The sequence below is a fragment of the Paenibacillus thailandensis genome (assembly GCF_042685365.1).
Lineage (GTDB): Bacteria > Bacillota > Bacilli > Paenibacillales > Paenibacillaceae > Paenibacillus_AP > Paenibacillus_AP thailandensis.
The window spans coordinates 1-57,283 of record NZ_JBHUMY010000027.1 but is presented as its reverse complement, the minus strand read 5'-3'; the positions used below and the strand labels follow the sequence as shown (position 1 = coordinate 57,283).

At 57.9% G+C, this 57,283-nt stretch carries 54 protein-coding genes, 1 tRNA gene, 1 pseudogene and 1 riboswitch (1 of these 57 cut by a window edge); of the genes and pseudogenes, 9 read left to right on the top strand and 47 right to left on the bottom strand.

What is annotated here, in order from left to right; all coding sequences use genetic code 11:
* Positions 1-481: the 3' portion of a DedA family protein gene (locus tag ACFSW5_RS19280; protein WP_379276624.1), read on the top strand. 146 nt of this gene lie to the left of the window's left edge; 481 of the gene's 627 nt are visible here — the last part of the coding sequence; its start codon lies beyond the left edge, outside the window; it ends in the stop codon at positions 479-481.
* 168 nt (positions 482-649) lie between these two features.
* On the opposite strand, the gene ACFSW5_RS19275 is transcribed toward ACFSW5_RS19280, so the two are convergent.
* Positions 650-928 carry a hypothetical protein gene (locus tag ACFSW5_RS19275; RefSeq protein WP_379276699.1) on the bottom strand — a complete coding sequence of 93 codons (279 nt, stop codon included), beginning with the start codon at positions 926-928 and terminating at the stop codon, positions 650-652.
* Between the two features lie 205 nt (positions 929-1,133).
* Between ACFSW5_RS19275 and ACFSW5_RS19270 the strand changes: the two genes are divergently transcribed.
* On the top strand, positions 1,134-2,549 hold the full coding sequence (locus tag ACFSW5_RS19270; protein WP_379276622.1) for a hypothetical protein: 1,416 nt from the start codon (positions 1,134-1,136) through the stop codon (positions 2,547-2,549).
* 142 nt (positions 2,550-2,691) lie between these two features.
* On the opposite strand, the gene ACFSW5_RS19265 is transcribed toward ACFSW5_RS19270, so the two are convergent.
* From ACFSW5_RS19265 to ACFSW5_RS19215, 11 genes are all read right to left on the bottom strand, one after another.
* Positions 2,692-3,480 carry an undecaprenyl-diphosphate phosphatase gene (locus ACFSW5_RS19265; RefSeq protein ID WP_379276620.1) on the bottom strand — a complete coding sequence of 263 codons (789 nt, stop codon included), beginning with the start codon at positions 3,478-3,480 and terminating at the stop codon, positions 2,692-2,694.
* A 79-nt stretch (positions 3,481-3,559) separates the two neighbouring features.
* Positions 3,560-4,837 (bottom strand): hemolysin family protein, encoded by a 1,278-nt coding sequence (locus tag ACFSW5_RS19260; protein WP_379276618.1) that lies wholly within the window; start codon positions 4,835-4,837, stop codon positions 3,560-3,562.
* Positions 4,838-5,056: 219 nt separating this feature from the next.
* Entirely contained in the window at positions 5,057-5,416 is a 360-nt protein-coding gene (locus ACFSW5_RS19255) for a Lin0512 family protein (RefSeq protein WP_379276616.1), read from the bottom strand.
* 29 nt (positions 5,417-5,445) lie between these two features.
* The gene (locus ACFSW5_RS19250; protein WP_379276614.1) at positions 5,446-6,576 is read right to left on the bottom strand and encodes a DUF3900 domain-containing protein; all 1,131 of its coding nucleotides are present in this window, start codon (positions 6,574-6,576) and stop codon (positions 5,446-5,448) included.
* Between the two features lie 115 nt (positions 6,577-6,691).
* Positions 6,692-7,855 (bottom strand): cation:proton antiporter, encoded by a 1,164-nt coding sequence (locus tag ACFSW5_RS19245; protein WP_379276612.1) that lies wholly within the window; start codon positions 7,853-7,855, stop codon positions 6,692-6,694.
* Between the two features lie 197 nt (positions 7,856-8,052).
* Positions 8,053-9,147 (bottom strand): nitric oxide synthase oxygenase, encoded by a 1,095-nt coding sequence (locus tag ACFSW5_RS19240; protein ID WP_379276610.1) that lies wholly within the window; start codon positions 9,145-9,147, stop codon positions 8,053-8,055.
* Positions 9,119-9,979, bottom strand: a complete 861-nt coding sequence (locus ACFSW5_RS19235) for an EcsC family protein (protein WP_379276697.1) — start codon at positions 9,977-9,979, stop codon at positions 9,119-9,121. Before ACFSW5_RS19235 ends, ACFSW5_RS19240 begins: the two co-directional genes overlap by 29 nt.
* A gap of 142 nt (positions 9,980-10,121) precedes the next feature.
* Positions 10,122-10,559 carry a disulfide oxidoreductase gene (locus ACFSW5_RS19230; RefSeq protein ID WP_379276608.1) on the bottom strand — a complete coding sequence of 146 codons (438 nt, stop codon included), beginning with the start codon at positions 10,557-10,559 and terminating at the stop codon, positions 10,122-10,124.
* A 5-nt stretch (positions 10,560-10,564) separates the two neighbouring features.
* On the bottom strand, positions 10,565-11,293 hold the full coding sequence (locus ACFSW5_RS19225; RefSeq protein ID WP_379276604.1) for a DsbA family protein: 729 nt from the start codon (positions 11,291-11,293) through the stop codon (positions 10,565-10,567).
* A 135-nt stretch (positions 11,294-11,428) separates the two neighbouring features.
* Complete coding sequence (locus ACFSW5_RS19220; protein WP_379276602.1) at positions 11,429-13,516, bottom strand: HelD family protein; 2,088 nt, start codon at positions 13,514-13,516, stop codon at positions 11,429-11,431.
* An 80-nt stretch (positions 13,517-13,596) separates the two neighbouring features.
* Positions 13,597-13,875, bottom strand: coding sequence for a DUF1294 domain-containing protein (locus tag ACFSW5_RS19215; RefSeq protein WP_379276600.1), 279 nt, complete (start codon positions 13,873-13,875; stop codon positions 13,597-13,599).
* Positions 13,876-14,043: 168 nt separating this feature from the next.
* On the opposite strand from ACFSW5_RS19215, the gene ACFSW5_RS19210 reads away from it, so the two are divergent.
* Positions 14,044-14,682: a LysE family translocator gene (locus ACFSW5_RS19210; protein ID WP_379276598.1), complete on the top strand. Its 639-nt coding sequence runs from the start codon at positions 14,044-14,046 to the stop codon at positions 14,680-14,682.
* A gap of 48 nt (positions 14,683-14,730) precedes the next feature.
* Here the strand turns inward: ACFSW5_RS19210 and ACFSW5_RS19205 are convergent, their stop codons facing one another.
* Complete coding sequence (locus ACFSW5_RS19205; RefSeq protein WP_379276596.1) at positions 14,731-14,856, bottom strand: hypothetical protein; 126 nt, start codon at positions 14,854-14,856, stop codon at positions 14,731-14,733.
* 39 nt (positions 14,857-14,895) lie between these two features.
* The gene (gene hrpB / locus ACFSW5_RS19200) at positions 14,896-17,388 is read right to left on the bottom strand and encodes an ATP-dependent helicase HrpB (RefSeq protein ID WP_379276594.1); all 2,493 of its coding nucleotides are present in this window, start codon (positions 17,386-17,388) and stop codon (positions 14,896-14,898) included.
* 170 nt (positions 17,389-17,558) lie between these two features.
* Between hrpB and ACFSW5_RS19195 the strand changes: the two genes are divergently transcribed.
* From ACFSW5_RS19195 to ACFSW5_RS19180, 4 genes are all read left to right on the top strand, one after another.
* Positions 17,559-17,635 (top strand) — tRNA-Asp (locus tag ACFSW5_RS19195).
* Positions 17,636-17,826: 191 nt separating this feature from the next.
* Complete coding sequence (gluQRS, locus tag ACFSW5_RS19190; protein WP_379276591.1) at positions 17,827-18,807, top strand: tRNA glutamyl-Q(34) synthetase GluQRS; 981 nt, start codon at positions 17,827-17,829, stop codon at positions 18,805-18,807.
* A gap of 15 nt (positions 18,808-18,822) precedes the next feature.
* Positions 18,823-19,302 (top strand): tetratricopeptide repeat protein, encoded by a 480-nt coding sequence (locus ACFSW5_RS19185; protein WP_379276588.1) that lies wholly within the window; start codon positions 18,823-18,825, stop codon positions 19,300-19,302.
* Between the two features lie 15 nt (positions 19,303-19,317).
* Positions 19,318-19,881, top strand: coding sequence for a GNAT family N-acetyltransferase (locus tag ACFSW5_RS19180; protein WP_379276586.1), 564 nt, complete (start codon positions 19,318-19,320; stop codon positions 19,879-19,881).
* On the opposite strand, the gene mobB is transcribed toward ACFSW5_RS19180, so the two are convergent.
* The 5 genes from mobB to ACFSW5_RS19155 form a co-directional block, all read right to left on the bottom strand.
* Positions 19,865-20,470, bottom strand: a complete 606-nt coding sequence (gene mobB, locus ACFSW5_RS19175) for a molybdopterin-guanine dinucleotide biosynthesis protein B (protein ID WP_379276584.1) — start codon at positions 20,468-20,470, stop codon at positions 19,865-19,867. The two genes, ACFSW5_RS19180 and mobB, sit on opposite strands and share 17 nt — an antisense overlap.
* 53 nt (positions 20,471-20,523) lie before the next feature.
* The gene (gene mobA, locus ACFSW5_RS19170) at positions 20,524-21,153 is read right to left on the bottom strand and encodes a molybdenum cofactor guanylyltransferase (protein ID WP_379276582.1); all 630 of its coding nucleotides are present in this window, start codon (positions 21,151-21,153) and stop codon (positions 20,524-20,526) included.
* An 85-nt stretch (positions 21,154-21,238) separates the two neighbouring features.
* Positions 21,239-23,335, bottom strand: coding sequence for an assimilatory nitrate reductase catalytic subunit NasC (gene nasC, locus ACFSW5_RS19165; RefSeq protein ID WP_379276580.1), 2,097 nt, complete (start codon positions 23,333-23,335; stop codon positions 21,239-21,241).
* A complete protein-coding gene (locus tag ACFSW5_RS19160) occupies positions 23,325-25,466 on the bottom strand; it encodes an FAD-dependent oxidoreductase (protein WP_379276577.1) in 2,142 nt (713 codons plus the stop codon). Before ACFSW5_RS19160 ends, nasC begins: the two co-directional genes overlap by 11 nt.
* Before the next feature lie 43 nt (positions 25,467-25,509).
* Positions 25,510-26,781 (bottom strand): molybdopterin molybdotransferase MoeA, encoded by a 1,272-nt coding sequence (locus ACFSW5_RS19155; RefSeq protein WP_379276575.1) that lies wholly within the window; start codon positions 26,779-26,781, stop codon positions 25,510-25,512.
* 608 nt (positions 26,782-27,389) lie between these two features.
* On the opposite strand from ACFSW5_RS19155, the gene ACFSW5_RS19150 reads away from it, so the two are divergent.
* Positions 27,390-28,604: a nitrate/nitrite transporter gene (locus ACFSW5_RS19150; RefSeq protein WP_379276572.1), complete on the top strand. Its 1,215-nt coding sequence runs from the start codon at positions 27,390-27,392 to the stop codon at positions 28,602-28,604.
* Between the two features lie 14 nt (positions 28,605-28,618).
* On the opposite strand, the gene ACFSW5_RS19145 is transcribed toward ACFSW5_RS19150, so the two are convergent.
* From ACFSW5_RS19145 to ACFSW5_RS19100, 10 genes are all read right to left on the bottom strand, one after another.
* Positions 28,619-29,338 (bottom strand): adenosylcobinamide amidohydrolase, encoded by a 720-nt coding sequence (locus tag ACFSW5_RS19145; RefSeq protein ID WP_379276570.1) that lies wholly within the window; start codon positions 29,336-29,338, stop codon positions 28,619-28,621.
* On the bottom strand, positions 29,335-30,867 hold the full coding sequence (locus tag ACFSW5_RS19140) for a cobyric acid synthase (RefSeq protein ID WP_379276568.1): 1,533 nt from the start codon (positions 30,865-30,867) through the stop codon (positions 29,335-29,337). The genes ACFSW5_RS19145 and ACFSW5_RS19140 overlap by 4 nt, the downstream gene beginning before the upstream one ends.
* 170 nt (positions 30,868-31,037) lie before the next feature.
* Positions 31,038-32,126, bottom strand: coding sequence for a threonine-phosphate decarboxylase CobD (gene cobD / locus ACFSW5_RS19135; RefSeq protein WP_379276566.1), 1,089 nt, complete (start codon positions 32,124-32,126; stop codon positions 31,038-31,040).
* A 29-nt stretch (positions 32,127-32,155) separates the two neighbouring features.
* Entirely contained in the window at positions 32,156-32,980 is an 825-nt protein-coding gene (gene cobS, locus ACFSW5_RS19130) for an adenosylcobinamide-GDP ribazoletransferase (protein WP_379276564.1), read from the bottom strand.
* Entirely contained in the window at positions 32,962-33,942 is a 981-nt protein-coding gene (gene cbiB / locus ACFSW5_RS19125) for an adenosylcobinamide-phosphate synthase CbiB (protein ID WP_379276561.1), read from the bottom strand. The genes cobS and cbiB overlap by 19 nt, the downstream gene beginning before the upstream one ends.
* Positions 33,939-34,532, bottom strand: a complete 594-nt coding sequence (cobU, locus tag ACFSW5_RS19120; RefSeq protein WP_379276558.1) for a bifunctional adenosylcobinamide kinase/adenosylcobinamide-phosphate guanylyltransferase — start codon at positions 34,530-34,532, stop codon at positions 33,939-33,941. The genes cbiB and cobU overlap by 4 nt, the downstream gene beginning before the upstream one ends.
* 20 nt (positions 34,533-34,552) lie before the next feature.
* Positions 34,553-35,617 carry a nicotinate-nucleotide--dimethylbenzimidazole phosphoribosyltransferase gene (cobT, locus tag ACFSW5_RS19115; RefSeq protein ID WP_379276555.1) on the bottom strand — a complete coding sequence of 355 codons (1,065 nt, stop codon included), beginning with the start codon at positions 35,615-35,617 and terminating at the stop codon, positions 34,553-34,555.
* Between the two features lie 55 nt (positions 35,618-35,672).
* Positions 35,673-36,458 carry an ABC transporter ATP-binding protein gene (locus ACFSW5_RS19110; protein WP_379276694.1) on the bottom strand — a complete coding sequence of 262 codons (786 nt, stop codon included), beginning with the start codon at positions 36,456-36,458 and terminating at the stop codon, positions 35,673-35,675.
* Positions 36,451-37,500 carry a FecCD family ABC transporter permease gene (locus ACFSW5_RS19105; RefSeq protein WP_379276553.1) on the bottom strand — a complete coding sequence of 350 codons (1,050 nt, stop codon included), beginning with the start codon at positions 37,498-37,500 and terminating at the stop codon, positions 36,451-36,453. The genes ACFSW5_RS19110 and ACFSW5_RS19105 overlap by 8 nt, the downstream gene beginning before the upstream one ends.
* Before the next feature lies 1 nt (position 37,501).
* Positions 37,502-38,506: an ABC transporter substrate-binding protein gene (locus tag ACFSW5_RS19100; protein WP_379276550.1), complete on the bottom strand. Its 1,005-nt coding sequence runs from the start codon at positions 38,504-38,506 to the stop codon at positions 37,502-37,504.
* A gap of 158 nt (positions 38,507-38,664) precedes the next feature.
* Positions 38,665-38,881, bottom strand: a riboswitch (cobalamin riboswitch).
* A gap of 190 nt (positions 38,882-39,071) precedes the next feature.
* On the opposite strand from ACFSW5_RS19100, the gene ACFSW5_RS19095 reads away from it, so the two are divergent.
* Entirely contained in the window at positions 39,072-39,530 is a 459-nt protein-coding gene (locus ACFSW5_RS19095) for a FixH family protein (protein WP_379276548.1), read from the top strand.
* Positions 39,531-39,583: 53 nt separating this feature from the next.
* Here ACFSW5_RS19095 and ACFSW5_RS19090 read toward each other — a convergent pair whose 3' ends face one another.
* The 18 genes and pseudogenes from ACFSW5_RS19090 to ACFSW5_RS19005 all read right to left on the bottom strand — a co-directional run.
* Entirely contained in the window at positions 39,584-40,258 is a 675-nt protein-coding gene (locus ACFSW5_RS19090) for a sulfite exporter TauE/SafE family protein (RefSeq protein WP_379276546.1), read from the bottom strand.
* 2 nt (positions 40,259-40,260) lie between these two features.
* Positions 40,261-42,495, bottom strand: a complete 2,235-nt coding sequence (locus ACFSW5_RS19085) for a heavy metal translocating P-type ATPase (protein ID WP_379276544.1) — start codon at positions 42,493-42,495, stop codon at positions 40,261-40,263.
* 222 nt (positions 42,496-42,717) lie between these two features.
* The gene (locus tag ACFSW5_RS19080) at positions 42,718-43,029 is read right to left on the bottom strand and encodes a rhodanese-like domain-containing protein (protein ID WP_379276541.1); all 312 of its coding nucleotides are present in this window, start codon (positions 43,027-43,029) and stop codon (positions 42,718-42,720) included.
* Positions 43,030-43,119: 90 nt separating this feature from the next.
* A complete protein-coding gene (locus ACFSW5_RS19075) occupies positions 43,120-43,431 on the bottom strand; it encodes a YbjQ family protein (protein ID WP_379276539.1) in 312 nt (103 codons plus the stop codon).
* Positions 43,432-43,576: 145 nt separating this feature from the next.
* A pseudogene (locus tag ACFSW5_RS19070) lies at positions 43,577-44,434 on the bottom strand (VanW family protein).
* 208 nt (positions 44,435-44,642) lie between these two features.
* Positions 44,643-45,335 carry an ABC transporter ATP-binding protein gene (locus tag ACFSW5_RS19065; protein ID WP_379276536.1) on the bottom strand — a complete coding sequence of 231 codons (693 nt, stop codon included), beginning with the start codon at positions 45,333-45,335 and terminating at the stop codon, positions 44,643-44,645.
* 23 nt (positions 45,336-45,358) lie between these two features.
* The gene (locus ACFSW5_RS19060) at positions 45,359-46,567 is read right to left on the bottom strand and encodes an ABC transporter permease (RefSeq protein ID WP_379276533.1); all 1,209 of its coding nucleotides are present in this window, start codon (positions 46,565-46,567) and stop codon (positions 45,359-45,361) included.
* Complete coding sequence (locus ACFSW5_RS19055) at positions 46,564-47,724, bottom strand: efflux RND transporter periplasmic adaptor subunit (protein WP_379276531.1); 1,161 nt, start codon at positions 47,722-47,724, stop codon at positions 46,564-46,566. The genes ACFSW5_RS19060 and ACFSW5_RS19055 overlap by 4 nt, the downstream gene beginning before the upstream one ends.
* Positions 47,725-47,762: 38 nt before the next feature.
* On the bottom strand, positions 47,763-48,425 hold the full coding sequence (locus ACFSW5_RS19050; RefSeq protein WP_379276528.1) for a hypothetical protein: 663 nt from the start codon (positions 48,423-48,425) through the stop codon (positions 47,763-47,765).
* A gap of 4 nt (positions 48,426-48,429) precedes the next feature.
* The gene (locus ACFSW5_RS19045; protein WP_379276522.1) at positions 48,430-48,972 is read right to left on the bottom strand and encodes a stage II sporulation protein M; all 543 of its coding nucleotides are present in this window, start codon (positions 48,970-48,972) and stop codon (positions 48,430-48,432) included.
* Positions 48,972-49,724, bottom strand: coding sequence for an ABC transporter ATP-binding protein (locus ACFSW5_RS19040; protein WP_379276520.1), 753 nt, complete (start codon positions 49,722-49,724; stop codon positions 48,972-48,974). The genes ACFSW5_RS19045 and ACFSW5_RS19040 overlap by 1 nt, the downstream gene beginning before the upstream one ends.
* Positions 49,724-51,373 (bottom strand): hypothetical protein, encoded by a 1,650-nt coding sequence (locus ACFSW5_RS19035; protein ID WP_379276518.1) that lies wholly within the window; start codon positions 51,371-51,373, stop codon positions 49,724-49,726. Before ACFSW5_RS19035 ends, ACFSW5_RS19040 begins: the two co-directional genes overlap by 1 nt.
* Before the next feature lie 132 nt (positions 51,374-51,505).
* Positions 51,506-51,727, bottom strand: coding sequence for an uberolysin/carnocyclin family circular bacteriocin (locus tag ACFSW5_RS19030; protein ID WP_379276516.1), 222 nt, complete (start codon positions 51,725-51,727; stop codon positions 51,506-51,508).
* A 36-nt stretch (positions 51,728-51,763) separates the two neighbouring features.
* Positions 51,764-51,982, bottom strand: a complete 219-nt coding sequence (locus ACFSW5_RS19025) for a circular bacteriocin, circularin A/uberolysin family (RefSeq protein ID WP_379276513.1) — start codon at positions 51,980-51,982, stop codon at positions 51,764-51,766.
* A gap of 266 nt (positions 51,983-52,248) precedes the next feature.
* Positions 52,249-54,318 (bottom strand): serine hydrolase domain-containing protein, encoded by a 2,070-nt coding sequence (locus ACFSW5_RS19020; RefSeq protein ID WP_379276510.1) that lies wholly within the window; start codon positions 54,316-54,318, stop codon positions 52,249-52,251.
* A 273-nt stretch (positions 54,319-54,591) separates the two neighbouring features.
* Positions 54,592-55,551 carry a DUF4184 family protein gene (locus ACFSW5_RS19015; RefSeq protein ID WP_379276508.1) on the bottom strand — a complete coding sequence of 320 codons (960 nt, stop codon included), beginning with the start codon at positions 55,549-55,551 and terminating at the stop codon, positions 54,592-54,594.
* A 21-nt stretch (positions 55,552-55,572) separates the two neighbouring features.
* Positions 55,573-56,118, bottom strand: a complete 546-nt coding sequence (gene lepB / locus ACFSW5_RS19010; protein ID WP_379276506.1) for a signal peptidase I — start codon at positions 56,116-56,118, stop codon at positions 55,573-55,575.
* Between the two features lie 166 nt (positions 56,119-56,284).
* Positions 56,285-57,283: energy-coupling factor transporter transmembrane component T (locus ACFSW5_RS19005; protein ID WP_379276503.1), on the bottom strand; the 999-nt coding region annotated here is incomplete at its 5' end.

Genomic DNA, 57,283 nt, shown 5'->3' with positions numbered 1-57,283 from the left:
TGCTCCCGTACCCGCTTTTATCAGCACCTGGCTCGGCATTTGCTCGGCCATGACATTCAATTACAGCATCGGACGGTTCGCGGGCAGCAAGCTGTTCGAATGGTTCAACCGCAAGCAGAACATGCAGAAATTCGTCGCGCAAGCCGAGCGGTTAATCGAACGATTCGGCGGGTATGCGGTCGGCCTGGGTCTGCTTCTTCCTTTCGTCCGGCATGCCATGCCGATGGTGATCGGCACGAACAAGACGCCTTTCGGCAAATTCGCGCTGTACGCCTACCCGTCCGCTTTCGTATGGACGCTTCTTTATTTCGTGATTGGGGCGCTGGTAGGCGACAACTTGCGGCAAATCGGAGACATGATTTACGAATACGGGGTGTATATCGTCATCGCGCTCGTTCTGGCTGCCGTTGCGGTCGTCGTTATCCGCGCAAGCAGAGGAAGAAAGCAGCGCTCGGAAAATACGGTTCACCGCGATATGTAACGGTCGGACGAGTAACAGACGGAACATATCCGCGCGACAAAAAACGCCGGGAAGCTTAAGTTCCCGGCTTCTTTATTTCTCTCGTATTCGCTTATCTCTCTCGGCGAATTGGCTTGTCCTTCAAAGCGGACGACGAAGCCGGTTCGGCTCGGCCTACGGCGCGAAGGCTCAATCCTTCCGTTCCGGGAGCTCCGCTTTCGCCGTTTCCACCAAATAATCGAAAAGCTCGTCGTCTTCCTCCAGCCTTTCCTCCAATGCCAGAAGCTTCTCTTCGTCTCCGGAATCTTTCAGGAAAAACAATCCGTAGCCCCAATCTTTGCCCCGTTTGCTTTGAAGCGTTATTTCATAGCCGCCGGAGTCTCCCTCCACTTCAAATTGCACTTTGCCAACGTAGCCGTCTTCTTCGGTATAAGACATGCCGGCGTCCAATATTTTCACATTCAACACTGCCAATCGACCCTTTCCTTTAATCTCCTTCCATTAAAACATAGCCGTTTCGCCTGTTGCAACCGCTATCGACGAAAGCAGACAAGCAGACCCATTAAACGACATGAAGCCCGCAGGCGAGACATACATTATATTACGATTCGGCGGAAGCGGAACGTTAGCCCGCCTGCCCGGCCGGACGCCAGCCGCGAAAGGGTGATTGTTTATGGAGGTTGAACTGACCGGACTTCATTACGCATACCTCGCTTTTATCGTCCTTATCATCGGATTTATGGTCATGCGCAAAGATACGTCTCTGCTTTGTATCGTCGGTATTTTCGTCATCGGCCTTTTGTCGACGCAAACGGTCAGCGGCTCGGTCAGCGGCATTTTCAACAGTTTCATTTATGCCATTACAGAACTGCTCGGGACGATTCTCATTATTTCCATTATCGTGGCGATGAGCCGGGTGTTGATCCGGACCGGCATCAACGAGACCATGATTTCGCCGCTCGCCGGCCTGCTCCGCACCCCAAGCCTGGCTTTTTGGGGCATCGGGGTCATCATGCTCGTGACCTCTTGGTTTTTTTGGCCATCGCCGGCCGTCGCGCTTATCGGGGCCGTTCTGCTTCCGGTTGCCATCCGGGTCGGGCTGCCGGCGTTAGGCGCAGCCATGGCCATGAATCTGTTCGGCCACGGCATTGCGCTCTCCGGGGATTACATCATTCAAGGCGCTCCGAAGCTGACCGCCGACGCGGCCGGACTGCCCGTCTCGGACGTCATGCAAGCCAGCATTCCGCTTGTCGCCATTATGGGAGTCGCGACCACGGCGGCGGCTTATCTGTTCATGCGCCATGATATTAAACGCGGCAAATGGCGCGACGGGCTTATCGCAACCGCTGCGGACGGGTCCGTCAGGCAAGAGGACGACGGAGGCGCGGGAGAGCGCAGCGCCTTGTCGCCCGCGGCGAAGCGGGTGCTGGCGGCTGTCATACCCGTTGCCTTTGCCGCCGACGTGGCGGCTATGTTCGTTCTGAATTTGCAAGGCGGCGAGGCTACCGCACTCGTAGGCGGAACGGCTCTTCTTATCCTTATAGCGATCACGATGTTGGCCCACCGCGGCAAAGGACTGGAAAAAACGACGTCTTACCTTATCGACGGTTTTTTGTTTGGATTTAAAGTATTTGGACCCGTCATCCCCATTGCCGCTTTCTTTTATTTGGGAGACTCGGGCTTCGGCGCCATATTCGGGGATACACTGCCGGAAGGCTCCGCGGGCATCGTAAACGATCTGGGTTACGCCCTTGCGCACGCCGTGCCGGTGAACGGCTTCGTCGGCGCAGTGACGCTGTCGGCGGTAGGCGCCGTAACGGGCCTCGACGGCTCCGGCTTCTCCGGCATATCGCTGGCGGGCTCCGTAGCGGCGCTGTTCGCTGGCGCGATCGGACACGGCTTGGCGACGTTGACGGCACTCGGCCAGATTGCGGCCATATGGGTCGGCGGCGGAACGCTGGTGCCGTGGGCGCTTATCCCCGCTGCCGCCATATGCGGCGTCAGTCCGTTCGAGCTGGCCCGCCGCAATTTAAAGCCGGTGGTGATCGGGCTAGTCGTCACAACGATAGCGGCAATGCTGCTGATTTGACAATCGAAACCAATTGCGAAGAAGACAGTCCGGCGTTAGGCCGGACTGTCTTCTTCGCGTTAGCCTCTGCCGGCCGACAGTCTCCTCAATCTTAAATGGATTGCCCGACTTCAAGCTCCGGCGGCGACCGAAGACGACTCCCCTACCAGATGATCCAAGCGAACAGGGCCGCTAGCGCAAACCGGTAATAAGCAAACCAGGTTAACCGCAGTTTTTTGATTAAGTTGATGAAGGTAACGCACGCGATCGTCGCCACGATAAAAGCGGCCGACAGCCCGATCAGAAAGAGGGGCAAATCCGACATCGTCAGAAACTCGCGGCTTTTGATCAGATCGACGCCGCTGGCTCCGGCCATCATCGGGACGGATACGATAAACGTAAATTCGGCGGCCGCCTTCTGGCTCGCTCCCGACAGCATCCCTCCGGAGATGGTCGAGCCTGAGCGCGAGAAACCGGGCCATAACGCCAGCACCTGGAACAGCCCGATCGCAAACGCCTGCTTGTACGTTATATCGTCAAGGCTTTCCGCCCTCGTCTTCACGTTAGCCCGCTCGGCTGCAATCATAAACAGGCCTCCGGCGACAAGCCCGATCAGCACGGTCGCCGGGCTGAACAAATACTGCTTGATCACGCCGTGCAGCAGTACGCCCGCGGCTCCGGCAGGCGCCATCGCCAGCATAATATGAAAGGCGTTCAATCCGGCTTTCGGCTGAATCCGGAATCGAAGCAGGCTGGCGAAACGGCTCCGGTACAGCACCAGAACGGCAAGCACCGCTCCGAACTGGACGACGACCTCAAACGTCTTCGCCCTGTCGCCGGTAAACGAGAGCAGCTCTCCCAGCAAGATAAGATGCCCCGTCGAAGATACCGGCAAAAATTCCGTAAGCCCTTCGATAATGCCCATCCAGATCGCATTCCACAGCTCCGCCACTGAACGTCCACCTGCCTTAAGGTTTCTTGTCCCGCGTTACTTATGTATATGTACAAATCGGAGGACTCATGTCCAGGCTCTAGCGGACGGTGATCTCCAGACGTCTGATGCGGAGATGATCTTTCTCGCGCACTATAAACGTAAGGTTATCGTACGGCCATTCCTGTCCTTCTTCCAGATCGGGATTTTGACTCGCGAGCCACCCCCCGATCGTATCGATCTCCTCGCCTTCGAGTTCGATGCCTGTCCAACGGTGAAGATCGCGAAGCAGCAGTTTACCGTCCATCGCATAACGGTTGTCAGCCAGTTTCTCGAATGGGATCGCTTCGTCGGTATCGAATTCGTCGCGAATTTCGCCCACGATTTCTTCAACGATATCTTCGATCGTCACCAAGCCGGACGTACCGCCGTATTCATCCAGCAAAATAACCATATGCACCCGCTCCGTCTGCATTCTGCGCAGCAGCAGCTTGATCGGCAGCACTTCCGGGACGGCCATGACCGGCTGCATGATGGAACGGACGTCCGCCCCGCCGTTTTTCGCGTAATGGTAAAACAGCTGCTTCGTGTTGATGATGCCGACGATATTGTCCTTGGAACCTGAAGCAACCGGAAATCTCGTATATTTCTCCGCCAGAACGGTTTCGATGTTCTCTTCTTTCGGCTTGTTCGTATACAAGCAGACCATGTCCGTACGGGGAACCATAATTTCCCTCGCCAGGCGGTCATCGAATTCGAACACGCGGTTAACATACGCATATTCGGCCCGGTTGATTTTGCCGCTGCCGTAGCTTTCGGACAACAGCAGCCGGATCTCTTCCTCCGATGCCGCTTCATGCTCCTTGGCGGGCTTTAAGCCGAACAACCCGACCAGCTTGTTCGCCGAGCCGTTTAACAGCCAAATAAACGGATAGGCGATTTTATGAAACCATACCATAAACGGAGCAGTCAGCAGCGCAATCCGTTCCGGTTTTACGATCGCGATCGTTTTGGGTGCAAGCTCGCCCAGCACCACTTCCAAGTAAGTCACTAACGCAAACGACACAATAAACGAAATGATGTGCGCCGTACTGCCGGCAATGCCTATCTCTTCGAACAACGGCTCAAGCAGTTTCGAGACCGTTGGCTCGCCGAGCCAGCCGATACCGAGCGACATGATCGTAATGCCGAGCTGCGTCGCGGACAAGTAACTATCCAACCGGTCGACGAGCTGCTGCACCGCCTTGGCGTTTTTGCGCCCTTCGCTCACCATTTGACGCACCCGGCTGGCGCGAAGCCTGACCAGCGCAAATTCCGTCGCGACGAAAAACGCCGTAAAAAAGATTAAAATGACGAATACGATCAGGTTAATAATCATGGATGTTCTTTCTCCTAGATGCTGTACTTTAATCCTTGTCCGTCAAAATAAGAAAACCTCCACCCAAGCCTCTCGAAAATGAATGAATGCGTTTAGAGACAAGTTTTCATGCCGAACAGACAGTCAGATCGCATTTTTGTTTTAGCTAATTAAACTTTCTGTTACGAAAAAAAGACTTGTAACATGGTTCCCAATTACAAGTCTTCTAAACGAACGGTTTTAATACCCGACCTCTACGGACGCAACGGCTACGTAGATGAGATCGTTTTTGTCCTCTTTATCCGGCAGGACAATCCCGCTGGTCGTCAGCATCCCGCCTTGCTGAACCTCGACCGTTACCGTGCCGTACGGCAGAACGGCCTTCACCCGCTCGACGTCCAATTGTTCGTGGTCGCACGGCAAAGCCAGCTTGACTCGCACCTTCATGTTGTTCAAATCGCCGTCCGGCAAAACAGCTACCAATCCCGGCATCGAATTGTGGCGGATCGCGTTCTGCACCGCGCGAACGGCCGCTTTCGTAATGTTCTGCCCGTGCAGATCGGTCCCCATTCCGATTTCAATAAACAATACGTTATCCATACGAATCATCCTTTCGTGAAATCGATCGTTCACCAAGGTACGTCGTCTTCGGAAGAGGCGGCCGCCGTCTCGGCAAAAGCAAAGTCGTCGGCTCGCTCATCCCGCGTTCCTATAACCTGCAGCAAATCGGCCAAGTCCGGCGGCTGCAGAAGTTCAACAGGCGACATGCCTTTGTCGAATTGGAAGGCGTCTCCTTCGATGACCGCGACATATTTGCCGTTATGTTTCGCCAGATGAATCGAGAGACCAAAGTCGGAAAGCAACCCCTTAACGGTCACGCCCCCTAACTTAAAGCCAAACGGCAAGTCGGGCTTCTGCTCCACAAGCGCCGCCGACGCCTCCATCACTTTCTCCTGCGGCCACCATTCCTGAATTTCCCGCTTCTCGCTCGCCGCCCATAGCTCAACCGCATTCTCTTCCTCGCTTCGCTCCGTGCTGACCGTATCCTGCCATTTGTCCTCCATATATTGCTGGACCATGTCGATCACTTGCTCGCTCACGACGACCGGCAGCGGCTTCTCGTAATCGACGAACCGCAAGAAATCTTCGAAGTAACGGGCGTGCGACGCCTGATGGATCTTCAGCTCCCAGTGCTCGAGCGTCCCTTCCTCGGGCATATGCGGATATTGAATCGATTTAATGTTGCGCGAGCTGATGGCGTTGTCCACCTGCGAGATCAGGCTTCGCTCGTCGGCAATGCGGGCGATCTTCGGCTCGAAGTCGCATTTGAGCAGAAACAGGAACGGCTCGTCGAAATACGTATTCAGCTTCGCCCTGGCGATAATAAACGCGCCGCCGCGGACGGCGCTTGTATCCATATAAATGTGAACGAGCTCGTCGGCGATGCCGACAAACCGCTCCTTGGTGTCCGCTTCCCGCAGCCGCTGGAACAGATTATAGTTCTGGTTGCTCGACAGCTCGTAGCCCGGCTCGACCATAAAGCGTCCGATTTTTGTCGGAGCCGATTCCGTAGCCGGGTTGCGCTCCGCCTTTCGTTTCAGAATGCGAACGAACTCCCCGTCGAGAAACTTTTTCAGCTCGCTGTCCTCGTAATCGTCTTCCTCCAGCGTCTGATAATGCTTGTAGCGCTTCCCCGTCGCGCCGTCCTCCCCGTCCGTCGTAATGACGAAAAAGGATAAAAACTGCATGCGTAAGTCCACTTCTCATCTTCCCCCATTGATGGACATTTTCATTTCTTAAGCATAGCACAACTTCAGAAGGAGAGCGAACGCAAATCGGTACGGCGCGACACGGGCATACCCGGGAAGCATCCCTTTACGACCGGGATACGCCTTCCTCCGGCATCCGGGAGAAAACCGCCTTCAGAAGCGGAGGCGTGACAAGCGTCGTAACCATGACCATAATGATAACCGACGTAAAATATTGCTCCAGCAGCAGTCCGGCCTGAAGGCCCGTCGAGGCGATAATAAGGGCCACTTCCCCGCGGGAAATCATGCCCGTGCCGACCGCCAGCGACGACCTTCTGCCGAAGCCGGTCAATCTTGCGCCTAATCCGCCGCCCAGCAGCTTGGTGACGACGGCAACCGCGGAAATGACGATAACGAAACCGAGTTGCGAGCCTAGCCCTTCAAAGCTGACGTTAAGGCCGATGCTGACGAAAAACACGGGCACGAACACGCCGTACGTGATCGGCTCAAGCTTATGCTCCACTTGATGGCGGAACGGCGTTTGCGAAATGGCGATGCCGGCGGCAAACGAACCGATAATGCCGGCCATTCCCATATAATCGGCGAAATAAGCAAAGCCGAAGCATACGACAAGCGCGACCCCGATGAGCGGTTCGGTCACTTTAAGCTTGGACAGCCATTTCATCGCAAGCGGAACGAGATAAATGCTGGCAAGCACCACGATGATAAAGAACAGAACTTTTTTCCCGATCAGCCATCCTAACGATATTTGCTCGCCGGATCCAAGCATGCTCATCATCACCGCAAGCAAAACGACGACCAGCACGTCGTCGACGACCGCGGCGCCGAGTATCGTCGTCCCTTCCCGCGAGCCGAGCCGGTTCATTTCCTTCAGCACCTGCACCGAGATGCTCACCGACGTGGCGCAAAACAATACGCCGAAAAAGAGCGCGTACGTTTGTCCGAAGCCAAATGCCGCCGCAGCGGCGTAACCGCCGATAAAAGGCACGATAATGCCGCCTACGGCGACGGCGAACGCCGGTTTCCAGTTTCGTCTCAGCTGATCCAGATCCGTCTCCAGTCCGGCAGCAAACATTAGCAGCAGGACGCCGATTTCCGCGAAATAATGAATAAAAGACGAATCCGCGTCAATCAGGCCGAATACGGCGGGGCCGAATAAAATGCCCGCAATCAGCTCCCCGAGGACGGCTGGCTGGCCGATCCGGACCGACAAGTGGCCGGCAATCTTCGTTGCGGCGATCATGATCGCCAATTCCAAAATAAACTCCACGATTACCCTCTCCATTCCCGGTATGATGTCAAAAAAAGACAAAGAGGAGCCCTTGGTGTCAGGCTCCTCCAAAAAACAATAAGCTATTCATTTGTACTTTAAAAACATTTCAGTTTATTATAAGTAATCTTTATAAATTATGCAATCTTTTTTTCGGCCATATTCGCCGCGGCATGGCCCGAGACGACCCTGCCCTTTCAGTAAGGGACTTCCTGATAGGCGAAGGCCGGCTTGAGCTGCACATCGCGATAGCTCTTATGCCAAACCGGAGTAGCCGCAGGAGACATGGGAGGGATCAGCCAGGACCAGCGGCCGGTAGCTTCCCTTCCGTTGTTTCGTTCCTGCTGCTCGAAGCGCGTAAACTGCTCGGCCGCCGTATGATGGTCGACGATGCTTACGCCGGCTTTTTTATAAGAATGAATAACCGCGACATTAAGCTCGAGCAGCGCCCGGTCTTTCCAAAGAGAAGTATTCGTGGCCGTATCCAGGCCTAGCAGCGCCGCAACCGCAGGGAGCTTGTCATACCGTCCGGCATCCGCCAAATTTCGGGCGCCGATTTCCGTCCCCATGTACCAGCCGTTAAACGGCGCGGCCGGATAAACGATGCCGCCGATCTCCAGCTTCATATCCGCAATGAAAGGTACGGCGTACCACCTGAGGGCAAGCTCTCCGAATGACGGAATTTCCGGATGGGTAAGCGGCACTTCCAGCACGGTATCGTCCGGCAGCGCAAACCATTCGGGCTTGCGGCCGTCGATCTGCACGACGAGCGGCAGCACGTCGTAATTCGTGCCGCGTCCGCGCCATCCGAGCTCGACGCACGCTTCGGTAAACGCAAGCGAGGCCGGATCGCCGACGACGCCTTGTTCGCTTTTATATCCGGCGTAACGAACAAGCTGATGGTTCCAGATTCGGATTCGCGATTTTTCGTTACACAACGACGGCGCAAATACGGTAATCGCGGAACGGACTTTGCCGCCGTTCGTGGCGTAACGCATATGCTCGAAGACGGCGGAGGCGACTTCTCCTTCCGTGCGCGCATCACGAGCGTCGAACACCTCCAGCGACTGCCAGAATAGCCGGCCGATGCACCGGTTACTGTTCCGCCATGCCATTCGCGCCCCGTGCCGCAGCTCTTCGAACGTATGCTCATAGGCGCCGGCGGCGTCGATTTGCCGTTTCACCTCTTCAAGCCGGATATTCTTCTCCCGGTCCGGCTTGCCCAACTCCTCATAACACTGGGCAATAAACGTTTCCGCTTCCTCATAAAGCGTTGTCTTGTTGTCTGGCATGATTCCCTCTTTCCGTCAGCCGCTCCAATATGCGCCGCTTGCAGTAAAGCCGGTCCGCCGCTTCCGCCACGTCGCTGAGCATCCCCCGGTTAATGACTGCGCCGAACACCATCCCGGCTACAGGGATCAGTTGAAACAGCTTCTTCCACCCGTAATTGTCGACGTAAGTCGTCATCACTTCGCGCCAGCCTTGCAATTCGGACATCATCCCGGACGGACGCTCCCCGTGCTCGCCCGATAAATGCGACAAGCTGTCTAGAATCGCTTTTTTGCCTACGATATCGGAGGAAGCAAACTGCAGCACTTTAACGGCAAATACGCGCTCTTCCTTCTTATTCGGATCGTAACCGTAGCACACCGCGATTTCCTGAATAACCTTGAGCGAAAGCCCGATCAAAGCCGGGATGTCGATCGCCAGCGTCAGCATGCCCCCGAAGCCGGTCGTCGCCCCTTGTACCGTGGCGATCGTCGTCCGGCTGGCCGTTAGCTCCGACGACGTCTGTTTCATAATGGCGATCGGATATTTCGCCGCTTCCTCGATCGTAATCGGCACGCCGTCCGCAGGCGCCAAGCCTTCCATCTCCATCCGTTTTCGCTTTAGCTTCGTAAGCACCGACTGAACGGAAACAAGATAGCGTCCGCCGTTCTGAATATATCCTCCCAGCTCGTCGAGCGCCTGGCCAAGCTTTTGGTGAAAGAGCTTGGGCGTTATTTTATCCAGCAGCTGGAACGGCAATCGCCCCAGCTTTTCAATAAACCATAGATCCTTTTGATCTTTTTCCCATGCTTCGATATCGGCCAGGATCGCAGTAAGCTGCTCTTTCGTTTCCATTTTGACCCGCTGCATCCTTGTATCCCCCTTTGCTTTCTATCTAATACGGCCGGCTTGCGATAAACGTCTCATGGAATTGACCGGGACGCAAAAAACAGAACCTCTCCGGTACGGATCGGAGAGGTTCGGCATCAAACGTACATTACGATCTGGCCGGACGTCCGATAAGGAGCAGTACGGCGATCAATGCGAAAGCAACGAGCGCCATAAGCGGAATCGTGACAAAGCCAAGCCAGTTGAGATAGTCGAAGTTGCAAGGAACGCCCGCTCTGCAAGGAGCCACCTCGGCCAGCTGCGGGAACCAGATTTCGAGGTTATGATACAGCGAGATCAAGCCGCCGACGGCGACAAGCGGCAGCGAATACTTGATAATGTCGCGGTCTCCCCGGTAAGCGGCAATTCCCAGCATTATAGCCTGCGGGTACATAAATATACGCTGAAACCAGCACAGGCTGCACGGAATATAGCCTTCAATCTCGCTGAAATACAAGCTTCCTCCCGTTGCGGCCAATGCGACGACCCAAGCTAAATATAAGGCGTTTCGTCTCAACCGGGACTCCCGAGCCTCCACGTACATCATCCGCATTACTCCTTGTTCGCAGATTCGTTCAAAGCTTTTTCGATCTCGTTTTTAAACCCGGCGTAATCGACCGGCGATCCTTTGTACATTTCACCGTTTATAAAAAATGTCGGCGTACCCGTTACGCCAAACGGTCTTGTCAGATCGTTCTGGGCGTCGATTTCGTCGTTGTACGTCTTATTGTCGATATCTTTGCGGAGCTGATCGTAATCAATCGGCAGCTTCGCCTCACGGGCGAGCTCAACCAAATAATCCGGCGTCGCCCAAGTCGAGTATTCGTCCTGCTGGTTCTTGAATAAAATATCGTAATAGTCCCAGAACGCTTCTTCGTTCTGACGGTACACCGCCTGCGCCGCAAGCGCCGCCGTATAGGCGTCTTCGCCAAGGAAATTGCTGAAGTTGATATAATAGAAGGCAACCTTGCCCGAATCGATATAATCGGCGGCGAGCTGCGGCTTCACTTCGGTCGCGAACGTGCTGCAAATCGGGCATTTGAAGTTGCCGAACTCGACGATTTTGACCGGCGCGTTCTCGCTTCCCGTCATGGCGTATTTGTCGTAATCGAAGCTGACGGGCTTGTTCTGGTTATTGATCCCCAGCACGATGACGACAACAACCGCCGCGATAATAAGCGTCAGCCAGATCAGCCCCTTGTTCGAGCTTTGCTTCGGCTTCGACGAATAAGCGTTTTGCGGTTTTGGCTTCGGCTTTTTGTTTCGGTTTTTTTGACCCAAGGCGTGTTCATCCTTTCTCGGAATGCTCTTCTGTAACCAGCGTAGTTACATATTGCATACAAGTCAAGCAGGCGAAGCCAATTGCCTTAATACTGTCATATTTGATAGGATAGCGCGAATGAGCCGGGCGGTCCGTTACAGGACCGCCGACGGCTCGGCGATAAGGGGCGACGGCTCGCCCCGGTACAGCAGCTTCAGCTTATGAAGCGCCCGTGTGCAAGCGACATAGAGCAGCTTGGCGTCCAGCGGACGATAAGCCTCCCCGCTTGCGTCGGCAATGAGAACGGCGTCGAATTCAAGCCCTTTCGACAAATAGGCCGGAACGACCGACAGCCCGCCGCTGTAGGACGGCTGCTTGCTTTGGATAAGCGAAGGCTCGAAGCCTTGGCCTTGCAAATAGACATGAATCTCTTCGCATTCGGCCGCCGTCCTACCGATAACGGCGATCGTCTGCAAGCCGCCTTGGCTCTGCCATTCCGACAGGGTCGCGGCAAGCTGCTTCAGCCAATTCTCCGGCTCCGCTTGGACAAGCTCGACCGGGTCGCCGCTGCGGAACACGGGAACGGCCGGCTTGACCCCTTCCATCGCGCCGAGAATGCGGTTGGCGAACTCGATAATTTCCATCGTCGACCGGTAGCTGCGGTTCAGCTCGTAAAAGCCGGTTTTCCCTTCCTCGAACAGCTCCGTCAGCTCGCTCCAGCGCTCCACGCCGGCATAAGCGTGAATGCCTTGCTGCAAATCGCCGAGAACCGTCATCGAAGTGACCGACTGGCATAAACGAAGCGCTTCCAGCTGAAACGGCGAGTAGTCCTGCGCCTCGTCGATGACGATATGGTCGTAAGTCGGACGATCAAGCCCGAACAGCCGAAGGTGAATGTAAGCAAGCGGGGCGAGATCCTCCGGCAGCGCCTCGCCTTGCTTCAGCCTCTCCGCCGTCGCCTTGGCCAGCTCCTTCGGGATGCAGGAGGCTGCCGTTTTGCCCGCGAACAGGGTGGCGTACAGCTGAGGCGCGGTGTAGGAAGGGATTTTTTTGATATAGGCGTTCAGCCTGGAGAGCGCTTTGGCCCGCACCTTCTTATCCGACGTTCCCCGCCGTTTCAGCTCCGACTCGAACCAGCGGCGGATGCGGCTCGCAAGCCGCTCGCGCTTGCGCATCATGAATTCCTCGCCGTAGTCGGTGTTGTACCATTCCGCGATTTGCTCCGGCTTCAGCACCAGGCCGTCGATCGGCTCGAACGGCGCTTCCGGCAAAATCTGCTTATCGAGTTCGGCGAGACGTTCGTCGACCGCCTTTTTGAACGCCGCACCGCCTTTCAGCTTTCCGGGCGCCTGCGCGATCTCGTCGGCCGTATGCGGCTGTTCGAACCAATAGGCAAGCTGCTCCCCGGAGCCGCGAAGCGACACCTCGTGACCAAGCAGCTCAAGCGCCCAATCCGCGTACGTTGTCTGCATAATATCGCCGACGCCGAGCTCGGGCAGAACCCCGGATATATATTCGAGAAACATGCGGTTCGGCGCGAAAATAATCATCCGCTCGGCGCGCATCCGGTCGGCGTATTGATACAGCAGAAACGCAAGACGGTGCAGCGCGACCGTCGTTTTGCCGCTTCCCGCAACCCCTTGGATGAAAAGCGCTTTGCTCCGTTCGGCGCGTATAATCAAATCCTGCTCCTGCTGGATCGTAGATACGATATCGCGCAGTCGGTTGTCCTTGTTTTCGCCAAGCCGGTACAACAGAAATTCGTCGGTCACGGGACCATCTTCCTGCCCTTTGATATAACTGTCGACCATCCGCACCAGCTCGCGCTGCCTGATCATCAAGTTGCGCTTCAAATGGACATGGCCGGTCACTTCCCCGTCGGGAGATTCGTACGAAACGGCAGTGTCTCCGCCGGTAAACGAATAAAACAAGCTGGCGACGGGTGCCCGCCAGTCGATAACGAGCAGCTCGTTCGAATTTTGCTTGGAGACGCCCGCTTTGCCGATATAGAGCGGCATAATGCGATCGCCAGGCAGCTCTTGAAAATCGATGCGGCCGAAATAAGGCTCCTTATAGGCGACCTCCAGCCGTCTTTTTCGTTCCTCCCGTTGTAAATCCAGCATTTGTTCGGTAAAATCATCTCCGGTATAAGCCGGGCCGATTTGCTCTAGCTGCCGCTCGATTTCTCGGACGGAGTCGGCAAGTCTTTGTTGTTCTTCTTGTAAGGCACTTTGAACGGACACGTCAGTTACCTCCTCAAGGCATGCATATAATTGGAAAGCAAGAGCATCAATTATACGCTATTTCCCTGCCCGAAGCAACGTTACGCCATCAGCCGGAGCAAGCATACGACAACGGCAACGTTTAAGGCCAGCAAAAGCGGAATGCCAACGACGAACGAACGGTGCTTCGTCTTGTGCCGCCATACGCGCATGCCGATCCAGACGCCAAGCGCGCCGCCGATCCAACCGAGCGCAAACAGCCGTTTCTCCGGGATTCTTCTGCGGCTTGAACGCGCATATTGCTTGTCCGCGCCCATCGACGCGAAACCGACGATATTAATTAAAGCGATATAAATAAGTAAAATGCCGAACGAATCCAATGTTGTATACCAACCTTCCGCTTAGCCCTTGAATCGATGAGGGCTTAAGCTTTTTAATTAATAGATGAATGAATTTCATTAATTCGCGAATTCGCGCTGAATCGGTTTGTCCTTTGACTAGGACTGGCAGACCGTTTCCGCTTGCCAAAAAAAGGAGTTATATCGATTATGCTGGATTGGAACCAAATAACAAGCTTTTTGACCGTTGCCGTTATTTTGACGCTGATGCCGGGACCCGACATTTTATTCGTCGCCGCGCAAAGCATGACCAAAAGCCGCCTCGGCGGCATCGCCGTCGCCCTTGGCTTATGTACGGGCTTGCTCGTCCATACGACGGCTGCCGCGCTTGGCGTTTCCGCTGTCGTATTGTCTTCGGAAGGCGCTTTGTTCGCCGTCAAAGCGCTAGGCGCAGCCTATTTGCTGTATCTCGCATGGAAAACCTGGTCGGGTCGCCACGCCGGCGCTACCCCCGCCTCCGAAACCGCGCCGGCGGCAAAAAGCTTCCGCTTTGGCGCGCTGTACAGGCGCGGCATTACGATGAACGTCATCAATCCGAAGGTGTCGCTGTTTTTTCTGGCGCTGCTTCCCCAGTTCGTGTCCGAACAGAGCGGCAGCATTCCGCTCCAGATGCTTCAGCTCGGGCTATTGTTTATCGCGCAGGCGCTCGTTATATTCACCTGCGTCTCCCTGTTGTCCGGCTTCGCCGGCGGCATCGTGACGGGCCGCTCGCCGAAATGGGCGCCGAGGCTTGCCGTCGTTGAAGCCGTCATCTATGTGCTGCTTACGGTTAATTTGTTTTTATTATAAAACGCAATAAGTGATGCAAAGCGAGGAGCAAGAACAAAGTTTGCTCCTCTACGTCTCTGCGTCGGCCACATCGATCAGCTCGACGACGGCGCCCGACTGTTCCACAACGTATGCATGCCTGGTCCCTCGGGAATCGTTCCGGCACAAGTCGTACGACTTCGCATCCCCATCCATGTTTTCGTACAGCTCCTTTCTGCCCGGAGGACAGCGCCTCTAACTGTTCCGCGGCCTGACCCGGTTCGTCGGCTGTGCCGCAAGCGGGTCGTCCGGCCAATAATGCTTCGGATAACGGCCTTTTAAATCCTTTTTCACTTCGAAATACGTCTCGTTCCAAAAGTTCGCCAAATCCCTTGTCACTTGAACCGGACGCTGCGACGGCGAAAGCAAATGCAGCGTAAGCGGCAGCTTCCCGCCGGCAATGCGCGGCGTCTCCTTCCAGCCGAACAGCTCCTGCAGCCGCGCGGCAAGCACCGGGTTGTCGGGATCGCTGTAATCGATCGGGATCCGGGAACCGCTTGGCACGGTAATATGGGTCGGCACCTGCTCGTCGAGCTCGCGCCGCTTCGTCCAATCGAGCAGCTCCCCGATAATTTCGATCATGTTCAGCTTCTGCAGGTCCGCTGCGCTTTTCAACCCATACAGATGCGGCATCAGCCAGTGCTCCAGACGATCCGTCAACGCATCCTCGGAGACGTCCGGCCACGAGCCGTCATGCTTGGCCATGAGCCGCATGCGTGCGAGCAGCTGCTTGGCCGAACGGTTAAACGGCAGCAGATCGAACCCGGTCTCGCGAATTCCGCGCACAAGCTCGAGCGCCACCTTCTCCGGATCCGGATTCGGCATCGGCTTCTCCTTCAATATAATCGCTCCGAGCCGCACCCGGCTGCGCGCTCTTACCGCCAGAACCGACTTGTCCCACTCGATGCTTTCTTCCTTAATCGTGTATGAGGACAACTCATGGTCAAACAGCCCCGCCGGCAGCTCGGCCGCCAAGCGGATGGCGCTTTCCGCGCCGGCGTCGTCCAGCTCGGCCGCCACAAGATAAGGGGCCCGCGATATCGGCTGGGCACCTGCCAGCGCGGCTCCCCTGCCGTTCGCCAGCAAATATTTGCCCTCTCCCCGCTTCTGCGCGATCCGGTCCGGATAGGCATGCGCAAGCAGCAAACCGGCCAATGCTTGTTCCTTAGCCGGATCGGCTTCATGCTTCCGCTTCTCTCCGCCGGTCAGCATGCCGCGCCACTGGCGCGCCTGCTGCTTCACCCGCTCCGCAGCGGCGCGATCGATGCCGGCGCCGCTCCGCAGCGCTTGAAGCCGCAGCTGAATATCGGCGCTTCGCTCGCCGGCCAGCGGATCGCGGTCGCTGAGGAGTGCGGCCAGCTCGCAGGCCAGCCCGGCCGCTCCCAGCTCCTCGGATACGAGCAGCATATGGGCAAGCCTCGGATGAACGCCGAGTCCAGCCATACGCATGCCGTGCGGGGTCGGCTTCCCTTCGGCGTCGATGGCGGTCAGCGCCTGAAGCAGCTCCCGGGCTCCGCGATAGGCCGCTTGCGGCGGCTCGTTCAGCCATCGCAGCTCGCTTGGATCGCCGACGCCCCAGACGGCAAGCTCCAGCGCCAATGAAGCAAGATCGGCCTCCTCGATTTCCGGGGCGGCATAAGGCTTCAAATATGCATGCTCCTGTTCCGTCCATAACCGGTAGCATACGCCTTCCGCGACCCTTCCGGCCCGGCCGCGGCGCTGATCCGCCGACGCCTTCGAGACGGGGATCGTCTCCAGTCTGCTCATGCCCGTACGAGGCGAGAAGCGCGGCACCCGCATAAGCCCTCCGTCGACGACGATGCGGACTCCCTCGACCGTCAAGCTGGACTCCGCGATCGCCGTCGACAGCACCACCTTGCGCATGCCCGGCCCGCAAGGCGCAATCGCTTGCTGCTGCAGCGAAAGCGGCAGCGAGCCGTGCAGCTCCGCCACTTGAACAAGCGAAGGAAGTCCCCCTCCTTCGGCCAGCAGCGCCGCCGTCCTCCGAATTTCCCGGACGCCCGGCAGGAACACGAGCACATCTCCTTCCAAGTGCTCGCTTATAGCCCGCCTTACGGTCCCCGCGATGCGCTGCTCAAACGACTCTTGCATTTTTTTCCCGGTGTATACCGTTTCGACCGGGAACACTCTTCCCTTGCTTGCGATCACCGGCGCATCGCCGAGCAGAGCCGACACGGCCGCCGCGTCAAGCGTCGCCGACATGACGACGATCCGGAGCTCGTCCCGCAGCAGCTGCTGGGATTGAAGAGCCAAGGCGAGTCCGAGATCGCCGTGCAGATGACGCTCGTGGAACTCGTCGAACAGGATCGCGCCGTACTCCTCCAGCGCAGGATCGGCCTGCAACAGCCGGGTGAGAACCCCTTCCGTAACGATTTCGATCCGCGTTTTATCGCTTACTTTCGTATCCATGCGCACGCGGTAACCGACCGTTCCGCCCGGTTGTTCGCCGAGCGTTGCGGACATATACGCCGCTGCGGAGCGCGCGGCAAGGCGTCGAGGCTCCAGCATGACGATCTTTTTGCCCTGGAGCCATGGCTCTTCTAACAGTGCAAGCGGAACCTTCGTCGTTTTGCCGGCGCCGGGCTCGGCGATCAGCACCGCATTCGGACGGCTGCGCAAAGCGTCCAGCAGCTCCGGCAGCGCCGCTTCTATCGGAAGTTGTTGCATGATGTTATAACTCCTATCTTTCTCTAATGCTATCATTATAGCAAGCCGGCCGATGCCGGCGCCAGATGAGCGGCAATCCGCCGGGCATACAAGCGATAAAACGGAGCAATAATAAATAATGGTTGCGCGGAAATCGTCGATCGTGGTAGAATCGAACTTGTGTTGTTCCTGGAGCTGTGGTGTAGAGGCCTAACATGCCTGCCTGTCACGCAGGAGACCGCGGGTTCGAATCCCGTCAGCTCCGCCACTATATTTCAAATGCACGAGCAGAGAGTTCAGCCTCCCTGCTCGTTTTTTCGCTTAACTTTTTTTGTCTTGCAAGCCGAAACGCTCTTCTCAATCCAAGTCATAAAGACGAAATCGTTTCGGCAAGAAATATAAGATAACTTCTAACGAAAACGTATATATTCTTATCTTTTTAGAAAGGACGATGCTCATATGGCGGCAACTCCGGTCCGCGGGCGATTCGCCCCTACGCCTTCCGGCGAAATGCATATCGGCAACGCATGGACAGCTCTGCTGTCATGGCTGCAGATCCGCCGCTCGAATGGACGGTATATCCTCCGCATGGAAGATATCGACAAGCCCCGTTCGAAACCCCAATACGCGCAGCAGGCTTTGGACGATTTGCGCTGGCTTGGGCTCGATTGGGACGAAGGACCGGATATCGGCGGACCGTGCGCGCCTTACACGCAAAGCGAAAGACTCCCTTTCTATGAAGAAGCGCTGCGCAGATTGGAGAACAAAGGGCTGCTCTATCCATGTTATTGCAGCCGTGCCGAGCTGCTTGCCGTGGCCGCCGCTCCGCACGGACTGGCCTCCGAAGGACCCGCTTATCCCGGGACATGCCGGTATCTTACCGAAGAGGAACGATTGGTAAAAGCAGCTGCAAAAACTCCGTCATTGCGGTTCAAAATCTCCGGAGAACCGGTCTCGTTCGTAGACGGAGCGGCAGGCCCTGTCCGCTTCCCCCCAGGCGCCGGCGGCGATTTCGTCGTTCAACGGGCGGACGGCATTATCAGCTATCAGCTCGCCGTCGTCGTGGACGATGCGGCGATGGGCATAACGGATGTGCTGCGCGGCTACGATCTGATGGATTCCACGACCCGGCAGCTAATGCTGTACGAAGCTTTGGACTTGCCGGCTCCACGCTTCGCCCACGTCCCGCTGTTTATCGGAACGGACGGGAAGCGGCTCGCCAAGCGCCACGGCGACCTTTCCATCGCCGCGCTGCGTAAGCGGGGCGCCAAGCCCGAGCAAGTCGCCGGTTGGCTCGCCGCCCGCGCAGGGTTAAATCCGGAGAAAGAGCCCATCTCGCCTTCGCAGCTGGTTGAACGGTTCGATCTCGGAAAGCTGCCTAAGGAACCTGTTGTGATTACGGAAAAAAATGTCGCCGAGCTGCATTCCTTCGGTGAATAGAGAGGATGTTCAATCATGACGATCAAACGCGCCATCGAGCTTCGTCAAGCCGGAAACGGCGAGGAAGCGAAACAATTGCTGTCGGCGTTACATAACGACAATCCGGGGAACGCCGAGATTCTCTACCAGCTCGCCTGGACTTGCGATTCGCTTGGGCTGGAGCGGGAAGCGGTGCCGTATTACGAGGAAGCGATCCGAATCGGCTTGCCGGAGGAAGACGAACGCGGAGCTTTGCTCGGTCTCGGCAGCACATACCGGACGCTTGGCCGTTACGAAGATGCCGACGCCTTGTTCCGCAAAGCAAGAGCGAAATATCCGGAGCGCCGCGAATTTCGCGTTTTCCATGCGATGGCGCTTTACAACCTGGGCGATCATGCCGAAGCCATGAAGCTGCTTCTTGCCGAAATCGCCGAAACGAGCGGCGACCCCGGAATAACGGACTACAAACGGGCCATCGCCTTCTACTCGGACAAACTGGATCAAATTTGGAACTGAACGGGGAATTCATTCATGACAACGCAAACGGTCATTCAAACGGAACAACTAAAACTGAATCTTCTGGACGAGTCCTATGCCGGGCAAGTTCTCGATTTTTTCACCCGCAACAAAGACCATCTCCGGCAATGGGAACCGCTGCGCACGCCGGAATATTACACCGTAGAGCATCAGTCCCGAATGCTTCGGAACCATAAGCGGAAAATCGAGGACGGCCAAATGTTTCAAGTATGGATGTTCAAAAAAGAAGATGAAGACGACGAAACGATCATCGGCTGCATCACTCTCGAAAATATCGAACGGGGCCCGTTTCTCTCCTGCCGTCTCGGTTACCGGATGGATTTCGAGGAGCGCAACAAGGGCTACATGACCGAAGCGCTGCGGGCCGTTATCCGCTATGCGTTCGACGGACTGGACCTGCATCGGATCGAAGCGGCCGTCATGCCGCTTAACCTGCCGTCGCTCCGCGTCGTTCAGAAGCTTGGCTTCCAACAGGAAGGGGTCTCGCGCAACTATTTGAAAATTAACGGCGAATGGGAAGACCATACCCGCTGGGCGCTGCTTAACGACCGGCTGTAGCCCGCACCGCCATCGCGGCATCCGCCTCGGCGGCTTCGCAGTTCCGGACGCCGCCTCTTCCCGCATAGCCGATGCGCTCTAAAATATGACCGGCGATCTTCGCCGTTTCATCTCGTCCGAACAATCGAATCCCGGAAGCCGTCTCCTTGGCCACCCGCTCCGCGTCCAATTCCGGCCAAAGGACGACCGCATCAAGGTTGTCCAGCTCCCCGAGCAGCTTCAAATCCTCTTCCGTCCGGGCCATGAACAGCTTCGGATAAGCGGCATGCTTAAACCCTTCGACCAGCACGATCGCATCCGCCGGCGCCATCGCCGCCAGCTGCTCCAGCTCCGTCGCTTCCTTCTGCAAAATGGCGGTTTGCAGCCGCGACGTAATGGCCGTCCAGCATGCGCCCGCCTGCTGATGCTTCCAAGTATCGCTGCCGGAACGGTCGATTTGAAAATGATGGGCGTCATGCTTGATCGTCGCCGCCGGCAGACCCTGAATGCTCCATAAGGCGACCAGCCGGCAGACGAGGCTTGTTTTCCCGGTGTTTTTGTAGCCCGTAATTTGATAAACGTAAGGCTCGCGTTCCTGAATTCGTTCCATCGTTCTCTCCCCTTCCTTAAACCTTCGACATTAGGCATACTAGCCGCCGGGGCTCAGGCGAACAGCCGACGATAGTCCTCCGGCGTGTTAATGTTCGTCACGAAGCGGCAATCGACTCCTTCCCGTGCAAATTGCTCCTCCGTCACCCGTATGACGCGGACACGCTCCAGCAACGCATGCATGCGGTAATCGCCGGCCGCAAGGCAGCTGCCGGCCGCTTCCGCGCAATCGGCGCGATACACCGCCTGCAGCGGATGCAGCCGGCCGCCGACGAGCGGGACGGCCGCTTGCGCGTCTGAGGCCCGGAGCGCCTCGGCCATGACCGAAGCGGCCTTCGCCGAAGCGAAAGGCATATCGCATGCGGATACCCATACAAGTCCGAGCTTCGACCGTTCTAACGCCGCATGCAGCGCGCCAAGCGGACCGCAATCCGGCTGCGGATCGATATAGAATTCGGCGTTCAGCCCCGCATACGGAGCGGCTTGCTTGATATCCGCGACGGCGATCGCGACCGTGCCGCACGCGCGCCTCATTTGAGACGCGATCGTTTCGGCAATCGGCACACCGCCTACGAGCAAGCTCCCTTTCGCCGTTCCGGCCATCCGTCTCGCTTGGCCTCCGGCCAATATGAGTCCTTCCAGCCCATAACCGGCGCCGGCTATCCTTACCTCCGTCCGTTCCATCCTGTCTGCCTCCTTCCGAAACGCACGATTCCCTGCAAGCAATCCCGATCGTTTGGCAATCCGAGCTGTCTCCGGCTCTTTACCGTTACAACGGCCGGACCGCAACCGCGCTTGCTTTAAAATCCGGCATCCGGCAGAACGGGTCCAGCTTCGGATTCGTCGCCAGATTCACGTTCTGCATGCCGCCCCAATGCATCGCCGAAAAGACGGTATCCTCCCGGATGTCCGGACGGTACCGGCAGCGGACGACAAAAGCGCCGCGCTTCGAGCGCACCTCGACAAGCGCTCCGTCCTCAATCCCGTACCGGCGCGCCGTGCCCGGATGGATTTCGAGCGAATTGACCATCTCGCGGGCGGCGAGCCTTGGGCTGCGGCGCGTCTGCACTCCGGTCAAATAATGCGGCAGCAGCCGGCCGTTCGTTAGAATAAGCGGATAATCGTCGCATGCCTGTTCGGCGGCGGGCTGCAGCACCGGCTCGGCGAATACGGCTCGGCCGTCGGCGTGCGCGAACTTATCCGCAAACAGCCGCGGCGTGCCGGGATGATTCTCGTCCGGGCACGGCCAATAGACGCCTTCCTCCCTGCGCAGCCTCTCGTACGTGATGCCGTAATAATCGGCCGCTCCGCCCCGGCTTGCCGCCCGCAGCTCGTTGAAGATCGCCTCCGCGGAATCAAACGAAAAATACGGCGCTTTATCCAGCCTCGACGCAAGCTCGCACAAGATTTGCCAGTCGTGCCGCGCTTCTCCCGGCGCCGGCCGCCCCGCTTCGCGGAGCAGGACGCGGCCTTCCAGATTGGTCAACGTCCCTTCGTTCTCGAGATAGGACGTTACCGGCAAGACGACGTCGGCCATTGCCGCCGTTTCGGACATGAACATATCGGCCACCACGAGAAAATCGAGCCGCTTCAACCCTTCTTCGACGAAGCCGGCCTGCGGGTTGGAAACGACCGGATTGGAGCCCATGACGAACAAGGAGCGGATATCCCGCTTATGAACGAGCTCCATCATTTCATACGCCGAGACGCCTTTGCCCGGAAGCTCCTCCGCCGGAACGCCCCAAACGGCGGCCACGGCGGCGCGGTCCCGCTCGTTTTCGATCAGCCGGTAGCCGGGGAGCTGATCGGCCTTTTGCCCGTGCTCCCGTCCCCCTTGGCCGTTGCCCTGGCCGGTAACCGCGCCGTAACCGCATCCTTCCCGTCCGATCTTGCCGCATACGAGCGCCATGTTCAAATAATTGCGCACCGCCATATGGCCGTCCGCATGCTGCTCCACGCCGCGCGCCGTGAAAATCATGCCGGTCTCCGCCAGCGCGTAGGCGGCGGCTGCCTTGCGGATGTCTCTCAGCTCGACACCCGTAACCTTCGCGCAATCGTCAAGCCGGAGCTCTCCAAGCTTCTCCTTCATGTGCTCGAACCCATTGGTCCGCTCCCGAATAAACGCTTCGTCGATCCATCCTTCGTCCACGATCATTTTCAGCATCGCGCTGACCAGAACCGCGTCCGTTCCCGGCTTCACCTTCAAATGCAAATCCGCCAGCTCCGCCGTTGCCGTCTCGCGCGGATCGATGACGATCATAAACGCGCCGTTATCCCGCGCTTTCGTGAAGTAAGGCATGAGCGTCGGCTGGCATTCCGCAATGTTCGTTCCCGCCAAAATAATGCATTTCGCCAGCGGAATTTCATCCAGTCGATTCGTTAAGCCCCTGTCGACGCCAAACGTCTTCACGCCGGCCGAAGCCGCCGCCGACATGCAGAACCTCCCGTTATAATCGATGTAACGCGTCCCGAGCGCAATTCGGGCGAATTTTCCGAGCAGATAGGCGCTTTCGTTCGTCAGCGACCCGCCGCCGTATACGCCGACGGCGTCGTTCCCGTTCTCCTCGCGGATCGCCTGCCACCGGGAAACGATTCGATCCAGCGCTTCCTCCCAACTCGCCCGGACGAAGCGCCCGTTCGACTTGACCATCGGCGTAAGCAGCCGCTCCGGGCTTTCCGCATGCTGGATGGCATTCATCCCCTTGACGCACAGCCGCCCTTCCGACGCCGCGTTCATTCGGCCTTCCGTTATATAATCCATTGCCCCTGCAGCCGCTCCGGGCTGCGGCTTTACGGTCATTTTGCATTGAACGCTGCAGAACGGGCATTGCGTATCCATGCTTTCCGCCTTCCAATCAAGCTTCATGTACGACACTCCTCTCCGATAATGCCGCGCCGTCTTCCGGGCCGGAACCGTCGCCTGAAGAGTCGGCATTCTCCCATTTGCGGAGCCTGCCTTCCAGCCGAAGCGAAAGCTCCCCGCGAATCCCGGCATCCAGCAGCCGTTCCCGAACCGCGGTCAATCCGGTACGCTCCAGCCACTTCCAGACCGGCTCTCCCCAATACGCGGTATCCCTGTACCATTCCAGACAAGCAAAAGCGAACTCCAGCGCCTGCTCCGCCGATAAAGCAAAACCGATCAATTCCGCTTGCCTTACCGGCAGCTCGTCGAAGCCTCCGGCATAGACCTCCCAGCCGGCGGGCGTTCCGGCAATGCCGACCGAGCTGACCGGCACGCCGGCTTGCAGCCGGGGCGAGGCCGATACGGCCGCCGTCGTCCGCGCGGGCCAAGAGAGCCGCCCGACGGCGGCACGCAGCCGGTCGGCCGTTTCGCGCGCGGCCTGTTCCGCTTCAGCTGCAAGCGAAGCCCGGACGGCTAGCTGCGGCTCGCCGAGGCTTTCCTCGCCGGCCAGCGGACCTCCCGGGCCGTCAGCCGACGACTGCAGCGACAAGTAATAGCCCGCGGCGCTGCGGCAAACCGGGCAGCCAAGCGGCGGCATCGTTCCGCTTATGTCCAGCACGGCCGCTTTGAACTCGCTCGGGGTCAGGCTGCTGCACCGGCATACCGGCATCGCCTTTTCTCTGCTTGATGAGCCGCCCTCCCGCACCGCCAGCCGAATGACCGACTCGACGACCGGCCTGCAGCCGCCGCAGGAGCCCGACGCTTTCGTCCTCTCTTTGACTTCGTCCGCAGTCTTTAACCCTTCGTTGCAAACGGCGTCGACGATGACCGATTTGCAAACGCCGTTGCAGGAGCAGACGATGTCCGAATCGGACAGCCGCTCGGCCGCTTCCGCAACGGCTCCGTTCTCCGCCTTGCGCAGCAGCAGCGCTTCGGCGTCGGTGCCGCGCTTCACATGCGCCACCCACTCGCTTGACTCCGAAATGTCGCCGTACAGAATGGCTCCCGTTATTTTGCCGCCGGACATGACCACCTTTTTGTACGTTCCGCGCAGCGCGTCATACGACTGATAGGCGGTTTCGCCGTCCCCTTGCTGGATATTCCCCGCCGAAAAAACGTCGATGCCGGAAATTTTCAGCTGCGCCGACGGGACCGATCCCCGGTATGGCTCGGTTTTCATGCCGCTTAACACGCGGGCCAGCACTTTGCCCTGCTCGTATAGCGGGGCGACCAGCCCGTACGCGATACCTCGGTGCTCGGCACACTCGCCGACGGCGTAAATATCCGGAACGTTCGTCTGCAAATAGTCGTTCACGATAAAGGCATGATTGACGGCAAGCCGGGTCCCTTCCGCGAGCTCGATGCGCGGCTTGATCCCGACGGCCAGCACGACCAAGCCGGCGTCGAGCGACGTTCCGTCGGTAAAACGGAGCCCATCCGCCCGCGTAAAGCCCGTAATCCGCTCGGTACGTTTGCCAAGCAGGAACCGCATTCCCTGACGCTCCAGCTCGGATTGCAGCATTTCCGCCGGAATCCGGTCCAGCTGCCGGTTCATAATATACGGCGCGTTATGGACAACTGTCGTTTCCATGCCGAGATGGAGCAGCCCCCGCGCCGCCTCCAGGCCCAGCAGCCCGCCGCCGATTACGGCCGCCCTGCGGTGCTTGCCCGCCGCCTCCATCAGCCGCTCGCAATCCTCGACGCTGCGGAAGACGCTCACCCCTTTTTTCTCCGCACCGGGAATGGGCGGGATAAAAGCCGCGGAGCCGGTCGCCAGAATAAGCCGATCGTAAGGCCATGCCGTGCCGTCGGACGTTTCCACCCGCTTGCCGGCCGTATCTATGCGGGTCGCCGTGACGCCGGTCAGGAGCCGGATGCCGTTTTTCTCATACCAGCTCCAATCGTTAATGACAATGTCTTCGATCGAACAATTTCCTTGCAACACCTTGGAGAGCATGACCCGGTTATAGTTGGGATGGGGTTCGCTCCCGATAATCGTAATCTCGTACAGGTCCGGCGCCAGCCGAAGCAGTTCCTCGACGCATTTCACTCCGGCCATGCCGTTCCCGATCACGAGCAGCTTTAATTTGGACATCGTTTCAAATCCTCCTGTCGATAAGCTTGCTGGACAACGGATGCTATCCGCCGCGGTTCAGCAGCACCGCTTGTATCGCGGAGCCTGCCGAAGCCCCGCGGCTGCCTGCCGGGATAACGGCGAAAGCGTCCGTATGCGCGAACGCCGCAATATTGCCCGCTTTGTCGCGGCCAAGCGGCGTTATCTTCACCAGTCCGTCCGAGAACGATAAGGAAGAGCGGACGTATCGGGTCAGCGGACAAGGCTTGGCGACCTCCTCCGTCAAAATGCCGGTAACGATTCGGTTGTCGTATTGAAGCCGGCCGGACGCTTTCCTGACAATAGGGGCGACAAGCAGCTCCAACCCCGCGTAACAAGCCGACGGATTCCCCGACAGGCAGACGATCAAGCCGTTCCGGCTTGTGAAAGCCGACGTAGGCTTCCCGGGGCGCATCAATACTTTCCGGAATAAAGGAACGCCGCCTGCCCGAACCGCCGCCTCCGCTGCATAGTCGTGGGCGCCTACCGAGACGCCGCCGGTCGTGATGACAATATCGGCCAGCTCCATCGCCGACCGGATCGCCTCCTCGATCGCTTGCGGACGGTCGGGAATCGGACGAAAGCGGACGACCTCCGCTCCAAGCTCCATCAAGCGAGCTTCCGCCATAAAGCCGTTCGCGTCATAGATTTGCTCATTTCCTCTCGCCAGACCCGGCACGGCCAGCTCGTCTCCTACGGGCAATACGGCCATGCGCGGCTTTACGCGGACGGCAATCCGGTTCGATCCGTAAGAAGCGAGAATCGCGACTTCCTTGGCGCCGATCACAACCCCTTCGTCAAGCGCAAGGGTTCTCGCTTCCATATCCTCGCCGGCAAGCGCGACATGCTCCCCCCGCCGGCAAGGCCGCACAAGCTTGATGAATTCCGGCTCCGTTCCATCGGAGGGGCCGTTCGGCACCGCTTCCTGCATCAGAACGGTATCGTATCCTTCCGGCATTACCGCTCCCGTAAAGATGCGGACCGCTTGCATCGGCTTCTCGGCTCCGGGCAGCGGATCGCCCGTTCCCGGCAATCGCCGCCCGCAAACGTTCAGCACCGCCGGGCTCGCTTCGGATGCGGACAGCGTTTCATCCGCCCTCACCGCATAGCCGTCCATGGCCGCCCGGCAGAAGGGAGGCATCGGAAAAGGCGTATAAAACGGGTATGCCAACGTTCTCCCGATCGCTTCCGTCAAGGAGACCGTCTCCGTCCGCCCGGCATGCACATGGCCGCATAACGCATGAACCGCTTCTTCGACGCGGGCGCCGCGCAACAGAGTTAGTTGATCCAGAGACATGATCTCCCGCCTTCTTTCTATAAGCAAATAAGTTTAACTGGACCGCATACCGGCCGATTAAAGCATAAAAACCCGTCCCTGTACGTACAGGAAACGGGCTTCTTCGCCGAAAATCGGCACGCCGTTGTGCCGGTCGTATTTGATTTTATAGTTGAGCAAGCTCGTTCAAAGTTCTCAAAAGTTTATAGAGCTTTAAACCTTTCACCTTATATAGAGGCCTTTCATTCAACGCCAAACGGTTCGTCCTCAACGGGGAGGACAAATTTCTTCCGTTCGTATAGTTCGACTATAGTACTGCTCGGCGTTTATGTCAATATAAATAACATAAGAAAAATGACAATATGACGAAATCAACCGATATACCCATCTTCGCCATTTAATTTAAAAATTTTTGCGTAAGGTTAGTTGACATCATATGGAGCTGCCCTCTATAATTCAGCTAGAGTTCACAAAGCAGTGAACGTTCGGCGCGACAACGATGTAGCGCCATCGGCAGCGAGGCCGCGGTTTGTCCATCTTTAACGGGCGAATTGCGGCTTTTTTGTTTTACAACATACAGGAGTTGCAGGGGAGCCTAGAAAGACATTTTTTGAAGGGAGAAGATTAGAATGGAACAAAAAAGCTTTTGGAAAAGCGGGCATAAGCCCTCCTTGTTCAGTGCGTTTCTTTATTTCGACTTTAGCTTTATGGTATGGGTGCTGCTCGGATCGCTCGCCGTCATTATCGCCGGAGACTATGAGATGAGCCCCGCTCAAAAAGCGAACCTCGTGGCGCTGCCGGTGCTCGGCGGCTCGATTCTCCGGCTCGTGTTCGGTTTCCTGACCGACTATATCGGTCCGAAACGCACGGGCCAGATCGGAATGCTCGTTACGATGGTTCCGCTCGTATGGGGCTGGAGGTTCGTGGACTCGCTTGGCGATTTGTACATCGTTGCGCTGCTTCTTGGCGTAGCGGGAGCGTCGTTTGCGGCCGCTCTGCCGCTCGCCAGCCGCTGGTACCCGCCGCAATATCAAGGGCTTGCGATGGGCATTGCCGGCGCCGGCAACAGCGGAACCGTGATTTCCACCCTGTTCGCCAACCGGCTTGCGCAGCATTACGGCAGCTGGGAAGTCGTGTTCGGACTGGCGATCATTCCGATTGCCGTCGCGCTGATCGTGTTTACCGTTTTCGCCAAGGAAAGCCCGAACCGCCCGGCGCCCAAAAAGCTATCCGAGTACGCCGGCATTTTGAAACAGCGCGACGCTTGGCTGTTCTGCATTATGTACAGCGTGACGTTCGGCGGATTCGTCGGTCTGTCCAACTACTTGACGATCTTCTTCAACCAGCAGTACGGACTTTCCGCCGTACAGGCGGCTGACTTTACGACCTTCTGCGTCATCGCGGGGAGCTTCTTCCGGCCGGTCGGAGGTTACCTGTCCGACCGGATCGGCGGCATCCGCATGCTCATTATCCTGTATGCGGCGGCGGGCATCATGTTTGCCCTTGTATCGTCCATTCCGCCGCAATATGTCGTGCTTGGCCTGCTGTTCATCGCCATGATGTGCCTCGGAATGGGCAACGGCTCGGTATTCCAGCTTGTGCCGCAGCGTTTCGGCAACGAAATCGGCCTGATGACCGGCATCGTTGGCGCAGCCGGAGGCATCGGCGGATATTTGCTGCCGATTATTCTGGGCAACGTCTATCAGCAGACCGGATCTTACACGCCGGGCTTCCTGATTTTGAGCGCCATTGCCTTGCTGTGCGTCGTCATGATGTTTGTCGTGCAAGGCCAATGGAAAACAAAATGGCTTGCCCAAGGCGGCAAAGCCCGCGTGCAAGCCTAAAAGCGTCAGTTTAGTTAACATGAGTTCTCGTGCTGCGTTCGCGCCGCCTCGTATACGGCTTCGTATACAAGGCGGCCGATTGCGTTTCCGATCGTTGTCGCCCCGCCGGCATACGGGTGTACGGCTTGATAACGGCCGCTCGAGCGCGTTCCGAGCACAACGGCGTCGGTCGTCGTGCCGGTTGCCGCCTTTCCGGTCGTCTCGTCCCGGATCCCCAGATCCCGCAGCGCGGCCGATTTCGCCTCGGTTATCGTTATAATGCCGTTTACTATCGCCCCATCCGTCATGTGGCCGTCGATCAGGACGATAATATTGATCGTTCCCGGCGAATAGGCCGAGAACGTCTCGCGCCAGCTGCCCGCTGAAGCGGCGTTGCTCGTACCGGCGGTCGCGCAGCAGACGGCCGCGAATTGACCTCCCTCCTCCTCTTGCAGCGAAGCATGCGTCAGCTTGGCCGCCGTCAACAAAGCTGCCGTTCTTTCCGGGTCATAATTCCACTTTCGAAGCTGGGCGACCGTATCGGCAACCGGGTCCAGACATTGATAATGCAGCGGAACTTTCCAGTTGACGATGCGGTCGGCGGCCGCATATCCGCCCAGATGAACGGCGCTGCTCAAAATACGCATCGGCGAAGGAGATGCAGCTTCGATCCGGTCAGGCAGCAGGCTGAACCGGACGTCTTCCATACAGTGCGGTGCGTAAACGCGTTCTCCCCGGCGAAATGGCTGGCTCAATCGCGTTCCTCCTTCCGCCCGAGCAGCCCGTATATGTACTCCATGTTCAAATGTTTCCGCGCATGCTCCGCCAATCGGTCGAACGCTTCCTCTCTTCGGTCATGGTAACGGCAACCGACAGGCAGCGCGGATAAGCCTTTCGCTTGGCGCAGCTCGTTCAGCCAGCCGCGGCGAAACTCGTCGTTGTTCATGACGCCGTGCATGAACGTCCCCCATACTTTGCCGTCGGGCGAGCGCACCCCTTCCTCGTACAAGCTGCTTTCTCCGCTTGCAACGATCGCTTTTAACCGGAACGGATGCAGCGCCGGCGCTTCGAACTCCGCATCCCCCATATGGATCTCATACCCTTCCACGGGGGCTTCGCCATACAAAGAAGTTGTCCCGGATACCCGCACCGTCCGTTTCCGTTCGGCGAACCGGATATGAAACGGAAACAATCCAAGTCCTTCCGCTTCGCCGCGGTCCGACTCGACGCCAAGCGGATCTAGCAGCTTGCGGCCCATCATTTCGTAACCGCCGCATATGCCGGCCAAGAAGCCCCCGTCTTCCGCATGCCGCTTAATGCGGGCGGCCAATCCGCTCGTCCGCAGCCACTCCAGATCTTCTACCGTGTTTTTGCTGCCGGGAATAATGACCGCATCGGGACATCCCCATGCTTCCCCGCTGCCGACAAACCGCACCTTGACGTCCGGTTCGGCGCGAAGCGGGTCGATGTCGGTAAAGTTGGAGATTCGCGGCAGCCGGATGACGGCAATATCGAGAAAGCCATCCAGCTTTGCGGCGGTTTCCTCATCCTGCTCGTCGGCCGTTCGCCGGTTGTCCAGAGACAACGAATCCTCGTCCTCCAAATCGAGACGGGGCATATAGGGCAGCACGCCGATAACCGGCTTCCCGGTCCGGACTTCGAGCCAATCCAGGCCGGGCTGAAGCAAAGCCGGGTCGCCTCTGAACTTGTTGATGACAAAGCCGACCACACGCTCCCGCTCCTCCGGCTCAAGCAGCTCCATCGTGCCGACGATCGACGCGAACACGCCGCCGCGGTCGATGTCGGCGACAAGAATTACGGGAGCGTCCGCCCAACCGGCCATGCGCATGTTGACGATGTCCCGGTCCTTCAGATTGATCTCGGCCGGGCTCCCCGCTCCTTCGAGCACGACGACGTCATAAGCGGACCGGAGCCGGTCCAGCGCTTCGCAAACGATCCGTTCGGCCGTCGGCAAATAGCGTTCCCGGTATTCGCGCGCGTCGTAATCCCGCAGCGGCTTGCCGTGCACGACGACTTGGGACGCCATCTCCCGTACGGGCTTCAGCAATATCGGGTTCATATCGGTCGTCGCCAATATGCCGCAAGCATCCGCCTGCATCCCTTGCGCCCGGCCGATCTCGCGGCCGTCCCAGGTGACGTAGGAATTCAGCGACATATTTTGCGATTTAAACGGCGCGACCCGCCATCCGTCCTGCTTGAATATGCGGCACAACGCCGCGGTAATAATGCTTTTGCCGACATCGGACGCCGTTCCTTGCACCATGATCGTTTTTCCTCGAGGGACACTCGTATTTAAACTGCTCATCCCGCGCGCACGTCCTTCCTTTGTCAGAATGAATGGCTTGTCCGTACGAATGGCTTGCCCGTCTCTAAGCGATGAGCCAAAGCTGCGTTTCCTATATCAACCTTATAGGCCGAAGCTCAGGATAAATATTAGAGAAAAAGGCGCAAACATTCTCCGAGCGCAGCCGCCAGCCTATCGTTGTGCTCCCGCAGCTTGACGGCAAACCGGCAGTAGCGGCCGTCCAGACCGTCAAAACGGGAAGCGTCGCGTATAAGCACGCCCCGCCGCCCCATTTCCCGCTGCAAGCTGGCCGCCGTCAGCCCTTCCGCTTCCGGCAGACGGGCAAGCAAATAATTGGCGTCGCTCGGATAAACATGCATCCCGAGCTGCTTCAGTTTACCGGCGAGCCGCGGCTTTTCCCGCTGCAGCCAGCGATGCGTCTCCGCGGCGAACGCCGCGTCGTCCAGCACCGCTTCGCCGATCCGCTGCGCAAGCGAGTTGACGCTCCATGGAATTTGCAGCCCGCGCAAACGGTCAAGCCCCGCAGGAGAGCCCACCATGTATCCAAGCCGGATTCCGGGAACGGCATAAAACTTCGTCATCGAACGGATGACGAACAAATTCGGCCGTACGGCGGCTTCTCGGATTAACGTGTATCGTTCTTCATCGGGAACGAAATCGATAAACGCCTCGTCGACGATAACGATGCCGCCACGCTCCGCCAGCTTTAAAATAAGCGAAGGGTCGGCAAGCCTGCCGGTCGGATTATTCGGCGAGCCGATAAACAGCATGTCGGCCGAGCTTGCCGATTCCGCTTCGGCGAAAGCTCTCTCGTCCAGCGTAAAATCCGACTCCGGCCGAAGCGGGACCGGAATAATTCGCCCGCCGGCTTTTCGTACGGCGTCCGCATATTCGCCGAAGGACGGCATAGGCAGCGCCACCGTCCCGGGACGAAACGCCCTTACGGCCAAGTCGATCAGCTCGGCGGCGCCGTTGCCGGCCAGGATCGCCTCCTCGCTTATGCCGTAGCGGGCCGCCAGCTTCGCTCTCAGCCTTCTGACGGCCGGATCGGGATAAGCCGCAATCCGTTCCGCATATCGGACCAGCTCCCGGCGAACCGCTTCGGGCGGACCAAGCGGATTCATGTTCGAGCTGAAGTCGACGAACTCGTCTTCTTGGCGGCCGTACGCCTCGGCCGCCGTTGTCAAATCTCCCCCGTGCCCGTAACGCTCCAGCATGAGGCACACTCCTCTCTTATTAACCCCTGCTAAGCTTGCTCCATCAATCGCCAGACGACGATAACCGCCGCCAGAAACGCCACCTCCACCCCTTCGTTCAGCGCGCCGTACGTATCCCCCGTCAAGCCGCCCAGCTTCCTCGCCAGCCATGACGCGCCGGCCAGTCCGGTGAGGGCGCTAATCGCCGCGAATAAAGCGGCGGCGCCCGCCGCTTCCGGCAGCGAATATCCGACTGCATTCAAAGCCGCAGCCGTGAGAAGAAACGCCGCCGCGAAAGCCGCAGCCGGATGCCGCCACCGAACGCCATGGAACATAGCGCCCATGCCTTGTCCTTGCCTCGCGTTCGGATAAAGCGCGATCGCTGCGCCCATCCACCAGCGGCTCCAAATCGGGCAGACGACGAGCCAGACAAGCATGGAAGGCCGCGACGGAACGGCTTCCGCAAGCTCCGCCAGCAAAGCGAATTTGAACAGGAGCAGCAATACGCCCGCTATGACTCCCATTGCGCCGACCCGGCTGTCCTTCATAATTTCGAGCATGCGCTCGCGGGAGCGATGGCTGAGCACGCCGTCCGCCGTATCCATCCAGCCGTCCACATGCAGGCCGCCGCTTAACGCGATCCACAAGGCAAGCGCAACAACCGCGGCAGCGAGCGGCGGCAGCAGCCAAGCGAACAATCCGAGCCCGCATGCCGATACAATCCCGATCAACGCTCCGGCCGCGGGAAAATAAATGACGCTGCGCGCCAACGTCCGTTCCTCGAAAGGAACCGTCAAAGGCACGGGGATGCGCGTTAAAAACTGGACGGCCGCGATCAGCGACTGCACATGTCCCTTCACGTTACGATTAGCCATCCGATCAACGCCCCTCCCCATAAGCATACGCTTACCGCATACAGCAGCCGAATCGCCCCGAGAATATGCGCCGGGGCAATCGGCCGCTTCGGCCAGCCCATACGCGCCCGCTCGCTCGGCCGGCCGAAATAATAATTAAGCCCGCCAAGCTCGATGCCCATCGCGCCGGCTGCTGCCGACTCCGGAATGCCGCTGTTCGGGCTTGGATGCTTGCGTGCGAAACGAAGGACGGCCCGTAACGCCCCAACAGGAGACATGCGCGGAAGCAGCGCCGCCGATACAACCATGAGCAGACCGGCAAGCCGCGCCGGAACATAATTCAGCGCGTCGTCCGTCCTGGCCGAACACCAGCCGAAATGAAGATAGGTTTCGTTCCGGTAGCCGACCATCGAATCAAGCGTATTGGCGGCCCGGTACAGCATCGCAAGCGGCGCTGCGCCAAGGAGCGCGAAGACGAGCGGCGACACCAAAGCGTCGACCGTATTTTCGGCAACCGTCTCGATCGCCGCCCTGGCCGCTTCTCCCTCCGTCAAACGGTCCGTATCCCGTCCGACAATATGGCCCGCATAAGTTCTCGCTTCCTCCAGCTTGCCTTGGGTTAACGGCTTATACACCAGCATGGCCGCGTCCTTCAGTCCTTTCACGGCGATCGTCGTCGATACGAGCCAGGCGCTGGCGGCGTAACCGAGCCAAGGATGAACCCACGCGCAGAGCGCCGTTACCGCCCACGCAGCCGAGAACGACGCGGCGAGCGTAATAAGCGTCAGAAGGACGCCCGCGCGCCTTGCCCGCCCTTCCGTTTCCGCCGTCCCTTCCGGGCGCAGCCGCCGCTCCAAACGGCGAATAAGCCGACCAATCCATATAACGGGATGGGTCGGCCATTTCGGATCGCCGACGATCCAATCGATGGCGATAGCCGCGGCTATAATCAGCAACATTTCTTGCAGCGAATAAAAAATCATAAATTCTCCCATTTGAAAGCGATCGATTTCAATTCGACCGGGATACCCGCCGTGACCAGAAAGACGCGGTCGCAAAGCTGCGCCATCAGCCGGTTAAGCCTTCCCGCTTCGTCGCGGAACCGGCGGCCGAGCGGATATGCCGGCACGACGCCGCCGCCTACTTCGTTCGTAACCAATAGAAGCGGATACGGATAACCCTCGACCGCTTCCGCCAGCTTTCGGTATTCTTCGTTCAGCCGCTTGTCCGGAAGCCCGTCTTCCTCCAGCTTGAACATCCAATTCGACAGCCATAACGTCAAGCAATCGATCAGAACGACGGGGGGCCGAGCCTCGTCTGACCGAAGATGACGGTCAAGCTCTCCCTTAATGCCAGCCAAGACGCCTGCCAGGTCAAGCGGCTCCTCGACCGTGCGCCAAGGAAAGCCCGAACGTTCACGGTCCAGCCGGTGGTTCGCGACCCGCTCCGCCATTTCTTCATCCCAAATCCGCGAGGTTGCCACATAAATGCCGCTATCCCCGCTGCGCTCCGCGTACGCTTCGGCAAAGGAGCTTTTGCCGCTGCGGGCGCCGCCCGTTACAAGTACCGCCATCGCAAGGCCCCTCCTTCTTCCTATTTGCGGGAAACGCCGGCGGACTCGAAGGTCGCCATTTCCTGCATGAGACGCAGCGAAGCATCGATAAGCGAAAAACAAAGAACGGCGCCCGTCCCTTCGCCGAGCCTCATATCGAGATGCAGAAGCGGAGAAAGCCCCAGCGCCTCCAGCAGCTTGGCGTGGCCTTGTTCCTGCGACAAATGCGACGCGAACATAAAGGGAAGCGTCATCTCCGTAACTTGCTTCGCAATTAGAGCTGCGGCGCTTGAAATATAGCCGTCCAGCACGACCGGGCAGCCATTGGCGGCGGCGCCGATTATAACGCCGGCCAGTCCGGCGATTTCAAGGCCCCCGACCTTGGCGAGGACGTCAAAAGCGTCCGTCGGGTCAGGCCGGTTGACCGCAATCGCCCTTTCGACGACTTCAACCTTGCGGACTCTTCCCGCGTCGTCGATCCCGGTGCCCCGGCCTACCGTCGTTTCCGGCGGCAAGCCCGTCAGAACGGACACGACCGCCGCGCTGGCCGTCGTATTGCCGATGCCCATCTCGCCTGTCGCAAACAGCCGGTAGCCTTGCTGAGCCAGCTCGTCAACAAGCGCAACGCCCGCCATGACGGCCGCGATCGCTTCTTCGCGATCCATGGCCGGCCCGGCCGCGATATTGTCCGTCCCGCGCTTTACGTTCCGCCGGATCAGCCCCTCTTCCCGAACGTCGTCCTTCATGCCGACGTCCACGCAATAAACGTCCGCTCCCGCTTGCCGGGCAAGCACGTTAACGGCGGCCCCGCCTTTCAAAAAGTTGACGACCATCTGCCCCGTCACTTCCTGCGGGAACGCGCTGACTCCCTCCGCGCAGACGCCGTGGTCGGCCGCCATGACGATAACCGCCTTGCGCGACAGATCCGGCCACATCTCTCCGGTCGCTCCGGCGAGCTGACGGGCCATTCGCTCCAGCTTTCCAAGGCTGCCCGGCGGCTTGGTCAAGCGGTCCGAATGCCGATCGGCCAAACTCGCCATTTTTTCGTTAAAGGGCCGGATTCGGCCAATCGCTTGACCGAGTTGAATACATTGATTCGATACCATGTTTCTGCTTCTCCTTTATTTGCAACCTTAGGCTCCATGGCGTTTCATTCTGCCTTCACGGCAGCAAGCTCCCCGGCACGAGCATCATTTGCGGCGCTTTGCCGCGCGGATGCCGAACGACTATCGCTTCCGTACCGTATACGTCCCGAATAATCCCGGCGGTCAATACCTGCTCCGGCGGCCCGAAAGCCGCAATGCGGCCTTGATGAAGCAGGAGCAGCTCGTCGCAATACATGGCGGCCAAATTCAGCTCGTGCAGGACGGCAATCACCGACAGTCCCTTTTCCTTCTGCCAGCTCCGAACCGTATCCATCAGTTGGACCTGGTAGCCGATATCGAGATGCGTCGTCGGCTCGTCAAGCAGGATGACGCCGGTTTCCTGAACGAACACCTTCGCCAGCGCCGCTCTTTGCCGCTCGCCGCCGCTTAGCCGATCGAGAGGCCGGTGCTGGAGATCGGCAAGGCCCATCGCGCGAAGAGCTTCCTCGATCATCGGCCCCGCATCCTCCCGTTCGTCCCCGAGCCAGTTCTGGTAAGGGTAGCGCCCCATCGCGACCGCTTCTCTAACCGTAAAACCGGCAGGCGGAAGGCCGCCTTGCTGCAGGACGGCCAATCTCCTCGCCAGCCGCTTGCGCGGTATGCCGCCAACCGGCTCGCCTTCCATCAGCAATTGCCCGCCGTCCGGCGAGCTCACGCCCGACAACAGCTTCAGGAGCGTCGACTTCCCGGCTCCGTTCGGACCGATAATACCATACAGCCGACCCGCTTGGAAGGAAAAAGAAATCCCGTTCAGCACGGTTCGGCGATGGACTTCCTTTACGACGTCCCGCGCTTCAAACAACGCCATCCGCAGCTCTCCCCTCTCTCTTGCGCAGACGCAAAAAATAGGCAAAAAACGGTGCGCCGATCAAAGCGGTCACGACGCCAAGCGGCAATTCCTTCGGGCTAAGCGCCGTACGGGCCAGCGTATCGGCCCACAGGACGAAAATGCCTCCGCCGATCGCCGACAACGGGATAATAAGCCGGTAATCCGGCCCGGTCAACAGTCGGACCAGGTGCGGCACGACGAGCCCGACGAACCCGATTACGCCGGAGACGGACACGGCCGCGGCCGTCAGCAGCGTCGAGCCGATCAGAACGACGAGCTTCGTCCGCTCGACCTCTACGCCCATATGGGCCGCGTGCCCTTCGCCCAATATAAGCTGGTTAAGCGGCTGGCTGTACGCAAACAGGAGAGGCAGCCCGATCGCGAGAAAAGGTACGAGCATGTACACATGCTCCCAGCTGCGCATCGCGAGGGAGCCCATCAGCCAGAACATAATTTGGTTGACGACGCCTTGCGACATCGATACCATCAGCGATACGAACGCGCCGAAAAACGACTGGACGATGACGCCGGACAGCACCAGCGTCTCCAGCTGCCGGCCTCCGCCTTGGCTGCGGGACAGCCATAAGACCCCAAACAGCGTGGCGATCCCGGTCAGGAAAGCGACGACGGGGATCGTCCATAAGCCCGCAACGGCCTGCAAGCCGAACAAGATGAGGAAAGCCGCGCCGACCGAGCTGCCCGAAGCGACGCCAAGCGTATAAGGATCGGCGAGCGGGTTGCGAAGCACGCCCTGGAATCCCGCCCCCGCGAGGGATAGGCAGCCGCCGACCAACACCGCAAGCAGCACCCTCGACAAACGCACTTGCGTTACGATGGCAATCTCGCCCTCGCTCCATCGTCCCGATGCCGGATCCATTCCCGGAATCCGGTGAAGAAGGATGCCCCAGACGTCGCCGACCGACAGGCCCGCGCTGCCGATCGAAAGGCTGACAACGACAGAAACGGCCAGAAGGAGCAAGCCCGCTCCTCCGTAGCCGAATAGTTTTGCCCTCATATTATTGGAATAAGTCCGGATGAATGGCTTTCGCCAGCTCCAGCAGGCCGTCTGCCAGTCGAGGGCCCACGCGGACAAGCGGGTCCTGCGAAACTTCGATGACGCGGTTGTTTTTGACGGCGTCGATCACGTCCCAGCCCGGACGGCTTGCAATTGCGGCGGCGATCGGGTTCGGGTCTACGCCCGCGATATCCGGGTATACGATAACGGCCGGATTCGCTTTGACGACCGCCTCGGCATCCACCTCGAACCAGCCGGTCTGATCGCCGGCGACGTTCGCGCCGCCCGCGAGCGTCAGCAGCTCGTCCAGAAATTCGCCTTTGCCGACCGTCCAGCCTTCGGAAAACTCGAGATACGTCGGAACCGGCTCGGCCGACTTCACTTTTTCGGTCACTTCACGTTTTACCTGAACCATATGTTTCGCGACCTCCGCCGCCTGCGCCTGCCTATTCATGATTTCGCCGACGACCTTTATTTTCTCCACGACGGCGTCGTACGTTGTCGGGTCGGAAGCGTATACCGCGATGCCCAAAGAGCGCAGCTTCTCGACCGCCTCCGCGTTCATCGACGCGGAAGCGAGCACAAGATCCGGATTAAGTCCGGCAACCGCTTCGATATTCGTGTTCATATCGCCGACCTTCGGCTTGTCCGCCGCTTCCGCCGGATAATTGCTGTTCTCGTCGACGCCGGCGACTTGGTCCCCCGCTCCGATGGCAAATATAATTTCGGTTTCGCTCGGAACGAGCGTCACGACCTTCTCGGGCGCGCGTTCGAACGTCAGTTCTGCTCCCGTATCGTCCTTGACTGTCAGCGGATACACCGTAGCGCCCGACTCGGCGGACGGAGCCGCGCTGCTCTCCGGGCTTGAATCCGTTGCCGCCGGCGTCGCGCCCGAAGCGCCTTCGTTCTTTTGCCCGCCGCACGCCGCCACCGCAAGCGCAAGCAGCAGGGCCAGCGCCGTCAGCGAAAGCGCCCGCAGCCAGCTGTTTCTCATTTTGTTTCTCATTTCGCAATCCCCCGCTCCTCTTCTTTCATTTATGCTTTCTGAAAAATAAAAAAGCATTTCCGACCATAAGTGTCGGAAATGCCGAAAGCCAAGCAGCCGCATACGGATGCCTGCGCCTTTACGGTTCCAACACCTTCCTAAGTCCGCGTAGGATCAGTGTTCTTCAAAGCGTACAGGCAGGTATCCTGACTTGGAGCATGCAAACGCGGCGCCTTCCCATACGCATCGTACAGTGGCATTGTGCCGGCTTGCCCGGACCGACCGGTCCGATTCTCCTTACAGTGGCGGGTCCGTGCCGGATTTTCACCGGACTTCCCTTTTAAGCCGCGGCTTCGCTTAGGCGACAGCGGCGGCACCCGTATGCTCCCTTCAAGCACTATGAGCCGTTCTCTTCGAAAGAGACAGGCATAAAGTTCCTTTGTACTATACCACCCGCCCGCGCGCCTTGTCTACCCCCATCCGAGGGCCCGCTCCCCATGAATTTCCGTTCTTCTTCCGCCGCATGCCGCATAGGTAACAATGTCACGGTCCATCCATCAACAATGAGAGGCGGTGCAAGAAGCCGATGAAAGCGGCCGTTTCCATCAAAAACGTTACGCTACTCATGACTTTCCTTACAGCGGCGCTTGCTGTCGCTTTGCTGGCGGCGGACAGCTTCGGCCAAGGCGGCACGAAGGCGGAGAAAGCGGCGGAAGCGGCCTCCCCGGCGGTCGTCAAGTCGGACGGCTGGGAGATCCGAATCGAAATGGAAGAATCCTCGCTGCAAGCCTTGGAGACCGCTGCGTTATCCGTTGCCGTTCGCGGCCCGGACGGCCTGCCGGTATCGGGAGCTACCCTGACGATGACCGCCGATATGCCCGCCATGCATCATCCCCTTCCCGAGAGCGTCTTGACGGAAAAGACACCCGGCGTATATGCCGGGGAGTTCGTTCCCGTCATGCCCGGGAAATGGAAAGCCGAGCTCACCGCCGAAGCGGAAGGCAAAACGGTGACGTTCAGCTACGGCTTTACCGTCAAACGGTAACCGGAGCCCGAGGAAGGCAATCCTCTCCCCATCCTTCGTCATTTCCGCCTCCTTCACCACAGCCACGGCGTTATGCCCGGCACGATGCCGTTCGCTTCCAGGCCGCGCATGATGGACAGCAGCCCCACGATGGCCGCCGCAGCCGTACCCGCTTTGCGCATAAAGCGGCGCCATCTCCGGTCGGCGGCTTTGGCGATCCAGCCGGCAAGGGCCAAGGAAGGAAAGGTCGCCAGGCCGAAAATCGCCATCACCGCCGCTCCTTCCGGCGCCGAGCCGGTCGCGGCTGCGTTCATCTGCATGGCGTAGGTCAGCCCGCAAGGCAGGAAGCCAAACGCGACGCCGGTTAACCCGATTCGCAGCGGCTCCTTCTCCGCGCCAAGACCGCCGGACGCGGCAAGCCTTTTGTGCAGAACCGCGGATACCCGGTTCAGAAACGGCAATTGAATTTTGCGCCATAGCCATAATAACAGCATCACCCCGCCGATGATCGAGGCGATCCCTTGCAGGCCGGCGAGCTTGCCGGCCAGATCGACGAAAGAGCCGGCCGCTCCCATAAGCGCTCCCAGAAGCGCGTAAGATATAATCCGACCGCCGTTGTACAGCAGCGTCACTTTAAACGATGGCAGGCTCGCTTGAAGCGATACTGCCGTCACGATCCCCCCGCACATCCCGATGCAATGCGGAGCGCTGAGCAGCCCCGTTACGGCGATGAGCCCCCATTGCTGCATCGTCACGCACTCCCACGCCCTTCCCGCTGCAATTGAGCCTTCAGCCGGAGCGCGTTGGCCACGACGGAGACCGAGCTGAGCGCCATGGCCGTCCCGGCCATCCAAGGCTCCAGCATGCCGCAAGCGGCGAAAGGCACAATAAGAGCGTTATAAATAAATGCGAAAGTCAGGTTCTGGCGGACGTTGCGCAGCGTTCTGCGGCTGATCCGCACCGCTTCCGGAATCGCTTTAAGCCGCGGCTGCAGCAGCGTCATATGCCCGGCCGTCAACGCCGCGTCCGTACCGTCCCCCATGGCGATGCCGACGTCCGCAGCGGCAAGGGCGGGGGCGTCGTTCCATCCGTCCCCCGCCATGCCGACCCGCCGCCCTTCCCGCTGAAGCGTGCGGACGAGCTCCAGCTTTCCTTCCGGCAGCATCGAAGCGTACGTTTCCGACACTCCGGCCTCTTTCGCAGCCGCCCCGGCTGCTGCGGCATGATCGCCTGTCGCGAGCAGCACCTTTACGCCCAGCTTGCGCAGCCGGCCGACGGCCTCGCCCGCATGGGGTCTGACCGTGTCGGCGAAAGCGACGGCCCCGGCGACAACGCCTCCTTCCATGACCAAAAGCACCGTTTCGCCGGCCGCTTCCCTCTCCAAGGCGTAGGCTTCCGCCATTCGGCTCATCCGCCATTCTTTATCGGCCGCCAGCTTCCGGTTGCCAACGCCGATCTTTTTGCCGCCGAACGACGCTACCATGCCTTTACCCGGCGTATAGACGGCTTGTTCCCCTGCCTGTGCGGCCAAACCGAGCCGGACCGCTTCCTCCCGTATCGCCTTCGCCAGCGGATGATCCGATCCGGCTTCGGCCGCGGCCGCGATCCGAAGCACGCCCGTCTTGCTTCCATGCTCGGCATAAATGCCGGTGACGCGCGGCTTGCCTTCCGTAAGCGTGCCGGTTTTGTCGAGGACAAGCGTGTCCAGCCCGGCCATCCGCTCCAGCGCGCCGGCCTCCTTAACGACGATGCCGCGGCCGGCAAGCGTCCCCGACGCGACGACGAGGGAGATCGGCGTCGCAAGGCCAAGCGCGCAAGGGCAAGCGGCGAGCATGACCGCCACCGCGCAGCTGAACGCCTGCCGCCAATCGCCCGGCTCCGCGAAGGCGAACCAGACGATGAAAGTAACGGCCGAGAACAGCAGCATAACCGGAACAAAAATGCCGGCAGCGGCGTCAACATGCCGTTGAATGGCCGATTTGGAACGCTGGGCTTGCATCACGAGCTCGCCGATCCGATGCAGCAGCGTATCGCGGTTCGCCGCGGTCGTCCGCACGCGAAGCTTCCCGGTCCCGTTTTGCGTCCCCGCCCATACCTCATCGCCCGGAAGCTTCGTTTGCGGCAAGCTTTCCCCGGTCAGCAGCGATTCGTTCACCTCGGATTCACCCTTGGCGATCACGCCGTCCACGGGAATCATGCCGTCCGGCTCGACGATCACCACGTCTCCGGCCCGAACCTCGCCGATCGGGATCTGCCGCAAAGCGCCGGCCCGCTCGACGGTTACGGATCGGCTTGCGAGCCTGCCGTAGCCTCCCGCCTCCCGCCGCGTCCGTTCCGAGGCCGCAGCTTCGATATATTTGCCTAGCAGCACCGCCGTAATGACGACCGCGCTCGTCTCGAAGTAGAGCGGAAGCGCATGGCCGACGGACGGCCCTACAGGCGGCTCCAACGTTTGAAACACCGTATAATGACTGTACAAATAAGCGGCCGAAGTCCCGATCGCCACGAGCACATCCATATTGGCCGTACGTTCCCGCAGCGCATGATAAGCGCCGAAATAGAACGGCAGCCCGACTCCGAACTGAACGGCCGAAGCAAGCGCCAGCTGCAGCCAGGGATTGAACAGCAGCGGCGGAAGCGCGGCAGCGCCCGGCAACGACCAGTGCTGCAGCATCGAGGCGAGCAGCGGCAGCGTCAGGATAACGGAAACAATGAGCCGCGCAAGCAGCTGTCTTTTTTCCTTGGCCAAGCTTTCCTCCGCCTTCTCCGGCGACGCGGCCGTAAAGCCCAATTGCCCGATGCGCCTTTCGATCTGGGCCTCGTCGACGGCGTCCGGGTCGTATTGCACCCAAGCGATACGCGACGGAAAATTGACCGCCACGGAACGGACGCCCGCCATCTTGCCTACCGATTTCTCTATTCGGGCCGCACAAGCCGTGCAGCTCATCCCTTGCACGATAAAATCCGCCGATACCGGTCGACTCACGTATTACACCCGCTTTCCGTCACCTGTTCGGGGCCAGCTCCGGCGGCAGCCGCCGCCGGCGGCGCGTTAGCCGACATGTCCCCGCTGTAATCTATATGCGGGCGTCAAGCCGTTTCATGAATCGCCGCATCAAAAACGGCCGGTCGAATCCATCGTCCGATCGGCAAAAAAAAGACGCCGGACCGTTATCCAAGGTCCAGCGCCCTCATGTTATTCCACAAGCTACAGCCCTTCTTCAACTTCGCCTTCCCAGGCGAGCATGCCGCCCTTTACGTTGACGACGGAAAGCCCGTTCGCCTGCAAAAACTCGCAAGCTCTGGCGCTTCTTCCGCCGCTTCTGCAAATAATGAACGTTTCCTCGCCGTCCCGGGAGAAATCGTCAATCCGATCCTGAATCTCCGAAAGCGGAATCAGCCTCGCTTGCGCGATGTGGCCAGCTTCCCATTCGTCTTGCTCGCGGACGTCCACCAAGTTCAGCTTTTCGCCGCGCTCGAGTTTTTGTTGCAATTCATCCGTCGTAATTTCCGGATACATGATTTGTTCAGCTCCTCTTTACGTTAACAAGTCCGGCTTCAACCTCATTGTATCCTTCGCCGCTTGCCGTGTCCAGTTAGCGTTACCCGGCTAAATCCGCACCGCCGTGCCGCTCACCGCGACCATCAGCATGCCTTCGCGAATGACCTCGTAGTCGATGTCGATGGAGACGATCGCGTTCGCGCCCATTCTTCTCGCCTGTTCCTTCATCTCGTCCACCGCTACGTCGCGGGCTTCCTTCAGCTTGCTTTCGTACGCGCTGGAGCGCCCCCCAACGATGTCGGTGATCGATGCGAAGAAATCGCGGACGACGTTCGCGCCCATAATCGCTTCTCCCGTTACGATCCCCGTATACTCCTGAATCGGATGCCCTTCAATCGTCGGCGTTGTCGTAATGATCATTGTATATTCCTCCCAAGTAATTTGACGAAGCATAACCTTCGGCTCATCTCTAACCAAGAAACGGCTGTACAAGGTTGTGCTTCGCTTTTTCCATTATTCTTCATTAATGGTTTCTCATACGCGGCAGCTCATTGTCCGGTTTCATTTATTGTTCCAAGTCGCGGCCGGCCGATTCCGAATGCGAAGCCAGTAGCGGAGCATACATCATCAGCGCATCGTTGCTCGTAACGAGTTCGTCTTCCACGACTTTCCCTTCCGCGTTCAGCTTCTTTCTGTAGATCGAGTTGCTTCGCAGATACCCTCCCCAAGGCAGAAGCACAATCCGGTGATCCTTCTCGTAAACTTCGTAGTTGTATATAGACGGGGCGTCCGCACGCCATTCCCCAGCAAGCCGTTCTTCCTCCACGCGGACCCGAAGCTGATAGGTTACCTCCCTCGGGTTATAAATCTGAAGGTCCAAATAATTATAGGCGCAAGTCGCTCCGCTTCCAAACGGCTGCGTCCGGTTGGCGTCGGGAAAGACGTCGTAGCTGTGCCGATGCCTCTCCGTTACTTTAAGAGGCGTATGCAAAGTCATCCAATAAATCAAATTCGAGAGCTGGCATTAGCCGCCGCCAACGCCGGTCCGATATGTTCCGTAAAATAGCACCATTCCTTCGACATAACCTTTTCTCGAGGTAGGTTTGCCGATAGTCCGCCAATAGGAGAAGGTCTCTCCCGGCCGCAGCAGAAGCCCGTCCAACCGGCTTGCCGCCAGCCTCAAATTGACGACCTTGTTCGTTTGCAGCCGCATATCTACGTCGCAAAGCTTACGGTAAAGCGGCGCGGAATGGGAAAATACCGGATGAGCCAGCGAGCTTGTCTGCCTTTGCCCGGCAAGCTTCATATCGCTCGTCAGCCACTGGGCATACCTGCGCATTCTAAACCAGCATTTCCCAACAGCCAGACGGAACCGGGAGCGCCGCACCGGCCTTAAATCGAGCCGCAAAATGGAGGGTTGCATGTAGCGACCACCGCCTCTCCCGTTCGAATTCCGATTCAACAAAAGGTACAACCGCAATGTGCAAGCCGAAGCTGAACCCTGCAGATCCAGAACTGGCGCCGGCTTCATCCCGCGCTCACTCTGCACCTGATGGCATGCAGGATATATATGATTATATCAAAATGATGTAAATCTAGATATATTAACCATTCGATATAAACCTTCTTCGCTACAGACGCAGGTCATTCGTTTCGTCCCGTACGATCTCCCCGTCTTTCATCGTGATGACCCGCTTGGCGTTGGCGGCGATACCCGGATCGTGGGTAATAAGAACGACCGTGTGTCCTTGATCGTTTAACCGCAGCAATATTTGCAGCACTTCAAGACCGGTGGCGGTATCCAGCGCGCCGGTCGGTTCATCCGCCAAAATTAGCGACGGCTCGTTAGCCAGAGCGCGCGCGATCGCGACGCGCTGCTGCTGGCCGCCGGACAGCTTGCCCGGGCGATGCCCGGTCCGCTCCCCGAGGCCCAGCTCCTCAAGCAGACGCTTCGCCCGTTCGCGCCTCTCTTTTCTGGAGAGACCGGCATAGATCATCGGAACCTCTACATTTTCCAGCGCGGTCAGCCTGGGCAGCAGATTAAACTGCTGGAAGACGAAGCCGATCTTGCGGCTTCTCATCTTGGCCATCCTGTGGTCGGACAGCTCGCCGACGTCTACGCCCTCGAACCGGTAGGTTCCGGAAGTCGGCGTATCGAGCATCCCGATCATATTCATCAGCGTCGATTTGCCGGATCCGCTCGGCCCGACGATTGCGATAAACTCGCCTTGCTTTACAGCTAGTCGAATATTTTTCAGCACGTGCAGCTCTTCGCCGCCGGCATAAACTTTGTTAACGTCTTGAAGCTCAACGACGACGCTCATCTTCCCGTCACTCCCCCCGAGGCTCAATCGTAGCGCAGCGCTTCAATCGGCATCAGCTTGGCCGCCCGGTTCGCCGGCAGAATGCCGAATACGATCCCGATCAGCATGGAGAACAGCACGCCGCCGACGATGACCTGCCAGGACATAACCGGCGGCCATTTGGTCAGTACGCTTGCCAGATACGAGCCGCCGTACCCGAGCATAATGCCGGCAACGCCGCCGATCGTCGTCAACAGCGCGGCTTCGATCAGAAATTGCGTCAAAATTTCCCCGCGCGTTGCGCCAAGCGCCTTCCGGATGCCGATCTCTTTCGTCCGTTCCGTTACGGAAACGAGCATAATGTTCATGACTCCGATGCCGCCGACGAACAAGGAAATGCCGGCGATTCCGCCAATAATGGACGTCATGATGCGGGAGATCGTCGACAGCGATTTTTGGATTTGCTCGAGATTGAAAATGAAATATTCGCCTTGCAGCTGCGGTCTGTCCTGCTTCAGCCCGTTCAGCAAGTCGACGGCCTTCTGTCCGGCCGTCTCCAAGCTTTCCGGACCCGCCGCCTGTACGGTCAACGTGCTGATTTCATCGTCCCCGTACAAGAGCGGCCATACCGAACGGGGAACGAGCATCGTACTCATCCCGAGCCGGAAAATGCTGTTGTTCGTTTCTTCCGCCACGCCAATCACCTTGAACGGGACCCCTTCGATTTCGACATATTCGCCGACCGCTTCTTCGCTCTGAAACAATTCCTCCGCCATGTCGGGATTGACGACGGCGACTTTGCGTCCTTGCCCGATATCCGCTTCGTCAAGCAGCCTGCCTAATTGAACCGTATGCGGATAAACGTCGAAATAACCCTCGTCGATCCCGATGACCTGGACGTTTAACGTTTCATTGCGGAAGCGGGCTTCCGCGGAGCTTTGGGCTGTCGCCATAACTTGCTTGATTTCGGGAATTTTGCTCAATAGGAGCAGGTCGCTTTCCGTAAAAATAGGAACGGCCGACAGATCCGATCCAAAATCGTAGTCCTCGTCGTATTGAAACTCGATATCGACCGTATCGTTTCCGGAGCCGGTAAAATTCGATTTCAGCGCCGCTTCCCCGCCTTGCCCGATCGCAACGATCGTAATGACCGAGGCGACCCCGATGACAATGCCGACCATCGTCAGAACGGACCTCAGTCCATGGGCGTAAATCGAGAAAACGGCGATTTTGATGCTTTCCCAAACCATCAAGACTCCTCCTCGGCTCGAACAGGCATTCCATCTTTCAGGTCGGGCGCAGCATGTGCGGCAATCGTATCGCCTTCGGATAACCCGCTTACAATTTCCTTCCAGCTGTCGTTCGAATCGCCGACAACGACTTCCCGCTTCCGGAGCAAGCCTTGTTCAACGGCGTACACATATCGTTTCCCGTCTTCCTCCATCACGGCTTGATGGGGAACGACAAGCCGGTTGCCGCCCGATTCGACTTCGATATCGATGTAAACATGGTAGCCGTACTTCAATTCTTCGCTTTTTTCCGTCAGCTCCACCGTAAACGGATACAACGTGACCGCTTGTTCGTTGTCCGTCAGACTGGATCCGGCTAGATCGGCGCCTTCCGGGATCGAATCGACGCTGCGGACGATCCCTTTCCATGAAATGCCGTCCATCGCCTTCGGCTTGACTTCAACCTGCATTCCGGGTTTAACGAGCACATAATCAAACTCGGAGATCGCGCCTTGAACGAGGTAATTTCGGTCGGATACGATATGAACGAGCGGACTTTCCCCCGCTTCGTTCGGATTGGCGGCCACTTTCTGCACGGTACCGCCGATCCGGCTTGCGACGATCATTTGCGACCGCTTCGCTTCGAGGCTGGCGATCTCGTTTCGGTTCGCTTCGTAATCCAGCAAAAGCGACTGCTCCTGCCGCTCCAAATCTTGCTTCTTCAGGGCGGTGGCCTTGGCCGCTTCGGAGGGATCCGCTCCCGCCTCAAGCGAAGCCGCCTGCTCCCGGAAATTCGCCATCAGCTGATCCTTTTCATGACGGAGCTCTTCCAGCTCAAGATCCAGCCTTTTGCGGGCGATTTCCAGCTCTTCGAGCTGCTTTGCGATATCGTCGGCCCGGTAACGCAATAGCGGGGTTCCGGGCTTCACCTGCTGGCCCGGCGTGACCAGCAGCCGTTCGACCTGCCCCAACGTGCCGTCCAAATATATTTTCTCTTCTTCGGCCGGAACGGCTATGCCCGAGGCAATAACCGACCGTTTCAGCTCCTGCTTGCTTACCCGCCACGTTTGTATCGCGGTCGACTCGGCAGGCTGGATATCGTTTCGGCTCATTTTCCATATGTTCGCCCCCACGATAACGGCAGCGATTAACACCGCGGCGATGATGACGGCTTTTTTCATTCGTTTCTCCCCTTGCTGCTCGAATTGCGCATATCGGTTCAAGAGCTTAGCGGGCCCGGGAGACCGTTAATTAAACCCGAAACGATCGTCGCGATCAGCCAGGTCACGACAACGACCGCAACGCTGCGTACGCGCGCCCGTTCCGGAGCGAGCATGTAGACGCCGACCGCGTAAAGCGCCATGCTCCAAACGCCAAAGACGGTAAAGACGGACAACGTTTTGCCAAGCTGCGAATCCGATTCGACCAGAAAGGCAAACAAATTCGCCGGCGATTCCGTAAGCGGCCTTTGGATAAACAATTGAATCACGATGCGCAGGACGGTATCCATCAGCATCGGGACGTAGGCGAGAATGCCGAGTATAAACAGCCGGCGCAGCGGGATGGAAACGCGGAATATAAAAAGCATAAGCTTGTTAAACAAACTGTTCAGCAGGATGAACACGACCGGCGAAAACACGGACATGAACGCAGTTCCGAACAGCAAAAAGATTTTGTACGCTTCGTAGGTGTCCTGATTGATTTCGATGCCGGCCACCCGGCTCATGTCTTCCGCCCGGAAGAAGGAAACCGACGTGACCGCAAGCACGGCCGAAAGCAAGCTAAGCAGCAAGATCATCGAAAAAAACCGTTCCTGGCGAAGCCTTCTTTCCATAACAGGCCTAGGCGCGACCATCACTTTGACAAAATCGGCGAGCAGCATTGTCCTAACCTCCGACTGATAATATCGATTCAATAATGTGCGGCGTAATCCACGCTTCGACAACGCCGGCCGCCGCAATCAGCGCAGCGATGAGCACGACGCTTTGAGCCAGCTGCACCCATGCGATGCGGACAGGCTTGATGCCCCTCGCATACCGGATAATAAGCTGAAGCGGATACAAGCCAACGGCTCCCGCCAGGATCATGGCGGGAACTTCGAATATGCCGTGCGGAACGACGTGCATCATCGTCGCGGCGAAAGCCGTTTCCTGCATTTTGGAGGCGACCGAGAAGCCGATCATGAAACCGTTGGCGAACAATGCGAATATGCTGGACATCCCGATCGTGAGCAGCCCGGAGACGAACAATAGGCTCGCGCGGGAGTTATGCCCGATATAGTACAACGGATCGCGGGGAATTTCCGCAGCCGATTTCTCCATCGGCTCGAACGAGCCGACCGCGGCGCCCGCTATGGCCGCAACACCGTACATCAAGAGCGCGGCAAGCAGCAAGTAACGGAATTCGCGCCAAATATTCACCGTAAACATCACTTCGCATCCCCGCTTTCCCCAGGCTCCGATTCCTCGGACATGCGCAGAAGCGCTTCCTCCAGCGTATTCGAATCGCCCGCGCCTTTCTTCAAATCCGAGGCCGTACCGTCAAACACCGTCTTTCCCCCGTGGATCAGCACAACGCGATGACATATGTCCTCCACGACGTCCATCCGGTGAGAGGACAGCAATATTCCGGCCCCGCGCTCCTTGGCGTAGCGAATCAAAAAATTTTTCGTCTCCCTTGTCGACACGGCGTCATAGCCCGTCATCGGTTCATCCAGAATAAGCGCTTGCGGATGATGAATGACGCCGGTAATCAAGGCGACTTTCTGTTTCATGCCGTGCGACAGCGTCTTAATGAACTCGTGCCGCTTATCTTCGAGCTGAAAGGCGGCAAGCATCGCATTCATTCGCTCCGTCAGCTCGCGGTCGTTCAATTGATGCAAGCTCGCGGTAAAACGGATTATTTCTTCTACCGTCAGCAGCGGATATAAATAAAAATCGGAAGGCACAAAGCCAAGCGACGCAGACGTACCTTTCCCGGCACCGCTCCCGATCTCCGCTTCCCCTTCCTCGGGCCGCATTAGTCCCGCAATGCATTTGAGCACGGTCGTTTTGCCCGCTCCGTTATGACCGAGAAGGCCGACGATTTCGCCGCTGCCGACATGAAAGCTGATCTGTTCGACGGCAGGACGTTCCTCGCCTTTGTACCGGTAAGTCATCTGATTCACGCGAATCGCGTTCATTACAATCGCCAGCCCTTCCACCAAGGTTTGTTAAGCAGCCATGCCCCGGCTGCGAGCCATATCGCGCTGGTTGCGATCAAACCGATCAGCGACGCAGCGAAAAACGCGCTTTCGTCCAGCCGGTTGCCGAACAATAACGCGCCGCTTGTCCCTGTCACCGTTACGTTGGCCAGCTCATATGTCCGAATCAGGAGCGATTCCGTCAAGCCGGCTTTCTCGGAAGTGTTGATTTTGGATTCGTCCTCCCAGTCAAACCGCGGATACATGCCGGTGGAAACGACCAGCCCCATGCTGGATACGAGGTTGATAAGGATCATGCTGAGCAGGCCGGTTGCAAACATGAGCGGCGAAACTCCCATAACCAGAGCCAATAGGATCGTGGAAGCCGACACCAGCGCCGTTATCAAACAAAAGTGGAGGATAAATTTCGACAGCAATATTTTGCGGGCGCTTCTAAGATGTGTCAGCAGCACCGACATCATCATCCCTTCCGCGTCCACGCTCGTGACACGGGCGACCAGATCGCTGGCGAACGATGCCAGAAACAGCTGAGCGGCGAACAGCGCGGAGAACGAGACAGCCGGCGACTGAATCCAGCCGATGTCTCGGATTGCAAGCCCGATTCCCCCGAGAGCCATAAGCACAAGCACATAAGAGCGGATATGCGGCATGACGCGGTATACGTCCCGGTATAGCAGGATCAAATCTTTCAGCAGCAAATTTCTGACCGCGCTAGTCCCTCCGAATGCCCCGGCAAACCGCCGTTTCGTCCGCCGGATGCGTTCGGGCAATTCGTTCTGAATGGACAGCAGCCGATCTTCGTTCCGGACCAGAAGCAGCATAACGGCTGCCCAACTAGCCACGACGGCGAAGACGAACGGTACAACACGGCCATACAACAGCCAATTGGTCGGAATGGCAGGCCAAGTCAGCAAAAGCAGCCAATCGTATAAACTTTTCGCCTGAATCGGCAGCAGCTCGGCGAATGAGCCGACCGCCATCCATTTGACTATGCCGTAGCAGACGACGGCAACGACTAACGTTTTGGCAAAATAAACCGCAAGCCCGGCAGCCCCTCTCCTCCTTTCCCCGCTGCGGCGGTACAGATGGGAAAGAAGCATGGCCAGCATTCTGACCGCCAGCGAACCGGCTGCCAGAATAACGATGCCGTAGGTATACCACGCTGCGGGAATTTTCGTTTGGAAGACGCCGTTAAATGCGAGCGAAGCCGAAACGACAAGCGGCACGAACGGAAATACGAAATGCCAAAGGTATACATCGAACAATTTCGCGGCCTGCACGGCGGCGATCCGGCCGGGGCCGTGATGAATACGGATAAACTCCCAATCTTTGGAGTGGAATGCCCGGATATACGTTTCCCGGTACGATCCGAAGACAAAGCCGATGCCGAGAAACAAATAAATCAATGAAAAAGCGATACCCGCATCCACGTAGGCGGGCTCAATGCCGCCGGACCTGACGAGCAGAAATATCGCCCGAAACAGATAATAGCCGATAAACGAAACCAAAAGCGGAACTCCCAGCAAAATCAGGACGACATGGAAATGGTTCAGCCTGCTCGCCGACTCGGTGAACTGGCTGACAAACCAACGGAAGTAAAGCAGATGCTGAAGACGAATCAATGACATGAATTTCTCCAAACTTTACCCCATCCTCACGGTTTGATAAAATAGAGGTGCGGAGAAGGCCGGATGCCGCCGGCCTCCTCCATTGCAGCTTGGCAGGTTGGCGTCGACCGTTTCTAAGTTGACGCTAACCGATTAATAAGTAGCAATAATTTTGAATGCAGCGTCCGCAGACAGCTTTTTCAAAATGTAGTTGCGCAAAATCAAAGCCCCGACGGCCAAGACGCCGCCTCCGGCAAAAATCGCCGCTACAAGCGTCCAAACCGAAGCTCCGGCCATAACGAGGCGGATAATGTAATAGGCATAATTCATGCTTACGCCGGTGGCAGCTACAATCTCCATAAGAAGTTGTTCCATGGTAAACCCTCCCTCCTCCATATGTTGGAAGCGAAATTAATACGCAACCGCAACGTCTTCCAGTTTCTTCGTAGCCCATCTCTTGACGGCATAGCGGAGAGCGGCGATACCGATTGCCATCAGGCCGCCTCCTGCAAGAACCATCGAAATAATCGCCCAGGTCGAAGCCCCGGCCATGATCAGCTGAAATACGCGGTAAGCCGTACCGGATCCTACGCCAAGCACCATTGCGATTTCAAGCAGCATAGATTCCATGTTATTCCACCTCCTTTCCGAACTCTATTATAGTGAGTGTGATTGTAATAAACTACTAGATTTGGGTTAAATATTTGTTAACTGGAAGTTAAAAGCGGATTTTCCATAAAAAAAAGGAAAAAAGTTCTATGTATCATTGAGAAAGAGTAAATGCCGATATGACGAATGTACGAAATCCGGATTCATGCTGATCTAATGAAAGCGGCAGCCAAGGACTCGTCAAAAAGTCCCGGGCTGCCGCTTCTTCGTTTATGAATAAATATAGATTAGTTCAGCGAAATTTCAAAACGCGTTCCCGCCTCGCCTGCGAAGACGATCGTACCGCTCTCCGGCAGTACGACTTTGCCGTTGTCTCCGATAACGGAGAAAGCGACCAGCGTGCCCGCCTCGTCGTAGACGGCGAAGCCGCCACCCGCAGGCAGCTTCACCTTTAACGTTTTGCCTGCGGTCGTATCCGTTATCGCAAACCACTTGGCATATCCGTCCGCCTGAATCGTCGTCGCCGACTTAGGGCCGGCATATAGCGGCTTGACCGCTTCCTCTCCGACGTAGATGCTGCCGCCCGCTTCTACATATTCGATGCCGTCCCGCGTTTCAAAGGCGTATTCGAGCGTATCGCGGCCGCCGCTTCCCGGAATTTGCAGATCGGCAGAAGCCGAATTCGGACCGGACCATCGTTTATCCGCCCAATAACCCGGCATCGCATCGGATAAGCCGATCTTCACGGAAGGCTCCATCAAGTAAGCGACCGAGGTGTACTTTTCGTTTACCGCATAATATTTTTTGCCGTCGCGCTCTTTCCAATCCGCGGCCGTTTCCTCCGGAACGTCATAAGCCTCAAGCTTCTCGGCGGCGTAATGCGACAACGCCGTCTGGCCGAGACCCGGAAGCGACACATACGTTTGCACCCATATGTATGTCCGGCCGTTGTCCTCCGTCACAAAACGAACCTTCGCATTACCGTTCTCGCTCATGAACGAACCGTCCTGCGTATAAACATATTTTTCCGCGGGATATTCCGGCAGCCCGATGACCGTAATCGACAATTCTCCTTCTTCGGAAACGCCGACTTGGAGCGACTGGTTCGTCTGTCCGTATACGCCCGCGAATTTCAGCAAGTCTTGCGGCATCTCCGCTTTGACGGGTTCGCCGAACGTTTTCTCCGGCTTAAACTCCGCAATCTCGCCTTTTTCTTTCAACGCCTGCAGCAGCAAATCGTTGGCCAGCAATTGGTTGGTGGAGCTGGAACCGCCGGAAGAGACGACGGCGGCCGCCATATTATGCTCGGGCAGCACGACTAGCGCCGAATGATACAAAATGGTATCGCCGCCTTTGGCCAGCGCCTTGATGCCGTACTCGCCGAACGGATACAGATCGACGCTGTCCCAGCCAAGCCCGTAGTTCAAAGAATTATCGGAATCTTCCGGCCATAGTCCCTTGCCGTATTCTTTCTCCTCCATCGCTTTAACCGATGCATCCGTCAGAAAGCCCTCCGCTTGTCCGGTGAAAATTTGGGAGAATCGAACCAGATCCTCGGCCGTCGAAATTACGCCTCCGGTCCCGATCACGTTCACCGTTTCGTTCGGCAGCTGCTCTTCTTTTCCCGGATAATACAGCCCCGCCATGCCGGACGGATCCGGATTGTCAAGCGGCGTCTTCGTATGCGTCATGCCGAGCGGCTCCGTGAAATGCTCGTGAATATACGCGGTAAAGCCGATCCCGCTAACTCTCTCTACCAATATTTCCGCCAGCGTAAATCCGTCGTTGCAATAAACCGAATAAGCCCCCGGATCGGCCTTCAGCGTTTGGCCTGCCAGCTCCTCCAGAAGATGATCGTGGGCGTACGTATCATTGTCCTCGAACAAAAAGGAATTGCCGAGCGTCGAGCCGCGAAGGCCGGAAGAATGATTAAGCAGCATGCGCGGCGTAATTTGCTTGTAACGCTCGTCTTTCATCGTAAATTCGGGAATATAGCTGACGACCGGAAGGTCCAGATCGATTTTGCCTTCGTCTACCAGCTTCATGACGGCAGCCGTCACGAACATTTTGCTGACGGATCCGATGCCGTACATCGTTTCCGCCGTAAGCGGGTCTTTACCTTTAGGATCATTTTTCCCGGCTTGTCCGGACACGACAATCCGACCTTGATCGATAAGTGCGTACTGCACGCTCGTCGTACCGTATGTTCCCGTTAGCAGCGCGGCTTTTTCGGCCGCCGCTTTCTTCGTCGCTTCGAAGCTTGCATCCCCGCTTGGTTCGGCCGCCATCGCCGCCGTCGGCACAAGCATCGTTACCGCAAGAGCGGCGGCGACGATCCATAATCGTTTTTTCCCCATAATCACCCTCCTAAAAAGTTTTGCTCCGGCGGTGCTCCTCCGATCTTGCTTCGCAGCAAAATCTTGCATCGGAAGCATACGCTTAAGGTTTGCGCGCGTTACTTCATCGATTAAGACGAGCAAATCCCGCCACGAAAGCTAATGTTTGGCATTCTCTAATATATAACGTTTTTTTTGCCAAAGGAGGTTCAAAAATTATGCATTTATTCAAAACTTTAAATGATATGACCGCCGCCGTAAGATGCTCGGCAAGCTTTTTTATGTGACGGTTATTTAGGGTGCATGTTGTTTAAAGCAATGACCTGGCTGCGCGTACCGCCGGCGACGAGAACCGATACCGCATAAAGCAGTCCGGACAATGCGAAAATGTACAAGTGCCATAATGCAATGCCGTCTAAGAAATGTATCCGCTTGGCGATTTGCAGCAGGCCATACAACAGGGCGAATGACGCAAGACCGCAAAGCGCCGGAAACGTTTTGAAGCGGAGCTTTCCGATCCGGAGCAATGCCGCCGCGTATAAACCAAACAACAGCGAAGTAAAAGGAGCGACAAACCAAATATTGAGCATAAACGGATCGTTCGCCCTCGCCAGCTTGGCCAAAAAGACGAATGCCGCAACGAGCGCTCCAGCAAGGGAGGTACGGCATGAATGAACCCGGCTGAACCTGGCGCCGAGACGCGGAGGCGTTTTCCCCTTTGCTCCAGCTTCTCCATAGGACGAATAAATAGAGAAGCGGCAGCAGGAGCCCGATTACGGACAGACTTTGCTGCAGCAGCCAATAGCCCGGAAATCCGGCGACAACGGGCTTGCGCAGCGACGGAAACATGTTCACGTAAAAGCCTGTCCGATGCGTCCAGCCGTCCACGAACAGATGCGACAAAAAACCGATAAACAAAGAAACGTAAAAGGAGATAAACGAACGGAGCGACTTTAACGACCAATCGCTCCGGCAATCAGCGGCAAACCGGTTCAATCCTCCCGCGGACGGCAGCAAATAAGGCAAGGCCGACATCACGATGCGATGAAAAGCATACGCCAGCGCCGTGCAAAGCGGGATTCCGTTCAAAATAAAGCCCGCGAGCGTATGGCCGTTCGTCCGTACGGGCTGCATGGCGATAAAATATTCCATATCCGGCATCATGCTGCCGAGCGCAAGCCCTGTGGCGCTTAAAGCCGGGATAAGCTTGCGGAGCGGCACGGCATACAGCGGATGCGAAAGCGTAAAAGGCATCCCATCCCCCTTCTTTCTTCCCTATCTTAATGTTCCAAACTGATCGATCGGATAAATGCGCAGAACGGCTTTTCCTTCAATGCTGGTCATGGCGATCGGCCCAATCGTTCGGCTGTCCATGCTGTTCTCCCGGTTATCGCCCAAGACGACGAGCTTGCCGGTCTCAACCGTATATGGCACAGGAAGCCCGTCGCCGGGCTCGGTCCTCCCGACCGCATACGGCTCGTGCAGCAGGCTTCCGTCTATCCACACTTGCCCGTCCCGAATGTCTAGCCGTTCTCCAGGGAGAGCTACGACGCGCTTAATAAGCCGAAGCTTCGATTCGGGTCCGTTAATAATAACGATATCTCCGCGTTTAGGTTGCACGAAACGGTAAGACCATCTGTCCTCGATAAGCCTTTGTCCCGAACTCAGCGTATTTTGCATCGAAACGTTATGGACCTCCAGCTGGGCGTATGCATAACGGTGTACAAGAAAAGCGATAACCATCGCGGCTGCGACGGCAGCAACCCATTCCAGGGCGATTCTCCGCCGCGACCCACGGCAGCCGGTTTTGCTTTCTTCCATTCGAACCACTCCGTTCGTTCGGGCAAATTGCGAATAGTGCATTTTACGCCGGAACGAACCGGAACTTGCTTCGATTTTTAATGAAACCGACCATGAAACGCGGCCCGCGCTTTTTCGAAAGATGCCGCTCAGAGGTTTGCCTCACGTTTTACAGAGTTTACAAGGTTTACAGAGATATTGCGTACAGGATAATACTCGCCAAAAGAGACGCAGACAGAATAGCGATGTCCGCTCTCCCGAATATAAGCTTGAAGCCTCTTGTCGGGCGCGCTTCCGGATGTCCGATCCCTCTCGCTTCCAGCGCGGCGGCCATCTGCTCGGCCATTCGGATCATGGAGCGAAGGTACGGCACGACAGCCGAAGCCAGCATCCGTACCGGCAGTCTGCCGGGCTTTCCGGCCGCTTTGCCTCTCGCCTGCGCGATAAGCGCGAATCGGCCCCACTCCTCGGTCAGCATCGGAATGAAGCGGAACATCATCGTCACCGTCAAGGCAACGGGCGTAACCGGTACGCCGAACCGGCCTAGCCAGCCAAACGTCTGCTCGATCGCCCGCTGCAGCCTTAGCGGCGTAATGAGAGCCAGGAAAGGCATGCCAAGCAACATAATAAACAACAGCTCCAGCAGCTTGCGAGCCGTTTCCAGCGTTTTGTCCGCGTCAAAAACGAGAGGCGAAACGCCGATGCCGGCAACGACGGACATGACGATCAGCAAACCGGCATATGCGCGGATTGCCCCCCGCCACGGCTTGACGGTTTCCCGCAGCGGGATGACGATTGCCGCGGCAACAAGGGCGCTGACGCCGACGGAGAGCCAGCTGTCGCCGGCCAGCATCGATGTCGACAGCAGCAAATACGCAAGCACAAGCGCGCGCGGATCGAACCGCTGCGACAGCAGCGGCGAAGCGGCGGCCTCGTCCGGTGGCCGCTGCGCGTCCGCCGATGCGGAAGGCGCGGAAGAAGCGGCCGGCTCGGCCGATGGCCTCTGCGCGTCGGCCGATGCGGGAAGTGCGGCTGTTGAATCGGCATGAGCCTCAGCAGCCTGCCCTTCCGGCCGCCGGTTGGCTGCAGGCGCGGGCGCTATCCCCGGCTCGCCGGCGTCCGCGGGCTGAACGTCGCGCGCCGCCAAGGCGGGAGGCGCGGAGGATGCGGCCGGCTCGGCCGATGG

Bases quoted from the DNA above. Each gene is read 5' to 3' on its own strand.
- ACFSW5_RS19030 (WP_379276516.1), bottom strand. From the start codon at position 51,727: ATGGAACAACTTCTTATGGAGATTGTAGCTGCCACCGGCGTAAGCATG.
- cobD (WP_379276566.1), bottom strand. From the start codon at position 32,126: ATGCTGGAGCGTTACGGGCACGGGGGAGATTTGACAACGGCGGCCGAG.
- mobA (WP_379276582.1), bottom strand. From the start codon at position 21,153: ATGGAACGGACGGAGGTAAGGATAGCCGGCGCCGGTTATGGGCTGGAA.
- ACFSW5_RS19155 (WP_379276575.1), bottom strand. From the start codon at position 26,781: ATGTCTCTGGATCAACTAACTCTGTTGCGCGGCGCCCGCGTCGAAGAA.
- ACFSW5_RS19055 (WP_379276531.1), bottom strand. From the start codon at position 47,724: ATGAAAAAAGCCGTCATCATCGCCGCGGTGTTAATCGCTGCCGTTATC.
- nasC (WP_379276580.1), bottom strand. From the start codon at position 23,335: ATGAAGCTTGATTGGAAGGCGGAAAGCATGGATACGCAATGCCCGTTC.
- cobU (WP_379276558.1), bottom strand. From the start codon at position 34,532: ATGGCGGTACTTGTAACGGGCGGCGCCCGCAGCGGCAAAAGCTCCTTT.
- ACFSW5_RS19025 (WP_379276513.1), bottom strand. From the start codon at position 51,982: ATGGAATCTATGCTGCTTGAAATCGCAATGGTGCTTGGCGTAGGATCC.
- ACFSW5_RS19160 (WP_379276577.1), bottom strand. From the start codon at position 25,466: ATGTCCAAATTAAAGCTGCTCGTGATCGGGAACGGCATGGCCGGAGTG.
- ACFSW5_RS19235 (WP_379276697.1), bottom strand. From the start codon at position 9,979: ATGGAAACGAAAGAGCAGCTTACTGCGATCCTGGCCGATATCGAAGCA.
- ACFSW5_RS19270 (WP_379276622.1), top strand. From the start codon at position 1,134: ATGGAGGTTGAACTGACCGGACTTCATTACGCATACCTCGCTTTTATC.
- ACFSW5_RS19095 (WP_379276548.1), top strand. From the start codon at position 39,072: ATGAAAGCGGCCGTTTCCATCAAAAACGTTACGCTACTCATGACTTTC.
- cobS (WP_379276564.1), bottom strand. From the start codon at position 32,980: ATGGCTAATCGTAACGTGAAGGGACATGTGCAGTCGCTGATCGCGGCC.
- ACFSW5_RS19080 (WP_379276541.1), bottom strand. From the start codon at position 43,029: ATGTATCCGGAAATTACGACGGATGAATTGCAACAAAAACTCGAGCGC.
- ACFSW5_RS19050 (WP_379276528.1), bottom strand. From the start codon at position 48,425: ATGCTGCTCGCCGATTTTGTCAAAGTGATGGTCGCGCCTAGGCCTGTT.
- ACFSW5_RS19240 (WP_379276610.1), bottom strand. From the start codon at position 9,147: ATGCCAGACAACAAGACAACGCTTTATGAGGAAGCGGAAACGTTTATT.
- ACFSW5_RS19205 (WP_379276596.1), bottom strand. From the start codon at position 14,856: ATGGATGGGGATGCGAAGTCGTACGACTTGTGCCGGAACGATTCCCGA.
- ACFSW5_RS19075 (WP_379276539.1), bottom strand. From the start codon at position 43,431: ATGATCATTACGACAACGCCGACGATTGAAGGGCATCCGATTCAGGAG.
- cobT (WP_379276555.1), bottom strand. From the start codon at position 35,617: ATGGTATCGAATCAATGTATTCAACTCGGTCAAGCGATTGGCCGAATC.
- ACFSW5_RS19180 (WP_379276586.1), top strand. From the start codon at position 19,318: ATGACAACGCAAACGGTCATTCAAACGGAACAACTAAAACTGAATCTT.
- ACFSW5_RS19230 (WP_379276608.1), bottom strand. From the start codon at position 10,559: ATGATGTACGTGGAGGCTCGGGAGTCCCGGTTGAGACGAAACGCCTTA.
- ACFSW5_RS19020 (WP_379276510.1), bottom strand. From the start codon at position 54,318: ATGGGGAAAAAACGATTATGGATCGTCGCCGCCGCTCTTGCGGTAACG.
- ACFSW5_RS19100 (WP_379276550.1), bottom strand. From the start codon at position 38,506: ATGAGAAACAAAATGAGAAACAGCTGGCTGCGGGCGCTTTCGCTGACG.
- hrpB (WP_379276594.1), bottom strand. From the start codon at position 17,388: ATGCAACAACTTCCGATAGAAGCGGCGCTGCCGGAGCTGCTGGACGCT.
- ACFSW5_RS19040 (WP_379276520.1), bottom strand. From the start codon at position 49,724: ATGAACGCGATTCGCGTGAATCAGATGACTTACCGGTACAAAGGCGAG.
- ACFSW5_RS19035 (WP_379276518.1), bottom strand. From the start codon at position 51,373: ATGTCATTGATTCGTCTTCAGCATCTGCTTTACTTCCGTTGGTTTGTC.
- mobB (WP_379276584.1), bottom strand. From the start codon at position 20,470: ATGGAACGAATTCAGGAACGCGAGCCTTACGTTTATCAAATTACGGGC.
- ACFSW5_RS19045 (WP_379276522.1), bottom strand. From the start codon at position 48,972: ATGTTTACGGTGAATATTTGGCGCGAATTCCGTTACTTGCTGCTTGCC.
- ACFSW5_RS19065 (WP_379276536.1), bottom strand. From the start codon at position 45,335: ATGAGCGTCGTCGTTGAGCTTCAAGACGTTAACAAAGTTTATGCCGGC.
- ACFSW5_RS19140 (WP_379276568.1), bottom strand. From the start codon at position 30,867: ATGGTGCAAGGAACGGCGTCCGATGTCGGCAAAAGCATTATTACCGCG.
- ACFSW5_RS19255 (WP_379276616.1), bottom strand. From the start codon at position 5,416: ATGGATAACGTATTGTTTATTGAAATCGGAATGGGGACCGATCTGCAC.
- ACFSW5_RS19090 (WP_379276546.1), bottom strand. From the start codon at position 40,258: ATGCAGCAATGGGGGCTCATCGCCGTAACGGGGCTGCTCAGCGCTCCG.
- cbiB (WP_379276561.1), bottom strand. From the start codon at position 33,942: ATGATTTTTTATTCGCTGCAAGAAATGTTGCTGATTATAGCCGCGGCT.
- gluQRS (WP_379276591.1), top strand. From the start codon at position 17,827: ATGGCGGCAACTCCGGTCCGCGGGCGATTCGCCCCTACGCCTTCCGGC.
- ACFSW5_RS19210 (WP_379276598.1), top strand. From the start codon at position 14,044: ATGCTGGATTGGAACCAAATAACAAGCTTTTTGACCGTTGCCGTTATT.
- lepB (WP_379276506.1), bottom strand. From the start codon at position 56,118: ATGGAAGAAAGCAAAACCGGCTGCCGTGGGTCGCGGCGGAGAATCGCC.
- ACFSW5_RS19150 (WP_379276572.1), top strand. From the start codon at position 27,390: ATGGAACAAAAAAGCTTTTGGAAAAGCGGGCATAAGCCCTCCTTGTTC.
- ACFSW5_RS19260 (WP_379276618.1), bottom strand. From the start codon at position 4,837: ATGATTATTAACCTGATCGTATTCGTCATTTTAATCTTTTTTACGGCG.
- ACFSW5_RS19015 (WP_379276508.1), bottom strand. From the start codon at position 55,551: ATGCCTTTTACGCTTTCGCATCCGCTGTATGCCGTGCCGCTCCGCAAG.
- ACFSW5_RS19185 (WP_379276588.1), top strand. From the start codon at position 18,823: ATGACGATCAAACGCGCCATCGAGCTTCGTCAAGCCGGAAACGGCGAG.
- ACFSW5_RS19105 (WP_379276553.1), bottom strand. From the start codon at position 37,500: ATGAGGGCAAAACTATTCGGCTACGGAGGAGCGGGCTTGCTCCTTCTG.